A 57,671-nucleotide genomic window follows, 5' to 3' on the forward strand; every position below is an offset into this window, starting at 1 on the left:
AAGCCCGTCGGCGCCAAGTTCACGATCAACGTCAAGGACCACGACTACCAGGCGTTCAAGGCGTACGCCGACGGCAGCGCCGCGTACCCGGCGGCCGGTGGCAGCAGCACGTCCATCCGGATCGCCCGCGTGCTGCCGCTGGCCTGAGCAGGTTCAGGCGGCGGCCTTGCGCCGCCGCCTGACCGGGCGGGCGCGGGGGACCGGCACCGCCGGGGGCAGCCCCAGCGCGACGCGCTCGGCCTCGGTCAGCATCCGCTTGCCGGTGGCGGCGATCTCCACCGGCTCGGGCGGCTGCGGCGGGGCGGGCACCGCCTTCACCGGCCTGGCCGCGGCCTTCACCCGCTCGGTCTGCCCGGCGGTGCTGATCAGCTTGCGTACGCGCGGGACGGTGGCGAGGTTGGTCTTGGCGGCCACGTCGGCGACCGGCACGCCGGAGACCACCAGGTCGGCCAGGGCGCGGCCGCGCTCGCGCTGCAGCGCGGTCACGATGCCGTCGAACAGGACCTGCTGGTAGGTGAGGTCGGCGTAGCGCTGCAGCGGATCCGGCTCGCCCAACGCGTACGCGCAGAGGTTGCGCACCATCGCCTCGACCTCCTCGGTCGCGACGGTGTACCCCTCGGTCGTCGGATCGGACATCGACGCCTCCCTTCACCGCCGGCGCGGGGCCCGGCGGCGAGCGAGAACTCTAGCGGCACCCGGGGACAGCGGTCCACGATCCGAGTAACCGGTGCTGATTCGTACCGTTATATGCGGATAGCTCCGCTGATCCGCCGCCGCGGCGGTCCCGTTCCCGGAGCCGGAGAGGCTCCGACGTGAACATCTACTTCCCCCGGCCCAAGGCGCTGCTACGCGCCCTGCTGATCACGGTGCTGGTGCTGCACGTGATCAGCCTGGGCAGCCACTTCATCTACCACTACCTCGGCATCCACAACCTGGTGCCGTACTTCGGCCGCCTCACCGGCTTCGTCAACGTGGACAAGGAGGCCAACATCCCCACCTGGTTCTCCAGCATGCTGCTGGCGGGCTCGTCGTTCGTGCTCTGGGGCGTCTACCGGCACGTACGCGACACGCGCGGCCGCTACCGGTGGCACTGGGCGGTGCTGTGCGGCGTGTTCGCGGTGCTGTCGATGGACGAGCTCAGCCACATCCACGAGATGGCCGGACGCTTCGGCCTGGCCGGCTCCGGCCGCACGGCCTACCTGTCCTGGGTCGTGGCGGTGGCCCCGTTCGTGCTGCTCTTCGCCGTCACCTACCTGCGCTTCCTGCTGCACCTGCCGAAGGCGGTCCGCCGGCTGGTGGCGTGGAGCGGCGTGCTCTACGTCGGCGGCGCCGCCGGCCTGGAGGTCGCGGGCGCGCTCGGGCGCACCCTGACCGAGCACGTCGGACCCGGCCGCCCCTACTTCAACTACCTGCTGTACGCCTCGGCCGAGGAGGCGCTGGAGATGGTCGGCGCCGTCCTGTTCCTGTACGCGATGACCCTGCACCTGCGCGACCTGCGCCGCGCCGACCCCGGCCCCGCCGCGACGCCGGGCCAGGCACGCCCCGCCGAGACCCGCCGGGGCGCACCGCACCGCCTCACCGCCAACCGGCCGTCCCCCGCCGGGCGGCCCGCCCGGCGCTGAACCGCGACGGGCTCAGAACAGGGTCGGCTGCTCGGCCCGCTCGACCGGCAGCGGTTCGGGCAGCGGTGCCAGCTCCGGCACCTCGGCCCGGACCTCGTCGTGGAAGCGGCGGCACAGCCGCGGGGCGTCGGCGTTGTCGGGCGTATGGATGAACACCGTCGGCCGCCGCCCCTCCCGCAGCCACCCGGCGACCGCCTCCACCCAGAACCGCCACCCCTCGACCGTCTGCTCGGTGGAGTCCCGGCCCAGGTAGCGCACGATCGGACGGTCGGTGAGCGCCAGCGAGCGGCGCGGCATCCGCGGCTTCTTCGTCCAGGCGTCCCGCTCGGCGTCACTGGTCGGTGGAGCCTGGAAGAACATCACCGTGTCGAACGGCACCCACTCCGCGTCCGCCCCGGCCAGCACCGCCTCCAGCGCCCCGACGGCGTGCGGGTCGTCGAAGAACGCCCGGTGGCGCACCTCGACGGCGTACCGGTGCCCGGCGGGCAGGCGGCGCAGGAACCCGGCCAGCACGTCGAGGTCACCCGGGCCGAACGAGCCGGGCAGCTGCAGCCACAGCGCGTGCGCGCGCGGGCCGAGCGGCTCCACCGCGTCCAGGAACTCCCGCAGCTCCGGGCCCGCACCGCTCAACCGCTGCTCGTGCGTGACCGGCCTGGGCAGCTTCAGCACGAACCGGAAGTCCGGACCGGTCTGCTCCGCCCAGGAGGCCACCGTCTCCCGGGTCGGGGTCGCGTAGAAGGTCGTGTTGCCCTCGACCGCGTTGCACCAGCTCGCATAGGCGCGCAGCCGCTCACCGGCGGGCAGCGGATGCGCCGTGAAACGCCCCTGCCACGGCTTGAGCGACCACATCGCGCAGCCCACATGAAGACTCATCGCCCCTGACCCGGTCACCGGCCCACGGTATATCGCCGCCGAATGCCTGGCCCCGGGGCTGTCGGCGGTACCGGGATTCAGGCATGATCGCCGGGTGAGCGCTCTCCAAGCACCGATCCGCAGGTCCCTGCTCCTCCTGGCCTACTTCGCCTTCATCAGCCTCGGCCTGCCCGACGGCCTGCTGGGCGTGGCGTGGCCGTCGATGAGCGGCGACCTGCACGTCTCCCGCGAGACGATCGGCCTGCTGCTCATCCCCTCGACCTGCGGCTACCTCGTGTCCAGCATCGCGGCCGGGTTCCTGCTGGCCCGCGTCGGCGTCGGTCGGCTGCTCGCGGGCAGCACCGCCCTGGCCAGCCTGGCCCTGTTCGGCTACGGGCTGTCCCCGGCGTTCGCGGTCACCATGGCCGCCGCCCTGGCCGCCGGGTTCGCCGGCGGCGCGATCGACGCCGGGCTCAACGCCTACGCCGCGTCGGCGTTCGGCCCCCGGCACATGAACTGGCTGCACGCCTTCTTCGGCCTCGGCGTCGCCCTCGGGCCGCTGATCATGACCGCCGCCATCCAGTACGGCGACGACTGGCGCCCCGGCTACCTCGTCGTGGCCAGTGGCCAGGCCGCGCTGGCGGTCGCGTTCATGCTCACCGCCCGCCAGTGGACCCGGCACACCGCCGACGGCGAACACCCGCACGCCGTCAGGGTCCAGCCCCCGGTGCGCCAGACGCTGGCCATGCCCGCGGTCTGGTTCAGTGTGCTGACCATCGCCGTGTACGTCGCCCTCGAGGTCGGCGCCGGCCTGTTCGCATACCAGCTGCTCACCGAGGGCCGCGGCATGGGCGACGCCGCCGCGGGCGTCTGCGTGTCGCTGTACTGGGGCAGCCTGTTCGCCGGACGGGTGCTGCAGGGGTTCGCCGCGCACCGGATGGACCCGCACCGGGTCGTGACGGTGTCGATCGGCGGGATGGCGGCCGGTGCGGTGCTCGTGGCCGTTCCCGGGCCGGGCTGGCTGGCCGCGGCCGGGCTCATGGTCATCGGGTTCGCCGCCGCGGCGGTGTTCCCGATGTTCACCCTGACCACCGCCGAACGGGTCGGCCCGGCCCACGCCGACCGCACCATCGGCCTGCAGATGGCCGGGGCGGGCCTCGGCGGCTCGATCATCCCGTCGCTGATCGGGGTGCTGATGGGCGCGGCGGGCGTGGAGGCGCTGGGCCCGGCGCTGGTCGTGCTCAGCGTCGCGCTGATCCTCGTGTACCTGGCCGCGACCCGCCGCCCGACGTCGCCAGCCACGCAGGACCACCCTGCCGGAGCGCGCGGATGACCGCGCTCCCGCGGTCGGCGAAGCGTTCTCTTCCCGACAGAAGGGTTGTCCCGGGGCACGCCCCACCGCAGCCTGCATAGGCGTACGGAACCGACAACTCCGCGCGATAGGACGAGCATGGTCAGCCGACCCGGCCGCCGCATCGTGGTCGCCGCCGCCGGCTACGGCAAGACGACCGCCCTGCGCCGCTGGTACCCCACCGGCCAAGCCCGCTGGTGGCAGCACGACACCGCCCCGCACCTGTTCGTCCGCGACGCCGCCCGCTCCGGCGGCCACCTCGTCCTGGACGACCTGCCCCCGCTGCCCGACCCTGCCCTGCGGGACCTGCTGCGCGCCGTCGCCGAACTCGACGAGGGCACCGACGTCGCCCTGGCCTCCCGCCACCCGCTCCCGTGGCGCCGCCTCGGCAGCGCCGACCGCTGGACCGAGACCGACCCCGCCGACCTGGCCTGCACCGCCGACGAGATCGACGACCTGATCACCGAAGCCTGCGGCACCCCCGACCCCGAACTGGCCGCCCGCCTGCACAAAGCCACCGCGGGCTGGCCCGCCCTGGTCCACCTCGCCGTCGAGTCGGTGCACCGCCACGGCGACCCCGGCACCCCGCTGGGCGCCGACGAGCCGCTGCGCGAACACGTCCTCGACCACGTCCTGGCCGAGCTGCCGCCGACGGCGTACCGGCTGCTGGTCCAGCTCGAAGACCGCACCCCGGTCAGCACCGGCCTGGCCGCGGCGCTCGGCCACCGCGACGCCGCCGACCTGGTCGCCCACCTGCGCCGCACCGGACTGCTGGTCCGCACCCGCCGGGTCGTGCCGGGCCTGCCCGCCGCCGAGCACGTCGTCCCGGTCGTCGCCGCGGCCGTCGCCACCGACCGGCGCGGCGTCTCGGCCACCACCACCGCCCGCAAAGCCGCCACCTGGTACGACGAGCACGGCCCGCCCGCCGCGGCCGCCCGCGAGCACCTGCGCGCCGCCGACCCCGACCGCTGCGCCCGCGTCCTGGCCGACCACGGCGACCGCATCATCTCCGCCGGCCAGGCCGGTCTGACCGCCGACCTGATCAGCCGCCTGCCCGGACCCCTGCGCACGCCGCGGCTGCGGACCCTGCTCGGCGACGCCCAGCGCACCGCGGGCGACCTCGAAGCCGCCGCCCACACCTACACCGGCGTGTCCGGACCGGACGACACCTGCACCCCCGGCCTGGCCTGGCGCATCGGCCGCATCGCCTACCAGCGCGGCGACGCCCAGGGCGCACTGGCCGCCTACGCCCGCGCCACCCCCGACGCCACCGCCACCGAGGACACCGCCCTGCTGGCCGCGTGGACCGCCCACGCCCACCTGCTCGCCGGGGACGTCGACCTGGCCACCGCCACCGCCCGCCGCGCCGTCACCCAGGCCGCCGCCTGCGGCGACGGCACCGCCCTGGCCACCGCCCACCTGTCGGTCGCGCTGTGCCTGGCCGTGGCCGGCGACGCCGCCGGCAGCGAGGAGCACTTCGCCCTCGCCCTGCCCGTCGCGCAGCGCACCGGCGACGTGCTGCTGCTCACCCGGATCCACACCAACCGCACCTACCAGCGGCTCCAGGCCGCCCGCTACCCCGAGGCGCTCACCAGCGCCCAGCTGTGCGTCGCGTACGCCCAGGCCGCCGGGTCGCCGAGCCTGCACGCCATCGCCACCAGCAACGAGGCCGAAGCGCTGGCCATGCTCGGCCGGTTCCCCGAGGCGGTCCGCCGCTACCAGGCTGCCATCGCCCACTACCAGCGCCACGGCTCCCGCCGCTTCGCCGGGGCGGTGCTGGGCCTGGCCGAGCTGTACCGGCGCCGGGGCTGGCGCGAGCAGGCGCGCGCCGCGTACGAGCAGGTCGTCGCGGTCGCCACCGGCACCGGCAACGCCCACGTGCTGGTGCCCGCCCTGGCCGGGCTGGCCCTGGTGCTGCTCGCCGACGACGTCAAAGCCGCCGCGGGGCACGCCGACGCGGCCGCCGGGCACGCCGGACCCCAGGCTGCCGGACCGGCCCTGCTCGCACAGGGCTGGACGGCGCTGGCCGAGGGCACCCCCGGCCGCCCGGCCGAACTGGCCACCGAGGCGGCCCGGGTGGCGCGCACCAACACCGACCCGGCCGGGCTGGCCGACGCCCTGGAGTTGCGGGCCGCCGCCGAGACCGACCCGGCCCGCGCCCGCGCGGCGCTGCGCGAAGCCGAGGCGATCTGGCACCAGGCCGGGGCGGCCGTGGAGGCGGCCCGGATCGCCGTGCTGACCGGCGCACTGCCCGGGACCGGCACCGACGAACGCGCCGCGGCAGCCGCCGCCGCCCAGCGGCTGGCCGCCGTCGACGCCATCGCCGACCGGCTCGGCACCGGCGCCACCGCCACCCGGCCGCAGGTCGCGGTACGGGCCCTGGGCCGCTTCGAGGTCGAGGTCGCCGGGCAGGTCCCACCACCCTCGCAGTGGCAGTCCCGCAAAGCCCGCGACCTGCTGCGCATCCTCGTCGGCCGGCGCGGCCGGCCGGTGCCCCGCAGCGAACTGTGCGAACTGCTGTGGCCCGACGGCGAACCCGCCCGCACCGGGCACCGGCTGTCGGTGCTGCTCAACATCCTGCGCGGGGTGCTCGACCCGGACCGCGCCCAGCCCGCCGACCACTTCCTGCTCGCCGACACCGCCGCGATCGCGCTGAACCTGCGCGCCGCCGACGTCGACGTCGAGGACTTCCTGGACCACGTCGCGCACGCCCGCCGCCTGGTCGAACAGGAGCGGCTCGGCCAGGCACGGGAGATCCTGCTGGCCGCCGACACGCTGCACCGGGCCGAGGCGTTCGAGGACGAGCCGTACGCCGAATGGGCCGGGCCGCTGCGCGAGGAGGTCCGCGCGGCCCACCTGGCGATGCTGCGCATGCTCGCGCACACCCACCGCGCGGCCGGGCAGCCCGGCGCGGCCGTCGCGTGCCTGCTGCGCCTGCTCGAACGCGACCCCTACGACGAGCGCGCCCACCGGTCGCTGGTGCGCACCCTGGTCGCGGGCGGGCAGCACGGCGAGGCCCGGCGGGCGTTCGACCGGTACGCGGGCGCGATGCGCGAGATCGGGGTGCGGCCGCCGGACCGGGAGCTGCTGCTGCCGGTCCGGCCCACCGCGCCCGCCCGCTGAGCGGCGGTCAGTGGAAGGTGCCGATGCGGGCCGCGTACGCGGTCACCGAACCGTTGTCGGCGGCCGCGGGGGCGACCGACCGCGCGGCGCCCGGCGGCAGCGAGGCCGCCACGCTCTGCGCCCGGACCCAGCTGGTGCCGGTCGGGCGCGGCACGAACGCGTCCAGATGCGCGTCGACCCCGACGGCCAGGCCGCCGACGCCGAAGCTCCAGTCGTCACCGGTCGGCTCCACACCCGCCGACTTCGGCCACGGCGACCCGGGGGTGCTCACGCCCTGCCACCGGTACGGCCGGACCGAGGGTGACTGCGGGTCGACCCGGTAGCAGATCGCCGCGACCGCCAGCGCACCCTGCTGCCCGCCGCCCGCCGCGTGCACCTGCACGCCGGTCAGGTCCTGGTTCGGCACCAGCGCGTCGATGCGCCACTGGTCGACCGGGCGCTCCAGCCGGAACCCGAAGCCCAGCAGGTCCGTCTGCCCCGGGCACAGCAGGGCCACCGCCGACGCCTGCGTCGAGGACGCCGTCACCAGGGTCGGCGGGCGCTCCGACCGGCCGCAGACCGCCTCGGCGACGAGCGAGAAGGCGCCGGCGGCGTCGCTGCGCGGCCGGGCCGCGACCACGACCGAGCGCAGGTCGGCGGCGGGCTCCATCCGTACCAGCTGGACCCGGCCGCCGCCCCCGACCACCTGGGCCCCGACCGTGAACACCCACGACCCGGGCGGGCACTGCACCGTGACCGACTTCGCGGCGGCGTCCACCGGGCTGGTCCGCTGCGCCAGCACCACCGGCTGCTCGGCGGTCGCCGCGGCGGGCGCGGCCGGGACGACCAGAGCGCCCGCCGCGACCACGGCGGCGGCGAGAGGGCTTGCCTTCACGACTACCTCCTCATCGGCCGGTCCCTCGTGGAACGGCCGCCATCCATCGTCGGCGGGCGCGTCACGGTGGCGTCATGGTCGGCGCTGATCCGACCGTGACCGGACCCTGACAGCCGATGGCGAGCCTGGGCGGGCCGCGACAACGCGGCACCGACACCAAGGAGCAACCATGAGCAAGCGCACGGTCGCCGTACTGGCGGCCCTGACGGCGATCCTGGCCGTCGGCATCGGCGCCACCCCCGGCTCGGCGGCCCCCACCCGGCTCGCCGCCGCGGTCGAGGACCGGTCCCTCGACGCCCCGACGGTCGGCCTGACCGCCTGCAACGGCGGCGTCCAGGAGGCCAGCTACGTACGGATGCAGGACGTCCCGACCGGCCTGGCGGAGAACGGGGCGTTCCTCCCGCTGCCCGGCGCGACGGTCCCGGTCAACATCCCGGCGGGCGACTCCGACCAGCTCGTCATCATCTTCTCGGCGGAGGCCCGGCTGCAGGGCCAGGCGCTGACCTACGTGGCACCGATGGACTTCCTGCAGGTCCGGATCCTGGTCAACGGCGTAGCGATCGGCCCGAACGACCTGACGTTCACCACCGGGGCCGGCGAGTCCGACGCCACCCAGGCCTGCCGGCGGGTGACCGCCCCGGCCGCCGCCGCGATGGTCTACACCGTCACCGTCGAGTACCTGATCGTCGACCAGGGCGCGAACAACGCCCTGACCGGCGTCCTCGACGACTGGACGCTGAACGTCCAGGTCAGCAACTGACATCGCGTACCTTCGGGCGGGACCGGTCATGCCGGTCCCGCCCGTTCGCCGTGGTCAGACGTGGATCGCCCGCACCGCGCTGCGCTCCCAGCCGGTGAAGCCGGAGGTCACCGGGCCGCTGGTCACCTTGAACCGCACCTTCTGGAACATCTCCTCGTACATGTCGGTGAAGTCGTCGGTGTCGGGCAGCGTGGCGGTGACGGTCCAGGTGATGCTGTCGGCCGTCGGGAACGCCCGCACCAGGTCGCTGTCGCCGATGAGGTCGTTGGTCTGGTTCAGGTCCTCCTCCCAGCGCTGCTGCTCCACGGTGATGGTCACCCCCGCGACGCAGGTGATGTCGACCTCGTACGCGATGCGCTTGAGGCCCGCGGCGGTGAAGTCCCCGTTGTGGTACGGCGTCTTCGGGGTCACGGTGCACCCGTTGCTGAAGGTCGAGGCGTGCGCGGGGGCGGCGCCCAGCGCCAGCGGCGCGGCCAGCGCGGCCACCACAGCCAGCGCCCGGACCAGTCGGCGGGATCGGTTCATCGGACTCTCCTCGGAGGGATGTGCGGCCTTTCGCCGCGATGTCGGCGTCGCGATCGCGGCGCCGGTGACCACGTTCGGCCGCACCCCTCCGGGTGGCGTCAGCGTCCGATCACGGTGCCGTCCCCAGCTGCGGGGCGACCTGCGCCGCCACCAGCTCGACGTGGTCCAGGTCGGTCAGGTCCAGCACCTGCAGGTAGATCCGCTGCGCACCGATCTCGGCGTACCGGCCGAGCTTGTCGACGACCTCGGCGGGCGACCCGGCCAGGCCGTTGGTCCGCAGCTCGTCCTCTTCCCGCCCGATCGCCTCGGCCCGCCGCCGCACCTCCGCACCGGTACGCCCGCAGCACAGCACCAGCGCGCTGGACAGCCGCAGCGTCGCCGCGTCCCGCCCCGCCCGCGCGCACGCCTGCCGCACCCGCCCGAACTGCGCGGCCGTGTCCGCGACGCTCGCGAACGGCAGGTTGAACTCGTCGGCGAACCGGGCCGCCAGCACCGGCGTACGCCGCTTGCCACCGCCGCCGACCAGGATCGGCGGGTGCGGCCGCTGCACCGGCTTGGGCAGGGCGGGGGAGCGGACCACCGTGTAGTGGCTGCCGTGGAAGTCGAAGCTGCCGCCCACCGGCGTACCCCACAGGCCGGTGATGATCTGCAGCTGCTCGCCGAGGCGGTCGAACCGCTCACCGACCGGCGGGAACGGGATGCCGTACGCCTCATGCTCCTCGGCGTACCAGCCCGCGCCCAGCCCCAGCTCGACCCGGCCCCCGCTCATCGCGTCGACCTGCGCCACGCTGACCGCCAGCGGCCCGGGATGGCGGAACGTCGCGGCCGTCATCAGGGTGCCGAGCCGGATCCGGGACGTGTCGCGGGCCAGCCCGGCCAGGGTCGTCCACGCGTCGGTGGGTCCGGGCAGGCCGCTGACCGCACCCATCTTCAGGTAGTGGTCGGAGCGGAAGAACGCCCCGTACCCGGCGTCCTCGGCGCAGCGCGCCACCGCCAGCAGCTGGTCGTAGGACGCACCCTGCTGGGGCTCGGTGAAGATCCGCAACTCCATGCGCCGAGCCTAGAAGCCGAGGGCGTCCCGGCGGGCCGGTTTGCGCAGGTCGCTCCGGGACGCGGTGCGGTCCACCGTCGTGCCACGACGGCAAGGCGACAGCCGTCGGGACAGCGGGCCGCAGCACGACGTGAATACGCTTCCTCCACATTCCACCAACAGAATGGCGGGGGTATGAGATTCACCAGAACAGCCGCGGGCGCGGCCCTGACCGTGGCGGCGCTGTCCACGGCGCAGCTGCTCACCGCGGCACCGGCGGCGGCCGACCCGGCCTACGCCTCGGTCACCTCGCAGGGCCGCGAACTGCGGATGCTGTGCCAGGAGCGGCAGGACGCCCCGGGCACCGGCGGCACCTCCGGCACCCGGTCGGACTTCGACGGCAACGGTTTCGAGGACGTGCTCACCGGCGCGCGCGACGAGCACACCGGCGGCCGCATCGCCGTCGTGCTCCTCCAGAAGGTCACCACCATCGGCGTGGTCAGCTGCGTCTTCTACGGCACCACCCTGGCCGACTCGGTCGCCGCGTACACCTCCGGCGACCTCGACAACGACGGCTTCGACGATCTGGTCCTCGGCCAGCCGGGGCAGCACGACGCCGCCGGCGGCATCTGGGTGGTGCCCGGCGCACCGGCGGGCTTCGACCTCGCCGCCGGGGTCTACCTCGACGAGGACACCGACGCCTTCCCGGGCGTACGCAACCCCGGCGACGAGCTCGGCGCGACCCTGGCCAGCGGCGACGTCAACCATGACGGCTACGCCGACCTGGCCGTCGCCTCGCCCGGCGAGTCGTTCGGCGTCACCGACGCCGGTGCGGTCGCGGTGCTGTACGGCTCGGCGTCCGGCCTCACCACGACCGGATCCCAGCGGTTCCACACCGCGCTGGCAGGCATCCCCGGTGACCCCGTCGCGCCCGGCGAGCGGTTCGGCCGCGCGCTGGCCGTCGGCGACGTGACCGGCGACGGCTACGGCGACCTCGCGGTCGGCAGCGGCGCCGCGGGCGGCCAGATCTTCCTGCTCGACGGGTCCGCGACCGGGATCACCACCGTGGGCGCCGACCTGGTCGAGTCGTCGTTCCTGAACACCGGCACCCTCATCGTGCACGGGTTCGGCGACCGGGTCACCATCGGCGACGTGACCGGCGACAGCCGTGCCGACGTCATCGCGGGCATGCCCGATGCCGACGTCAAGGGCCTGGCCGGAGCCGGGGCTGCGATCGTCCTTCCCGGCAGGGCGAGCGGTATCGGCCTGGCCGACCGGCAGGTGCTGCGCCAGGGCGCCGCGGGCATCCCGGGCACCCCTGCCGCAGGCGACCACTTCGGTTACGCCGTGGCCACCGGCGACACCACCGGCGACGGGCACCCCGACCTGATCATCGGGGTGCCGGGCGAGGACATCGACGTACGCAGCGACGCCGGCATCGTCGACGTCCTGCCGCACAACTCGGTGCTGGGGACCGGCAGCAGCTACCTGAGCAAGTCGACGCTGGCCGTGGGCTCCATGGCCGCGGACGCGTTCGGCAGCTGGCTGACCGTCCTCGACCGGGTGAACAACGGCGGCCAGCTCGACCTGACGGTCAGCGAGCCGGGCGCGAACATCCCCTCCATCAGCCCGACCGGCGGGGTGCAGATGCTGGTCGGCGTCGTCGGTGAGCAGCGCCCCAACGTGGGCTACGGCGGCTGGCTGATCACCACGCCCGCCGAGATGCAGCTGCGCAACTTCGGCATCGCCTAGTCGCGCACCCGCGGTGGGCCGGGGCACCTGACCGGCCCACCGCGTCCTTCGACCGCCACCGCGACCGGCAAATTCGCTTTGCCGAGCTCGCGCCGCTTCCTAGGGTCTGTACATGTCCGACACCTGTCTCTGGGAGTTCCGCAACCTGGTGCTCAACCTGCGTGACGAGGCACCACCGGGATTCGGCGCGGACCACCTGCTGCCGTGGCTGAACGAGCACCCGGACGTGCTGACGGAGCTGCGGGAGATCGGTCGGCCCGAGAACCACCGGCGCCGCATCGACCGGGGCGACGACGTCCTGCAGGGCCTGTACGCGCTGTCGCGGCTCGCCGACATCCTCATCGGCCCGTACCAGCCGGGCAACGACGACCCGGAGCTGCTCGCGTGGACCACCAAGGGTCCATGGTGGAGCGGACCGCTGCCGTCACCCGACGCCTGGACCGCCTTCCGGACCGCCCTCGGGGCAGCGTCGATCACCGAGGACGACTTCCATCCCTTCTTCCACGAGATCGTCGAAGTGGTCCCGGACGAGGACCCCGACGCGCCGCCCGCACTGGTCGCCGAGGTCTGGCCGGGGGCGCTGGCCGGCGGGCTCGTGCTGGTCCGCGCCGGGGTGGTCGTCCGTGCGGGCGCCCGTCGGTTGGACCCGGCGGTCGCCGCCCGGTCCTGCCTGTACTCGGCCTGGTGGCGGCGCAACCGGGTGTGCCGGGACCTGTCGCACGGGTGGGGCGGCAACTCGCAGTGGCGCACCGACTTCCGACGCGACTACCTGGTCGGCGACGAGCTGCACTACAACGTCGACTGGGCCGGGCGGCCGGACCCGAACAACCCCGCCGACGACGATACCGACGTCACCGCCGATGAGCGGCGCGACCTGCTGCGCCACCGGCACAGCCTGCTCCGCGACCTGGGCACCGAGCGCTGGCCGTACCACGACGCGCTGGTCGAAGCCCGGACCCGGCCGGTCCTGCGGCGATGATCCGCACCCCGCGACGGCGCGCGCCCCTCAGGACGCCGACAGCAGCGCGTCGGCGACCGACGTCCGCGAGTTCAAGATCGCCCGCCCCTGTCGGTGCGTGACCACCAGCCCCGCCGCCCGCAGCACCGTCAGCTGCTGCGACACCCCGCCCGCCGTGATGCCGGTGCGGCGGGCCAGCTCCGAGGTCGACACCGGCGCGCCCATCTCGGCGAGCAGCCGGGCCCGGCTCTGCCCCAGCACCGCCCCCAGCGCGTCCGCCACCGGCGGCGCCGCCTCCCACAACGCGGCCGCGCCCCGGGCCGGGTACGCCAGCTGCGGCAGCAACCCGGTCGACACCGTCAGCACATCCGGCCAGGCGAACACCGACGGCACCAGCGTCAGCCCGCCGCCGTCGGCCAGGTTCGCGGCGGTGCAGTGCGGCTGGCGTACCGACAGCGCACCGTGCTCCCAGCGGACCTGCTCGTGCAGGCTGTTCAGCATCTCGGCCGCCCCGGCCTCGGCCACCTGCCGGGCCCGGCCCAGGATGTCGCCCTCCAGCAGCGCCCGCATGCGGGGCCAGTCCGCAGCGACCGCGATGTCCCAGTACGCCGCGATCTGCCGCGACAGCAGCCGCAGCCCCTCGACCGGATCCTCGCGCAGCGCCCGGACCGGTCCGGCCGCGATCCGCGTGTAGGAGTCGAGATCGGCCCGGACCGTCTCGGCCGGGGTCGACCGCAGCACCGCCAACTCGTCGGCCAGCTCCGGGGCCAGCCCGGCGGGCACCGGCGTCAGGAAGTCCGGCAGGTACCCGGGCGCCGCCGGGACCAGCGCCCACAGCAGGCTGCCCGGACGCTCGATCAGCCCGGCCCGGACCAGCTCCGGCCGCACCCGCCGCACCCAGGGCAGGTGCACGGCGTGGCGGCCCGGATCGCGCAGCACCCGCAGCCCGGCGACGACCTCCCACAGGCACGACACCGCGAATCGCACCCGGGCGACCGCCCCCGCCGACATGCCGATCGCGACCACCGCCGCACCTCCTCGTTTGAGCTGCAGCTAAAACAATAGGCACCCGGTATGACCAGCGGCAGACTCAAGGTCATGAACTCCGCAGCCGCCTTCCGCTCCCTGCACGTCCCCGGCACCCCGCTGGTGCTCGCCAACGCCTGGGACGCCGTCGGCGCCCGCATCGCCGCCGCCTCCGGCGCCCCCGCCGTCGCCACCACCAGCGCGGGCGTGTGCTGGGCCGTCGGCGCCCCCGACGGCGGCGTGCTGGCCCGCGACGAGGCACTGGGCCAGCTGGCGCGCATCGTGCGGGCCGTGGCCGTGCCGGTCACCGCCGACATCGAGTCCGGGTTCGGCGACACTCCCGCCGAGGTGGCCGACACCATCCGCGCGGTGCTGGCCATCGGGGCCGTCGGCGTCAACATCGAGGACCGGGTACGCGGTGGCGCCCACCCGCTGCGCGAGGTCGACGACCAGTGCGAGCGGCTCGCCGCGGCCAAGCAGGCCGGCGGCGACGGGCTGTTCGTCAACGTCCGCGTCGACACGTTCCTGGCCGGGGCCGGTGGCCTGGCCGAGACCGTCGAGCGCGCGAAGGCCTACGTCGCCGCCGGTGCCGACGGCGTCTTCGTGCCCGGCACGGCCGACCCGCACACCATCGGCGCCCTGGTCGCCGCGATCCCGGCGCCGGTGAACATCCTGGCCGGACCGGGCTCGCCGACCGTCGCGCAGCTCGCCGGACTCGGCGTGGCCCGGATCAGCCTCGGCTCCTCAGTGGCCGAAGCGGCGTACGCGGTGGTGATGCGCGCGGCCAGGGAGGCGCTGGAGACCGGCACCTACACGGCGCTCGCGGACAAGGCCGACTACGGCACGCTCAACGACCTGATGCGGTGACCACCGGACCGCAGCGCTACGCAGCACCAGCATAGGGCGGGCGCGGGCGTTCCCGTATCGGTCGATCGACCCTCGCGACCAGCGGGAACGCCCGCCTAGGCTCAGCCCCCGTGACCGACGACAGCTGGATCGCCCGCGCCCTGTCCGCCAACCCGTCCACCCCCGCCGACCTGCTGCTGACCATGGCGAACAGCCAGGACAGGTCGATCACCGTGGCGCTGTGCCACGACCGGCCCCAGGGGCTGATGCCCGCAGAGGTCGCGGCGGTGCTGGCGGGCAGCCCGCATGTCCCGGTCCGCACCGGTCTGGTGGTCCGGGGCGACACCTCACTGCAGTTGATCGCCGAACTCGCCCACGATCCAGCCGCCCGGGTTCGCTTGTTCATCGCTATGCGGCCCTACGTGGTGGAGGGGGTGGCCTTCGACCGGTATGCCATCGACGAGACATACGAGCTGCTCGCGCGCGACCCTGAGCCGAAGATCCGCTCCGAGGTGTTGATCAACCGGGACGTGCCCGGGTCGATCAAGCTCGCGAACGCCGCCGGGTCGGGGCACGAGGACTGGATCCTGCTGCGCCACGGCGACGAAGAGCAGTCCCTGGCCGCCTTCCTGCGGCTGCTGTCCGCCGCCGACCCCGCCGACCGCAAGGCGGCCGTCACCGAGGGCCGTCACCAGGTGCCCGCCGAGTTCGTCGCGGCGCTGCTGGCAGATCCGCAGACCCGGTTCGATGCCGTGAGGCACTGCCCGCTGACGCCGGAGCAGGCCGACGAGCTGGCCCGGGACGCCGATCCGACGATTCGGGCCCGGCTGGCGGGCAATCCCAGCACCTCGGACGACCTGGTGCGGGAACTGGCCCTCGACTCCGACGAGGGGGTGCGCCGCGCCGTCCTCCACCGCCCGTTCATCCCCATCGACCTGCTCGACAGCATCGCCGAGCCGGTGGCACCCGAGCAGCGCACAAACCCGGTCTACTGGATGCTGGACGGCCCGGCTGACGCCGCCACGGTCGCCGCGTACGCCCGCTCCCGCTCGGTGATCCATCGGCGGACCGCGGCCAACTACCGCGGGCTGACCGCCGAGTCGGTGGCCGAGCTGGCCGAGGACGAGGACTTCGCGGTCCGGCTGATGCTCACCGAGCGCAATCCCGGCCGCGTCCCGCTGTCGCTGCTGGCGGAGATCTTCCGCGAGTGGCGCGGGTGGACCATCCACTGGATGCTCCGCAACCCGGAGCTGCCGCTGGCCTTCCTCGACCAGCTCGTCCGGTCCGACGATCCGCAGCAGCGGTGGTACGCGGCCCAGTCCGGCCGGCTCACCGCCGAACAGCGCGCCCTGCTCGCCGAGGATCCCGATCCAGCGCTCGCCGCGTACGTGGATCCGGCCCGGCCCGCCAGAGAGCTGGAGCAGCTGCTGGCCTCCGGCGACCCGGACGATCTGAGGAAGGCGGCCCGCCACCCCGACGTGCCGGTCGAGGTCATGTGGGAGCTGTGGCACCGGATCGCGCCCGCCGCGCAGCCGGGCTGACCGGATCGGGGTCGGGTCCGTCAGGGGCACGACCCCGATCTTGTACGGTCGAAGGCATGGCCCGACGCGCATCCGAGGACGTCCTGGCGGCGGTGCACGCCTTCGTCACCCGCATCGACGCACTCGACCCGCACGCCCCGTCGTTCGGCGAGCTGACCCTGACCCTGGGCGGCGAGCAGGTCAGCCTGACGCTGCGGGCCCCGGTGGCCGAGGCTATGGTCGAGGCGCTGCGCGTCTACCACGATCCGCGTGACCGGGGCCGCTGCGACCACTGCGGCAGCGGCTGGCTCGACGACAACTTCCAGTGCCGCGACTGCGGCGCGTTCAACGGCGTGTTCGGGCAGCTGCTGGCCGAGCGGGCGGCCGGATACACCGAACCGGAGGCGGCCGCGCCGCTGCCAGGGCTGGGGCTGGCAGCGGGCCGCCACGCCCGCCGTGAGGAGCCCGGCGATCCGTCGTGACCGCCCGTGCGGGGCGCGGGCGGTCACCTGCGGGCGGTCAGCTGCCGGGCGGGCCGGCCCAGACGGTGGCGCTGAGCCCGACCGGGTCCTTGGTGTCGTTGCCGTTGGAGTTGATCCGCAGGCCGATGACCCGGTCCGGCATGATCAGGCAGAACGTGGTGCCCACGATGTTGTTCAGGCCGCCGCTGAACACGGTCCCGGTGGTGCACGCCTCGTAGCTGAGCGGCTTGGTCCTCAGGTCGACCATCTTGATGGACGGGTTGCCGGGCATGAAGTAGTTGTTCATCGCGCTGAAGCTCAGGTCTTCACCGTTGTTGCTGTTCACGTACTCCGACTGCTTCGGCGGGGCGGTGTCGTGCAGCGGCACCGCGTACCCCCGCACGATCTGGAACGTGTATGTGCCGAGCTGCGTGCCCTCGGCGACCGTCGCGGTCGACGGGGACGGGGACGGCAGCGGGTTCGGGCTGGGCTGGCTCGCCGTCGTCGCGGCGGGCGACTGCGTCACGGGCGGAGCCGGGCACTCCGGGGCGGCGGCGTTCTGACCGAAGAAGAAACCCGCCCCTGTCAATGTGGCGAGGAGGGTGGCGATCGCGATGATCCACTGCGGTCCGAGTTCCCACGGGCTCGCCTTGCGGGGCGGGTGCGCGGCAGGTGTTGTCTCGTCGATGCTCACTGCGGCTGGGCTCCTTCGATGCCTCTGCGGGTTCCGGCCGCACGGTATCGAAACATCGAACATGATCAGGACCGCTGCACGGGCGCGGCCGCGCAGCCGCGCGGACGTCTTTTGTGACTGTTCGGCGACGCAGCGCACATGTCGGGCCATCCGGGCGCGCCGTTGAGACCCCGGCGGCCCCGGCCTTGATCACAGCTTGAGCGACATCTCCAGCTCGCGGCGTACGCCGTCGGGCATCGGCTGCTCGTGGCCGGTCCCGGCGAAGCCGCAGCGCCGGTAGAGGCCGATCGCGGCGGCGTTGTCCACGACCACCATCAGCCGCAGTTCAGGCACCCCCTGGGTGCGCGACCAGGCCGCCACCGCACCGATCAGCGCGGCGGCCACGCCCCTGCCGCGTCCGGCCGGAGCCACCCACATGGAGATCAGCTCGGTGTGGCCCGGCTGCTCGCCGGGCACGCCGCTGGCCATGCCGACCGGCACGCCGTCCAGGTGCGCGATCAGGTTGTACGACGCGGCCAGCTCCAGGCGGGCCCGCCAGCGGTCCGCGCGGTCGCCCGCCCCGCTCCAGTCGGCCAGCGTGGACCCGAACACGCCCGGCGCCTCGGCCAGAGCCGCCAGGCGCAGCTCGCGCCACAGCGGCCAGTCGTCGGGGGACAGCACCTGGATCTCGATCACGCACGCATCCTGCCGTACCACCTCCATGCTCGCCAAACGCCGATAAATGCCTCGCGAGCGCGCGGGTGCCGCCGATACGGTCACGGCATGACGACTGACCAGGTTCGGGTGGTTTACACCAAGTACGACGGCAGCCTGCACTGGCACCAGACCATGACCCGCCTCGGCGAGGACGAGCACGGGGTCTGGCTCGGCGCCCGCCCGGGGCTGATCGCCCGCAAGGGCCTCGACGGGCCGGCGGTGGTGGTCAAGCAGGCGAACGTGCTGCTGATCCCGCGCGACGCCTGGTGGACGGCCGTCTTCAACGGCGAGCCGCAGCACGTCGAGATCTACTGCGACGTCACCGGCCCGATCACCTGGCCGAGCGGGTCCGAGGTGACCATGGTCGACCTGGATCTGGACGTGGCCCGGCTGCGCGCCGACGGGCGGGTCGAGCTGTGGGACGAGGACGAGTTCGCCGAGCACCAGGTGCGCTACGCCTATCCGCCGGAGGTGATCCGGCAGGCGTCGGCGGCGGCCGCGTGGCTCCACACCGCGCTGTCCGGCGGTGCCGAGCCCTTCGCCTCCGGCTACCGGTTCTGGTTGGCGCAGGTGGACGAGGCGGTCGAGGCGGCGAGCTGACCGCCTCGCTCGATACAAGAAATTTTCTGGCCGTTGGCATCTAGCGAAACTTGGCTTCAGTGGCGATAGTGGCGGGTGAATGTCCACCCCCGACCATCGCGGAGCAGCCATGAGCAGAGCACGCCTGCGCGCAGCGGCCGTCGCGGGACTCACCGCGTTCAGCCTCGCCGCCTCGCCACTGGCGGCGGCACCCGCCGCCGCCGAAGTCCCCGCCCACGACGAGCAGATCACCTTCCAGGACTGGTCCGGGCTCGCCGACTGGCGCTCCGGCACCGGCCAGGGCACCCTCGCCCTGCCGGGCGAGCACACCGGCATCACCATGCTGCTGCCGCAGGGCAGCACCGAGTTCACCGACCCGCACACCGGCACCACGAAGACCTGGGACTACTCCACCTGGACCGGGCCGGTCACCCAGATCGGCTTCGACGCCACCGAGCTGATCGCCTCCTGGAACGCGCAGACCCCGGCCGGCACCTGGATCCAGGTCGAGATGCAGGGCACCTACAACACCGGCGGCCAGACCCCGTGGTACGTCATGGGCCGCTGGGCCTCCGGTGACGCCGACATCCGCCGCAGCACCGTCGACGGCCAGGGCGACCCGTACTCCACCATCTGGACCGACACCTTCTCCATCGACGACGCCTCGCGCGGCGTGCTGCTGCACGCCTACCAGCTGCGGCTGACGCTCTACCGGGCGCCGGGGCAGTGGCAGTCGCCGCGGGTGTGGATGCTCGGCGCGATGGCCTCCAACGTGCCGGACCGCTTCACCGTCATCCCGAGCGCCGGGCACATCGCCTGGGGCCGGGAGCTGAACGTGCCGCGCTACTCCCAGAACATCCACACCGGCCAGTACCCGGAGTACGACGGCGGCGGCGAGGCGTGGTGCTCGCCGACCTCCACCGAGATGGTGGTGGAGTACTGGGGCCGCGGCCCGTCGGCCGAGGACGTCAGCTGGGTCGACCCGTCCTACGCCGACCCGAGCGTCGACCACGCCGCCCGCATGGTCTACGACTACGAGTACGAGGGCGCCGGCAACTGGCCCTTCAACACCGCCTACGCCGCGTCCTACCTCGGCCTGGACGCCCGGGTCACCCGGCTGCACTCCCTCGACGAGGCCGAGCGGTTCATCGCGGCCGGCATCCCGATCGTGACCAGCCAGTCGTTCCTCTCCTCCGAACTCGACGGGGCGAACTACGGCACCTCCGGGCACCTGTTCGTCATCGTCGGGTTCACCGCCGAGGGCGACGTGATCGTCAACGACCCCGCCTCGTCCAGCGACGACGTGGTCCGCAACGTGTACAAGCGCAGCCAGTTCGAGCAGATCTGGCTGCGGACCAAGCGCTACCGCGCCAACGGGACCGTCGCCGGGGGCACCGGCGGCATCGCGTACCTGATCAAGCCGTGGTGGAAGCCGTGGCCGCAGGCGGCCGGATCCACCAACTGGTGAATCGAAGGTCCCGGGCGGCGTCCAGGCCGCCCGGGACCATACCTCAGCAGGGGATGCGGGCCGCCGCCGGTAATGGGGTGACGAACTGTCGGGGCGGGTGGGCAGAATGACCCCGCCGCAGTTCGATCACGGGGCGGCTTCACCACCGCGACAAGCGGCGACGCGTCGCGCATCCCCTCAAGGACGACATGTTCACGACAACCAGACGCCGCGCGGGCATCCTCGCCCTCGCGGCCGCACTCGGCGCGCTCGGCCTGGCCGCGCCCGCCCAGGCCGAGGAGACCGGCACCATCACCGGCACGCTCACCGACGCGGGCCGGCCCGTCGCCGGTGCCGCCGTCAGCGCGTACGGGCCCGGCTGGGGCTCGGCCACCACGGACGCGACCGGGCACTACGAACTGTCCGGCCTGGCGGCCGGGGCCTACCGGGTCCAGTTCGACGCGCCGGGCCACCCGAGCCAGTACGCCTACCAGCAGACCGAGTGGAGCAACGCGGCCGAGGTCAGCGTGCCCGGCGGCGGCCAGGTGACCGTCGACGACCAGCTGCTGCCGACCGGCACCATCACCGGCACGTTCACCGACCAGGCGGGCGACCCCGTCGCGTCGGTGCCCGTCTACGCCGAGAGCGACCTGGGCACCGGCGCCGCCGCCACCACCGGGTCCGACGGCGCGTACACGCTGGCCGTGCTGCCCGGCAGCTACCGGATCGCGTTCGAGTCCGTGCCCGGCAACCGCCAGTACGCGGTCGGCACCGCCGACCAGGGCAGTGCGACGGTCTACCCCGTCGCGGCCGGCCAGAACGTGGTGGTCGACGACACGGCCCTGCCGACCGGCCGCGTCGCCGGGCGGTTCACCGAGCGCGACGGCACCGGCATCGCCGACGTGCAGGTGCAGGTCTACTCCAGCTTCGGGCCGAACTTCGTCACCACGACGGACCACAACGGCGAGTTCCACCTCGACCAGGTCTTCGCCGGGGTGTACCGGGTCCGGTTCGACCACTACGAGCGGAACTTCTTCCAGTTCTACCCTGGCAAGCTCGAAGACCAGTACGCCGACGCGATCACCGTGACCGCCGGGCAGACCACGACCACCGACGACACGCTGCTGCCGACCGGCTCGGTGCACTTCACGGTGACCGACGCCCTCACCGGCGCCCCGATCGCCGCCTTCGGCGCCGGGACCTGGTTCACCTCCGTGGAGGGCACCGGCGGCTCGCTCACGATCGACGGCGTGTCCGTCGGCAACCAGCGGGTCTACGCCTCCGCCGCAGGCTACCTCTCCTCCGGGGAGGTCCGGGTCACGGTCACCGAGGGTGTCGTCGCCGAGGTCGCCATCGCGCTCACCCCGACCGCGAAGATCGCCGCCACCGTCGTCGACGCCCGCACGGGCGCGCCGGTCGAGGGCTTCTGCGTGCTGGCGACCAAGCAGGACGAGACCATGTTCCTCGACCGCTGCACCCGGTCCGACAGCGACGGCCACGTGCTCGTCGACTACCTGCGCGCGGGCAGCTACCAGCTGTTCGCCTACGGCAACCTGTACGAGGAGCAGCGCTCGCCGTACGGCGCGCAGTGGGTCACCGCCGACGGCGGCACCGGCAACCAGTCGCTGGCCGCGTGGGTCACCGTGACCGCGGGCCAGACCACCACCGGCCCGGTCATCAAGCTGGACCGCCGGGGCACCATCACCGGCACGATCAAGGGCGTCGGCGGCGCGGCCGTCACGAGCTCCGCGGTGACCTTCGGCAACTTCCACTACCACAGCGGCGACGGTCCGATCACCATCGCGGCGAACGCCGACGGCGCCTACACCGTCGACTTCCTCGGGCCGTACCACTGGCCGCTGCGCTTCGTCGCGCGCGACTACCCGACGCAGTGGAGCGGCAACGCGCCGACCCGGCCGTCCGCCGCGAAGATCAAGGTGTGGGCGGACCGGTCCGTCACCTACGACATCCAGCTGGTCCAGGGCGCGACGCTGACCGTGGACGGGCCCGAGCGCGGCTGGTACGTGGCGTACAACGCCAGCAACGGCGAGACCGTGGGCGCCTGCAACACCATCACCGCGCACAGCTGCCAGATGCGGGTGCTCGGCCCGCAGAACGCGCGCTTCAAGGTCTGGGGCGACCAGGACTGGTGGTACGGCGGCACGGACATCACCGACGCCACCCCGGTGAAGATCCCGGCGACCGGCACCAAGACGGTCACCATCACGCACTGATCCGCGCCGGGGCGGGCCGCAGTGCCCGCCCCGGCACCACGGTCGTCATCGGAGCCCGCTTGTGGCAGACGACACGGGCGGTCAGTCGGCATGTGGACGTAAGGCCTTTAAGGGCTGGAGGAGAGCGCTTCCCAGCCCCTAGGTTCGCCGTCGTGTCCGCAGTCCGCATCAATGTCCTGGGCGCCATGACCGCCACCGTCGACGGCGCCGAGACCCCGCTGGGCGGCCCCCGCCAGCGGGCCGTCCTGGCCAGCCTGGTCCTGGCCCGGCCCCGGGCCGTGTCGGCCGCCCGCATCGTCGAGGACGTGTGGGACGGCGAGGCGACCCCGTCGCCGACCACCCTGCACGCGTACGTCGCGGAGCTGCGCCGTGTCCTGGAACCGGGCCGGGCCGCCCGTGCCGCCGCCCGGGTGCTGGTCACCGAGGGCACCGGCTACGCCCTGCGGCTGCCGCCCGACGCCGTCGACGCCGACCTGTTCGCCCGGCTCACCGCCGAGGGCGCCGAGCTGCTGCGCCGGGGCGACGCCGAGTCCGCCCACCGCACGCTGACCGGGGCGCTGGCCCTGTGGCGCGGCCCGGCCTTCGCCGACCTCGACGACCACGACTTCGTCGCCGCCGCCGTACGCCGGCTGGAGCGCCTGCGCGACACCGCCACCCTGGACCTGCTGGCAGCGGGCCTGGCTCTGGGCCGCCACGGCGAGCTGGTGCCGGAGCTGACCGCGCTGACCGAGCAGCAGCCGCTGGCCGAACGCGCCTGGCACCTGCTGGCCCTGGCGCTGTACCGCGGCGGCCGCCAGGCCGACGCCCTCGCGGCGATCCGGCAGGCCGCCGACCTGCTCGGGGAGCTGGGGCTGGACACCGGCGCGGCGCTGCGCGACCTGGAGGTGGCCATCCTGCGCCAGGATCCGGCGCTCGACCTGCCGACGACCGAGTCCGAAGTGCCCACGCACAACCTGCCGTGCGTGCTCACCGACCTGGTCGGCCGCCGCGACGAGCTGGGCACCCTCACCGACCAGCTGGAACGCGCCCGGCTGGTGACGGTCACCGGTACGGGCGGCATCGGCAAGACCCGCCTGGCCCTGCACGCCGCCGCGCAGCGCGCCGACGCCGACGGTCCCTGGCTGGTGGAGCTGGCCGGGCTGGCCCAGCCGGAGCTGGTCGTCGCGGAGATCGCCACCGCGCTGGGCGTGGCCGGCGCCGCCGACGCCACCCGGCTGGCGGCGGTGCTCGGCACCCGGCGCACGCTGCTGGTGCTGGACAACTGCGAGCACCTGGTCGACGCGGTACGCGACACCGTCGCGACCCTGCTGCGCCGCTGCCCGAACCTGCGCGTGCTCACCACCAGCCGCGAGTCGCTGGGCCTGACCGGCGAGGTCGTGGTCGAACTCGGGCCGATGCGCGGCGAGGCCGCCGAGCTGTTCCTCAGCCGCGCCCGGGCGCTGCTGCCCGGCTGGGCGCCGACCCCGGCCGACCTGGCCCGCATCGGTGAGATCTGCCGCGAGCTGGACGGCGTGCCGCTGGCCGTCGAGCTGGCCGCCGCCCAGTGCCGGGTGCTGTCGCTGGACCAGATCGCGGGCAGCCTGGGGGAGCGGGGCGCCGACGCCGACGGGCAGCGCCCGGCGCGCCACCGCGACCTGGCCGAGGCCATCTCCTGGAGCTTCGACCTGCTGCCGGTGCCCGAGCAGCTGCTGTTCGGGCGGCTGTCGGTGTTCGCGGGCGGGTTCGACCTCGACGCGGCGGCGGCCGTGGCCGGGCTGCGCCCCGCCGCGCTGCTGCCGGAGGTGTCGGCGCTGGTACGCAAGTCGCTGCTGGCCACCGAGCCGGGCACGGCGCCGCGCCGGTACCGGCTGCTGACCCCGGTACGCGCCTTCGCGGGTCGTACCGTGGCCGAGGCGGAGGCGCGGGCGCTGCGGCGCCGCCACCGGGGCTGGGTGCTCGACTGGGCCGAGTCGGCCGCCTCGACGCTGCGCGGGCCGCAGTCGCACCTGGTCCTGGCCCGGATCGGCACCGACCAGCCGGAGACCCGGGCGGCCCTGTCCTCGGCGCTGCTGGACGGCGACGGCGAGTACGCGCTGCGCCTGGCCGCGGCGCTGAGCTGGTTCTGGTACCGGCGCGGCCACATCGCCGAAGGGCTGGGCTGGCTGCGCTCGGCGCTGGACCTGGCCGCCACGGCACCGCCCCGGGTGCGCGGCCAGGCCTGGCTGGGCGTGGCGGGGCTGACCTACCTCACCGGCGACCCGGCCGAGGCGCTACGCGCCGCGAACGAGGCCGCCGACCTGGCCCGCGCCGGCCGCGACCGGATCGGCGAGGCGCACGCGGTGGTGTACCAGGCCCACTTCCACGCGATGCTGGGGCAGCTCGCCGAGGCGGTGCGCCTGGCCGAGCGCGGCCGCGCGCTGGCCGAACGCACCGGCCTGCCCTGGCTGCGGGCCGAGGCCATGATGATCCTCGGCATGCTGCGGCGGCTCACCGGCCCGCCGGGGCGGGCCCGCGCCGAACTCGACGCCGCCGTGCGGGCGGGCCGCTCCTGCGGCCACGTCTGGGCGGCCGGGTCGGCGGCGTGGGGCGCGATGAAGGGGGCCCTGGACGCGGGCGACCCCGACGCGGCGCTGCGGGTGGCGGCCGAGCTGCTGGGACCGCTGGACGCGGCCGCCGACGTCACGTCGTGGCTGGTGCTGGCGCACACCACGGCGGCGGCGCTGGCCCAGGCCGGGCGGGCCGAGGATGCGGCGGTGCTGCTGGGCGCGGTCGGCGCGCACGGTGCGCGTACCGGGTTCGCCCCCGCGGCGATGGACCCGATCGACGGCCCGGGCGAGGAGGCCGCGGTGCGCGCCGCGCTGCCGGCCGCGGAGCTGGACCGGTGCCTGGCCGTCGGGGCGGGCCTGAGCCGGGCCGAGGTGAGTGCGCTGATCCTGCGCGGCAGCCCGGCCGGGAACCTGGTCCTGAGCTCCTCTTGAGGCAGTCCGCGACTCCTCTCCAAGCCGGTCCCAAGTGGTGCCCGGCAGCGTATGGGTCAGGCGGCCCGCACTTCCCCGTGGCGCGGGCCGCCCCATCCCCACGAGAGAGGAACGACAGTGAAGCTCCACTGGCGCGGCCTCGGGCACACCCGCCCGAAACGGACCCGCCTGTCCCGGACCCTGGCCACCGTGACGACCGTCGCGGTTGCGGCGGTCCTCGCCCTCGGCAACGCGGCGCACGCCGGCGACCCGGTCGACGTCGACAGCCAGGAACTGCGCGACAAGCTGTTCGTCGCCTCGGTGCGCCTGCACTCGCAGGGCAACCAGGGCCTGAAGGACCTGGTGCTCAGCACCGAGATGTACGGCTACCGCCAGCTGCACCCCACGTTCACGCTGGAGCAGCTGCGCGATCACACCGCCGTGATGAGCCAGTGGTACGACGGCAAGCTGACCGGCAGCGACGCCAACCGGCAGGCCTACGAGCTGCTGCCGCACATGCTCAACATGCTGGCCCTGCACCCCGAGGCCGCGATCGCCGCTCCGATCATGAAGGAGCTGCTGGACACGGTCGTCAGCCCGGACGCCAAGGCCTACGGCGAGCGCCTGGACCAGGTCGCCACGGCCCAGTTCTCCTACGACCAGTTCCAGCGCCTCTACCCGGTGCAGGACATGATGTGGCGCCGCATCACCACCCTGGCCCAGCAGGACGCGCAGTTCTCGGCGGCCTGGGACGGCAGCTTCGGCGCCCGCCTGGGCGTGCTGTCGACCGCGTCGCTGGACCAGCTCGCCGCCGACCCGATGATCTCGGTGTACCTCAACGTCGACGCGATCCTGGCGCACCAGCAGAACACCGAGCAGTACCTGGCCGAGGCCAAGGCGCAGCTGCTCACCGCGATGCAGCGGCTGGAGCAGCAGAACACCGTCATGGTGTCGACGGTCGGCCAGCTCAACGCGGCGTACCCGGCCACCGGCATCGGGCCGCGCCCCGACACCGCGGTCTTCAACCGGGAGCGTGACGCCGCGGCCGCGCGGCAGAAGATCATCGACGGCGCGGGCAGCGCGGTCGAGGTGCTGGCGAAGCTCATCGGCTACGTGGACGCCAAGTCCGGCCGGATCGCGGCCGGGGTCGGCAAGGCGGCGGTGCAGATCGCCACGTCGATCAACAAGTACATCCCGTCGATCGCGGGGCTGAGCCTGGGCCAGGCGCTCACCTCGATGAGCACCGTGGCGCTGACCGGCAACATCATCGGCGCCATCGGCGCGCTGCTGCCGGTCTTCGCCGAGCAGACCACGCCCGAGCAGATGATCATGGATCAGATCAACCAGCTCCGGCAGGAGGTCGGCGCGCTGGCCAGCACCATGCAGAGCCGCTTCGACCGGGTCGAGCACGCGCTGACCGTCGTCTACACCGAGATGCTGGACAAGTTCGACCAGGTCATCGACCTGCAGCACGCGACCCTGGCCGAGCTCGCCGAGCTGGAGCGCGGGCTCTACCAGCTGAACACCACGGTGGACAACTGGGGCGTGCAGATCATGCAATCGCTGCAGCAGGGCCAGCTCAACGCGGTCAAGGAGCGGATCAACTGGGGTATCGGCCACAAGCAGACCTACGGTGAGCCGATCCAGAGCTACTTCGACTACCAGACGGTGGAGAACCCGCTGCACCTGATGGCGACCGACACCGCCTTCAACCCGCCCTTCGCCGGACCCGACGCCTCCACGTACGCCTCGCAGAACCCGATGACGGTGCTGCAGACGTACAAGGCCAAGGGGTCGGTGGACTACCTCGACTGGTACGCCCGGCAGAACTTCGGCTGGCAGGCGCCGCAGGTCAACCAGCCCGCCGACGTGGTCCCGTGGATCGTGGCGGCCCGCGCCTACGCCCGCCTGGTGGCCGAGAACCCGGCCTACGCCAGGCAGGTCAACCAGGCGCGCACCGGGGGCGTCCTCGGCGCCGGCCAGGGCATCATCAACTCCACCACCCAGTTCAGCAAGCCGCTGGCGACCCCGGACGCCAACGGCAGGCGCACCAACGCGCTGTTCAACGGCCTGTCGGCCGAGTACCGCGCCGCGCTGCAGAACTTCTCGGGCCAGCTCGCGGCCATCCGCGGCACCAACCCGGGCGGCAAGACGTACAGCATGTTCGGCAACGGCGACCAGTTCACCGCCGCCACCCTGCCCGACGCCGCCAAGATGAGCGACCCGGCGAAGGTGCCGCCGTGCACCGGCACCGGCCCCTCGCTGACCCGCCCCGCGACGGTCACCCTCAACGGCACCCCGGCCAGCCTGCTGTTCGCGCAGTACGCCCACCCAGACGCGCCCACGGTCAAGCTGTGCTACTCCGGCGGCCTGGCCAACGTGGAGACCTACGACGACATCAAGTGGCACCACGAGTACGCCGACCTCCAGGTCACCATCCGGGTCTGGGTCCGCTGGGCGGGCCGGGAGTACGACTACCGCAGCTGGACCATGACCTGGGGCCTCGGCGAGGTCTGCCGCCAGTACCTGTCCGGCGCCCCCGGCGGGTTCTGCCGCAACTCCAGCTACTACCTGAACCTGTGGGACGCCAACTACCTGGCCGGCTTCACCGCCGGCGCGCTGGACCAGACGGACCCGAACCTGGGCACCACGGCCCGCAACCGGATGAACGAGTACCTGTCCGGCCGGCAGAAGGCGTACTACGACCGCGTCCTGGGCGCCCTGGCCGACTCCAACAGCGAGCTGTTCAAGGCCGACGCGCGGGTGAGCAAGGCGGTGCGGCTGATCCAGGCCTACACCCAGCTCGGCTTCGCCAAGGCGCTGATCAACGACGACGTGCTGGCGGTCATCACCAGCGGCGTCGAGCGGCTGCCGAGCAACCTGGACGGCATCCAGTTCATCACCGGCTCGTTCGCCAAGGCCCAGGCCAACTACGCGGGCTGCAACCCGATCACCCCGGGTGGGGCCTGCGCGCCCGACACCGGCACGTTCAACCCGCTCGCGGGCCAGTTCTACCTCCCGACGAACTGCAATCCGGGCAACCCAGCCGGTGCGTCGGGCGATCCGATCGGCGACTGCGTGCTGGCCATCGGCAACGTGCGCGACGCCGTGTACGACCAGCAGATCGAGCAGCACTCCAAGGAGCTCGCCGCCGGGACCTACACCGAGGGCCTGCCGGACGTGCTGGCGGTGCTGGAGGAGCTGACCCTGGCCGACACGGTGGTCCGCCGCTGACGGCCGCCGCCTGACCGCCCGTGCGGCGGGACCGGTGATCCCGGCCCGCCGCACGGGCGTCTCCACCTCTGTTCAGCCGATCGAAGATGACCGAAAGTACTGTCGCCCGTGCGGAGCGCAGTTCGCATCTTTCAGAGCGCAACGCGAACGTACGACGCCCGCCGGGCGACCCGCTTTCCGACCCTCGTCTCGATGGGATCCACCATGGACAACCACGGGGATGACTATGCCGCGTTCGTCCGGTCCCGAAGTCATGCCCTGCTCCGCTCGGCCTACCTGCTCACCGGCGATCAGCACCTGGCCGAGGACCTGGTACAGGAGGCCCTCGCCCGGACCCACCGGGCCTGGTCCCGGCTCCACGAGTCCGGCAACGCCGAGGCCTACGCGCGCCGGATCATGTACCACACCCAGGTGTCGGTATGGCGGCGGCGCAGAGTCGCCGAGTACCTGCCCGGCGACCTCCCCGACCAGCCGGACCGCCGCACCGACGACGCCGAGTCGATCACCTGGCGGATGGCGCTGGCCCGAGCGCTGAGCTCGCTCAGCGCCAAGCAGCGGGCGGTCGTGGTGCTGCGCTACTTCGAGGACCACACCGAGGCCGAGGCGGCCGACCTGCTCGGGGTGTCGGTCAGCACCGTCAAGACCCAGACCGCGCGCGCTCTGGACCATTTGCGCAAACGCGTGCCTGAGCTCCGGGAGTTCCGGGCCGCAGAGGGGACCGGACGATGAACGACGACCTGCTGCGCGACGGCCTCGCGCGGATCGGCGACCAGGCGAGGCCGGTGGAGTTCCTCGACCGCGCGCTGTCGCGCTCCCAGCGCATCGGGCGCAATCAGAAGCTCGCGGCGAGCACCGGCGCGGCCGTCGCCATGGCGGTGATCGGCGGGCTCGTCTGGCAACTGGGCGGCCTGACGAACCCGGCCGAGCCCGCCACCCCCTCGGCGACCCCGTCCGCCGCCTCCGCTGCGCCTTCCACTCGGCCGTCGGCACCGCCGTCCGTGCAGGTGACGCCGGCGTTGCTGGCGCCGGGCGGGTTGCCGGGCCGGTTGTTCTACCGGGCCCCCGAGCGGGTGGTCTGGTGGTCGGCGTCGCAGCTCGGTGCCGTGCCGGGCGTGGACTCGGAGACGATGAACGTGTCGCCCGACGGCAGCAGCGTCTCGTTCGTCGACGGGAACGGGGACCTGGTGGTGGCCGACCTGCTCGGCGGGCACCGGACCACGGTGCTGCGCGGCGTGGTCGGAGTCGGGTACGAGCCGGTCTGGTCGCCGGACTCGCGGCGGCTGCTGGTGGCGACGGGCCTGCCCGGCGAGATGGTCTACGGCGTGGTGACGGTCGCCTCTGGGGTCTTCGTGCCGCTGGCGCACCAGCCGGACGGGATGCACCCGCTGTGGTCGGCCGACGGCCGGCACCTGGCCTTCAGCACCGGCGAGTGCCGGCTGGTGACGGCCGACGCCGACGGCGGCGGCGCGCGGGTGGTGCCGGTGTTCGGGGACGACGACCCCGCGGTTAACAAGCAGCGGCGGCGCAGCTGCGACCCGTTCAGCATCTCCGCCGCCGGCGGGTTCGTCGCCGTCCACCAGCGTACGGGCGACGAGCCCGACGGCGACTACGGCCGGGACTTCCTCGCCAACGCCGTGGTGGACACCCGCACCGGCGCGGAGGTGGCGCTGCCGGTCACCGGACCGATCACGGCCGTGCTGTTCCTCACCGACGGCAGGATGCTGGTCCGCACCAGGGGAGAGCTGACGCTGCTGCGCCCCGACCGCACCGTCGAGACCCGGTTCCCCGAACCGGACCAGGTGAAGAACCAGTCGCTGCTGGCCTACACCAGCTGACGACTTCCGGCTCTGCCCGCGCCGCCCGCGCGGGCAGAGCCGTCCAGCCTGGTCAGCCTGCCTGGCTCTCGTCCTCGGCCCGCTCCAGCAGGGCCTGCCGCTCCGGCTCGGTCCGCGCCGCGGCGGCCGCCCGGCGGAACAGCGCGGCGGCCCGGCCGTGGTCGCCGTCGCGGGCGGTGAGGTGCGCCTCGACCGCGATCGTGTGCGGGTAGTCGTCCAGCGCCCCGCCCGCGCGGGCCCGCGCCAGCAGGGCCAGCCCGGCCGCCGGGCCGTAGGCGTACCCGTGCGCCACCGCGCGGTTCAGCTCCACCACCGGGCTGGGCTGCTGCCGGGTCAGCGCGTCGTAGCAGTCCGCGATCCGGACCCAGTCCGTGTCGGCCGGGGTCGCCGCGGCGGCGTGGCAGGCCGCGATCCGGGCCTGCAGCGCGTACGGCCCGTCCTCGGGCACCTCCGCCAGCAGGGCCAGCCCCTCCACGATCGCGCCCCGGTCCCACCGGGACCGGTCCTGCTGGTCCAGGGTCAGCAGCCGGCCCTGCCCGTCGCGCCGGGCGGTCCGGCGCGAGTCCTGCAGCAGGCACAGCGCCAGCAGCGCCCGCACCTCCGGCTGGGCGGGCATCAGGTGCGCCAGCAGCCTGGTCAGCCGGATCGCCTCGGCGGCGAACGCGGGCTCGCCGTCCGCGTTGTAGCCGTGCGTGAACAGCAGGTACAGCACCGCGAGCACGCCCGGCAGGCGCTCGGCCAGGGCCGGACCCTGCGGCACCCGGTACGGGATGCCCGCCTGGGCGATCTTCGTCTTCGCCCGGGTCAGCCGCCGGGTCATGGTCGACTCGCCGATCAGGAACGCGCGGGCGATGTCGCCGGTCGGCACGCCGCAGATGGTGCGCAGGGTCAGCGCCACCCGGGCCTCCAGCGGCAGCGCCGGATGGCAGCAGGTGAAGATCAGCCGCAGCCGGTCGTCCACCACCTCGCCGTCGTCGGCCGCCTGGTCCGCGCCGGACTCCTCGGTACGCGCCAGCACCGCCAGGTCGTGCAGCTTGCGGCGCTCCACCGCGGCCCGGCGCAGCACGTCCAGGGCCCGGTTGCGGGCCACGGTCATCAGCCAGCCGCCCGGATTGTCGGGCACGCCGCCACCCCATCGCTGCACCGCCTGGGCCAGCGCGTCCTGGGCGCAGTCCTCGGCCAGCGTCCAGTCGCCGGTGAGCCGGATCAGTGTCGCCACGATGCGCGGGTACGACTCGACCGCCGCGGCCGCGGCGGCCGAAGCCGCCGCGGCCCCCCGGTACGCGGTGCTGCTCACTGCTCGTAGACGGCGAACGGCCGCAGCTCGATCCGGCCGCCCCGGGCCATCGGGTGCGTCCGCGCCACCTCGATCGCCTCGTCCAGGTCGGCGCACTCGAGCAGGTCGAAGCCGACGATGATCTCCTTGGTCTCGGCGAACGGGCCGTCGGAGACGAGCAGCCGGCCGTTGCGCACCCGCACGGTCGTCGCCGTCGACAGCGGCCCCAGCTCGTGCCCGTCCAGCCGGCGCCCGGCGCCGTCGTTCTCGGCCACCCACGCGTGGATGTCGGGCTCCGGCGCGGTGTCGGTGTCCGGCTCGGTGTCCGTGCAAACCAGCATCATGTACTTCATCTGCCCTGCGCTCCTTCTGTCCTGGCCTGCTTACGAGACCTTGACGAACGTCCGCCGCCGGATCGGACAACCCCGCCCGGGAATTCTGCAACTTTCTTCCCCACGCCGTGATCTTGGCCCGGGGATTGGTGCAGTTTCGGGGAAAGTGCAGGTAAGAGCCCCAAGATTCCCGCAGTTTCCCCGAACCTGCACCGCCCGCGCGTGGTGAAGGATTTTTTCGTAGCGTGAAGGTAGGGGGAAAGTATTGACCGGGCGGGGGATTGGGAGAAGGGTGGCTCGCATCGGACATCGACAAGGAGTCATGCGTGTCACCCCGATCCCCCCTGCGCCGGTTGGCGCTGCTCACGACCGCCGGGCTCGCCCTCGGCACCGCCGCGGTCCCGGCCCCGGCCGGTGCCGAACCCGCCCCGCAGCCCCGTCAGGCGGCCTACCAGGCCGCGGCCGACGAGTTCGGCGTACCCGTGGACATCCTGCTGGGCGTCTCCTATCTGGAGTCGCGCTGGGACGTGCACACCGGTGAACCCAGCACCTCCGGCGGCTTCGGCCCGATGCACCTGACCGACGCCGACTACGTGGCGGCCCTGCCCGTGCCGGAAGAGGTCGCCGTCGAGGCGCCCGAGGACGCCCGGGGCGACGACGCCCGCCCGAGGCCCGTCGGGCACCCCGCGCCGGCGCCCGCGCCCAGCGACGCCTCGCTGCGCACGCTGGCCGCCGCGGCGGAGCTGACCGGGCTGGACCCGGCGGTGCTGCGTACCGACGCGCAGGCCAACATCCGCGGCGGAGCCGCGCTGCTGTCGTCGTACCAGCGGGAACTGCAGGCGCCGGGCGGCGCCGGCAGTGACCCGGCGGCCTGGTACGGCGCGGTGGCCCGCTACTCCGGCGCCGACGACGAGGCCGCCGCGGCCGCGTTCGCCGACGAGGTCTACGCCACGCTGGCCGAGGGCGCGGCCCGCACCACCGACGACGGCAGCGCGCTCAGCCTGCCCGCCCGCGCGGTCACCGCCGACAGGGGCTGGCTGTCCCACCTGCGCCTGCGCCGCCTGGAGCGGCCCGACGGCATCGAGTGCCCGATCGACGTCTCCTGCGAGTGGCTGCCCGCGCCGTACGAGGCCTTCGGCGACGGCGACTACGGCAACCACGACCTGGGCAACCGGCCGAGCAGCCAGCGCATCGAGTACATCGTCATCCACGACACCGAGGCCAGCTGGGCCACCACCCTGCGGCTGGTCGACGATCCGACCTACCTGGCCTGGCACTACTCGCTGCGCTCGGTCGACGGCCACATCGCCCAGCACGTCAAGGCCAAGGACGTCGGCTGGCACGCGGGCAACTGGTACGTCAACGCCAAGTCGATCGGTTTGGAGCACGAGGGCTTCGCGGCCCAGGGCAGCTGGTACACCGAGGCGCTCTACCGCACGTCCGCGAAGCTGGTGCGGCACCTGGCGCTGCGGCTGGGCATCCCGCTGGACCGCCAGCACATCATCGGCCACGACAACGTCCCGGGCACGACCACCTCGACCGTGGCCGGGATGCACTGGGACCCGGGCCCGTACTGGGACTGGTCGCACTACTTCGACCTGCTCAAGGCGCCGTTCCGGGGCCTGCCGGACGTGCTGGCGCCGCACGCGGGCCTGGTCACCCTGGACCCGGACTTCGCCACCAACAAGCCCGCCTTCACCGGCTGCACCGGCGCCGCGAGCAACCCGTGCCCGCTGCGCCCCAGCTCCGCCGTGATCCTGCGGACCGCCCCGGACCTGGGCGCGCCGCTGGTGCGCGACCCGGGCCGCTGCGGCACCAAGGCCAGCACCATGGTGGTCAGCGACCACTGCGCCCGCGCCTCGGCCGGGCAGACCTTCGCGGTGGCCGAGCGCTCCGGTGACTGGACCGCGATCTGGTACCTGGGCCAGAAGGCCTGGTTCCGCAACGCCGACGCCGGCCCGCGCTGGAGCATCGGCTTCGTGGTCGAGGCCAAGCCGAGCGTGGCCGCGGTCCCGGTGTACGGCCGGGCCTACCCCGAGGCGGCCGCCTACCCGGCCGGAGTGCCGGTCCAGGCGGTGAGCCCGTTCGCGCAGTACACCTTCGCGGCCGGGCAGCGCTACGCGGCCGGTCCGGTGCTGAGCCCGGAGTACTACCGGGCCAGCACCTTCGACTGGTCCTCACCCGGTGACGGCACCGTCATCCGGGGCGAGGACAGGTACGTGCAGATCCAGTTCGGACAGCGCATCGCATATGTCCGACTCGCCGACGTGGTCCTGCGCCCCTCGGTCCTGCCCTGACGGCACGGCGGGTAGGGCGTCGCATCGACGCTCTACCCGCCCGGTGGGTCCCATTCCGTCACGTATGTCGATCACCGATCGGCCCTGACGTGCGGGAACATGATCATTACAGATACATCTTGGACAAATGGCGCGCACCTGAGATCCTTGTCACAGCGGAGATTCGCTGCTCAGTACGCGCGTCGTGCGGCCCGTCACGGGGGCTTGTCGCGGCAAGCCAGGCTGGGATCCGTCCCCCAGACCCGAGGCGGTGACCCCAATGCGTAAGCGCCCCGTAGAAGTCCTGGTCAACCTCGCCTACCTACTGATCTGCGGCCTGCTCGCCGGAGTGGTGGTGGCTGCCGCGGTGTTCCCGGCGGCCGCCCTGTCCGGCTACGCCGCCGAGATCGGCGGCCACGCCCTGGGCCGGCTGCCCGACGACCTGATCGTCAAGCGCTCGCCCCAGATCAGCTACCTCTACGCCGCCGACGGCAAGACCCTGCTGGCCAGCATGTACGACGAGAACCGGCGCGACGTTCCGCTGTCGGAGATCCCGCTCGTGGTCCGGCAGGCGATCCTGGCCGCCGAGGACCAGGCTTTCTACAAGCACGACGGCGTCGACCTCAAGGGCATCGCCCGCGCCTTCATCGCCAACAAGCAGGCCGGCGACGTCCAGCAGGGCGCCTCCACGCTGACCATGCAGTTCGTGCGCCTGTCCATCTCGTACTCGGCGGACACGCCCGAGGAGGTGGTGGCGGCCACCGAGGACACCGCCCAGCGCAAGCTGCGCGAGATGCGCTACGCCCTGGCCATCGAGCAGCGGCTCACCAAGGACGAGATCCTCGAGGGCTACCTGAACACCGCCTACTTCGGCAACCGGGCGTACGGCATCTTCGCCGCCGCCCACGTCTACTTCGGCAAGGAGCCCAGGGAGCTGGGCCTGGCCGAGGCGGCGTTCGTGGCGGCGCTGGTCAAGTTCCCCGGCGACTTCGACGCGATCACCGGCAGGGGCCAGGCGCTGGCCGTGGACCGGCGCAACTACGTGCTTGACGAGATGGCCCAGACCAAGTCGATCACCGACGCGCAGGCGATCGCGGCCAAGGCCGAGCCGCTGAAGGTGGTCGGCGAGTTCACCGCCAACGGCTGCGTGCAGGCCTCCAACATCAAGTGGGGCTTCTTCTGCGACTTCCTCGAGCGCTGGTGGAACCAGCAGGAGGTCTTCGGCGCCACGCCCTACGACCGGGAGCGGCAGCTGCGCTCGGGCGGCTACCGCATCATCACCTCGCTGGACCCGGCCACCCAGAGCGCCATGGACCGCAGCATCGACCGGGCGCTGAACAAGAACCCGGACCTGGACAAGAACCGGTGGCCGTGGAAGTCCGACGCGGTCATGCTCGCCGGCATCGAGCCGGGCACCGGCAAGGTGCGCGGTCTGGCGACCAACCGCAACTTCAAGCTCGACAGCAGGACCAAGCCGCAGAACGGCCCGGCGTCCAACCCGGCGCTGGCCCGGCGCGGCATCCGCGGCTCGTACCCGAACACCACGAACCCGCTGATCACCGGTAGCGCGGACCTCGGCGGCTACCAGGCCGGCTCGGTGATGAAGATCTTCACGCTGGTGTCGGCGCTGGAGAACGGCTTCCCGCTGTCGTACACGATCAACACGACCGCGCCGTACGTCTCCCGCACCCACATCACCGGCAGCCCGAGCTGCGGCGGGCGCTGGTGCCCGACCAACTCCGGCGGCAAGTCCTGGGGCGCGATGAACATGTGGACCGGCTTCGGCAACTCGGTCAACACGTACTTCGTGCCGCTGTTCGAGCGGGTCGGCGGTACCAAGGTCATCGACACGGCCAAGCGGATGGGCCTGACCTTCCACGACAACCCGGGCGTGGAGATCGACGACTACTACTGGTCCAACCACGCCGAGCTGTGGGGCCCGTTCACCCTGGGCGCCTCCGACCACACCCCGCTGCAGATCGCCAACGCGTTCGCGACCCTGGCCGCCGACGGCGTCTACTGCGAGCCGATCCCGGTCGAGGCCATCTACAACAGCCGGGGCGAGAAGCTGGGCGTCGGCGACCCCCGCTGCGCTCAGAACCTGAAGGTCGACGTGGCGCGGGCGGCCATCGACGCGGCCCGGTGCCCGCTGGGCGACAAGTCGCTCTACGGCCGCTGCAACGGCACCACCGCCCGCGACTCCAAGGAGATCATCGGCCACCACATCGCGGGCAAGACCGGCACCACGGACAACTCCAAGTCGGTGACGCTGACCATCACCACCAGGCAGCTGGCCATCTCGGGCTTCCACACCGACCCGGACTGGGCGCAGATCAGCACGCACAAGATGTCGCACCGGGTGGTCAACCCGGCCGTGCAGTACGCGATGAAGTGGGCCATGCAGGGCAAGCAGGACATCCAGTTCAGCCGGCCCGGCAACCAGAAGATCGTGTTCGGCAACGCGCCGCCCGCGCCCGCCACCCAGACCAAGCCCAAGCCCAGCGCCAAGCCCACCCCCAGCGCCAAGCCGAAGCCGAGCGTCCAGCCCAGCCCGGTGACCCCGCCGCCTGCCGACGGCAACCCGGCGGCGCTGCCCGACGCCCTGGCCGCGCTGCCGCGCCGACTGCTGTTCTGAGCCTGGCCGTAGCCCGGCACGAAGAAGGCCGCCCCACCTCAGCCCAGGTGGGGCGGCCTGCGGTCGCGCAGGTCAGGGCTGCGCGGCCAGGCGGAACGACTGAGCGGCGGTGCCGTTGCAGGTGTACTGCTGCAGCTGCACGCTGTCGCCGGTGGACGCGGCGGGCACGTCCAGGCACTTGCCGCTGTGCCGGGCCACGAAGTGCCAGTAGCCGCCGCCCTCGTCGACCGGCAGCCACTGCTGGTTGTTGCCGCCGACGTAGTTCCACAGGTTGATCAGAGCGCCGTCGGCGGTGGAGACGCCGGACACGTCCAGCACCTGCGCGGAGTTGTTGCGGTTGTTGATCCGCACGTACCCGTTGCTGGTCGGCTGGAACTGGTACTGCTGGGCGTAGCTGTTGTTGCAGGTGTACTGCTGGATGACGGTGCCGTTGGCGGTGCCCGACGAGCGCGCGTCGACGCACTTGCCGCTGTTCTTGTTGATGACGGTGTTCCAGGTGTTCGACGGGATGCCGCCGCCGCCACCGCCGCCGCCCGCACCGAACGGGCTCAGGATGATGCTCGCCGAGCGCGGGTCGCCGTCGTTGACCAGCGACTCGAACGCGCCCACGTCGTCGAACGCGAACGCGTACGCCTTGCCGTCCACCATGTTCGCGTGGATGATCTTCGCGTACTGGTTGGTGGGGCTGTTCTGGTAGAACTGGGCCGCGTTGGTGCTCGGCTGGGTGTCGATCGTGCCCAGCGTGCCCCGGTTCAGCGCCGCGCACAGCGTACGTGAGATCGGTCCGACGACCTGGTCGTTCGGGGCGGCCAGGTTGCCGTCGCAGCCCCACACGTTGGCGCTGCTCGGCTTGTTGAACGAGGCCACCTGCGCGCCCGAGCTGTTGGTGAAGTTCATGACGTTGCCGCTGGTGCGCCCGAAGTACTTGGTGTTGGGCTGGTCGGCGAACGGCACCACGGTCAGCGTCTTGGACGCGTACGCGTTCCACGCCGAGGTGATGTAGGAGTCCAGGTAGGTGGCGCTGAACAGCCCTGCCCCGGCGGCCTTGCCCGGCGCCAGCGCCCGCAGCACGGTGCCGTCGGACCGGGTGTAGACCGTGTTGGCCCACCCCGACTGCGCCTTGATCGAGTTGATGGTCTTGTTGCGGCCGTCGCTGACCACGTCACCGGTCCGCTTGGTGACCCCGGACGCGCCGGTCACGGTCACCGCGTGCGGGACGGCGAACATGTCCACCTGCGAGCTGTTGAGCCACAGCCCCGCGTCGTTGTAGGTGAACTCGCTCCAGTCGAACAGGATGTTGTAGTTCGGATCGCCGGAGGCCCACGGCGCGGGCTGGACCAGCCCGTCCGGGGTCAGGAAGAACTTCAGCCTCTCGCCGAAGGAGAAGTAGACCCGGCCGGAGAAGCCGCGCGGGAACCGGATGGTGGTGCTGCCGCCGTTGCCGGGCCCGGGGATGGAGACGTCCGGGGCGGGGGAGGGCGGGAGCTGGCCGCCGCTCCAGGCGGTGAAGGTGCCGGCCGAGTTCACGTAGCCGAGGCGGCCGGTGGACAGGTTGATGCCGATGACGTACAGGAAGGTGGCGTCGGTGCGGCCGGTGCTGTTGGTGACGGTGACCGGGAGCAGGGACGGCCCGATCGCCTGGGCGGGCGTCGCCGCGGCGGCGGCCGCGGGCACGGCCAGCGCCGCGGCGGCCAGCGCGCCGAGGATTCTTCGTCGGGTACGCATGTCGTTGAGCCCTCACATTCCGAGACAGGGACGGCGGTACGGGGCGGGTGCCCGAGCCGGGGCGGGACGCGGGCAGTCGGGGTGCGGGTGGGAGCCGCTCGCACGGGCCGGTGCGAGAGCGCTCTCTCACTGCGGACGCGGGGTCGCCCGCGCGCACGAGACTCTTCGGTCTGAAGCGTCCGTGCAACGTCGGCGACATCTTCCGTTCAAGAGAGCGCTCTCACGATACGCTCCGCGCAAACGCGCCGTCAATAGACACCCGGCGATGGCGTGCGCGGCGTCTCTGGGCTGCAGTTTCAGGGAAAGTGCACGAATCTCGGCCCCCATTCCTGCACTTTCCCCGAAACTGCACCGAGGTCGCGGCGGGGCGGGGGCGGGGCGGGGCGGGGTGATCACCGCTGGGCTCGCCTGCGTGTCGGCTGTCAGTCGGCAAGTGGGTGGAGGGTGGGAGGGCGCTGGGCGTCCATGATATGGGACGGCAGGATCGGGGCGGTGATGTCCCGTTGTCCCTGATCGTGGCTGAGGAGTTATCGCGGATGGTGGATTGGTGTGTCATAAGGCGGGACGATGGATCCGGGGCGGGCGGCGGGGTGTCCTAGACTGAGACTTCGAGCACGAAATCGACTTCTTCTGCGCTAGGTGGCCGGTCATGACGTTCGACTTCGCGAATCCCTACTGCCTCGTGCACAACCAGGGAACCGTGACGTACACGACCGGCTCGATCGTGCGCAGCACGCTGCTGGCCGACGTCCCGAAGTCGACCGCCCTGCCCGTGATCAGCATGGTGCCGTACACGCAGCTGCGCGAGCGCGGCTTCGTCTGCCACGACGGCGGCGAGCCGATCATCACCCTCGTCCCGGCCGAGTGCCGCGAGGTCGAGCTGGCCTCGTTCGACGTCGAGGTGCCGGTGCGCATCTCGGGCCAGCCCCGCTACTCGCCCGACGACGAGGAGTTCGAGCGGATCGTCCAGCGCGTCATCGACCAGGAGATATGCCGGGGCGAAGGCTCCAACTTCCTCATCTCCCGCCGCTGCGACCTCGACCTCGCCGACTTCGGCCCCGAGGTCGCCCACGCGGTCTTCGCCCGGCTGGCGCGCAACGAGTTCGGGGCATACCTCACCTTCTGCTTCTTCGACGGCGAGCGCTACTTCATCGGGTCCTCGCCCGAGCGGCACCTGACCTACCGTCGCGGCACCGTGACCATGAACCCGATCTCCGGGACGCTGCCCCGCTCGGCGCTGACCTCCCGCGCCGATCTGGTGCAGTTCCTCTCCGACCCCAAGGAGATCAACGAGCTGTTCCAGGTCGTCGACGAGGAACTGAAGATGATGTCGCGCATCTGCCGCGAGGGCGGCGTGGTGCACGGGCCGTACCTCAAGGAGATGAGCTCGCTCGTCCACACCGAGTACGTGCTGGAGGGCACGTCGTCGATGACCCCGATCGACGCCTTCCGCGAATCGATGTACGCCGCGACCATGATCGGCGGCCCGCTCGAGAATGCCGCCCGGGTCATCCACCGGCACGAGACCGAGTCCCGCCGCTACTACTCCTCGGCCCTGCTCATCACCGGCGTGGACGACGACGGTGCGGAGTGGCTCGACAGCGCGATCACCATCCGGACCATGGAGGTCACCCGCGACGGGCACGCCATGATCCGCTCGGGTGCCAGCATCGTGCGCGACTCGGTGCCGTGGAAGGAGGCCCGCGAGGTCCGGGCCAAGGCCGAGGGCATGATGAGGGCGATCACCAGCAACGAGTCGCCCGGCCGGTTCCTGCAGCAGTATGTCGACCCGTTCGTCACCGACCTGCTCCAGCTGCGCAACAAGTACCTGTCCCGGTTCTGGACCGACCGGCAGGCCGACGACCGCTACGCCGCACCGCGGCTCATCGGCCGTACCGTGCTGATCATCGACAACGAGGACCAGTTCACCGAGATGCTCAAGCACGCGCTGGAGCACCTGGGCATGAAGGTCACCATGTCGGGGTACCGGGACCCGGAGATCGCGCTCGACGGATACGACCTGGTCCTGGTCGGCCCCGGCCCCGGCGATCCGAACGACCTCGACATGCCGAAGATCGCCCGCCTGAACGAGCTGACCCGCGAGCTGCTGGACCGGGAGCTGCCGTTCCTGGCTGTGTGCCTGGGGCACCAGATCCTGTCGCGCAACCTGGGCATGTCGGTCGTGGTCAACGACCCGCCGATGCAGGGCGTGCAGCAGACCGTCGACCTGTTCGGCCGCAGCGAGCCGGTCGGCTTCTACAACACCTTCTTCCCCCGGGTGCCCGAGGTGGCACCCGCCGGCGTGGAGCTCGCGGCCGAGGCCGACGGGCGGGTGATCGCGCTGCGCGCGCAGAACTTCTACAGCTTCCAGTTCCACGTCGAGTCGGTCCTCACCACCAACTGCATCTCTATCCTGCGCGAAGCCCTGCTGTGGCTGGTCCGCTGAGGTGCCGACCGCGGCGAGCACTGCGGAACACCGGTCTGGGTGCCGACGGCCTGTTCGTCGGCTTCTTGATCTTGATTGCCGGCTGCTGCTCCGGATAGAGGCAGTGGTCACCGCCGGTCCGTGGCGGCCCCGGAGCGGGGACGGGCCGTCCGTACGTACCTGACCATCCGTGTGGCGGGGCGCTTCGCCCGGTCACACGCGATCGAGCGGCAGGTGCGGCTCGGGCGGCAGCTCCACGGTGATGGCGTCGCCGGGCCGCACCGGGCCGCCCGCCAGCACGATGCTCATGATCCCGGCCCGGCGGACGAGACCGCCGTCCTCGTCGCGGTAGACCACCTGCTTGAGCAGGCCGTCGTCGAAGCGGTCGATCTGCGCGCACGGGTTGCGCAGCCCCGTCACCTCGACCGCCGCCTGCTCCCCGAACCGCAGCACGGTGCCGCGCGGCAGCGACAGCAGGTCGATGCCGCGGGTGGTGATGTTCTCGCCCAACTCGCCGGGCGCCACCTCGAACCCCTGCTCGCGCACTTCGTCGTGCAGCTCGGCGTGGATCAGGTGGACCTGGCGCAGGTTGGGCTGGCTCGGATCGGCGGCGACCCGGGACAGGTGCTGCACGGTCACGCCCGCGTGGGCGTCCCCGGCCACCCCGATCCCCGCGATCAGCTGGATCTCGTCGGCGTTCGGCTTGCTGAACCGGTGCTCGCCGTCCCGGCTGACGGCGACGACCCTCGCAGAAGACATGCCCGCATCCTCCCACCGCACGGTCGACCCCGGCGAGGGCAAGCCTCAGTTCGAGCTGATCAACGACGAGACGGCGGCCGCCAGGGCGGCCAGGATCGCGGTGCCGGTGAGCACCTCGGTCCACAGCTTGCCCAGTGCGGCGGGCATCGGGCTGACCGCGCGGAAGCCGTCTAGGAACTGATTGCGCTCCTCCGCCGGGACCAGCTTGTCGAGCCAGTACTCCGACTCGGCGTGGAAGAAGCGGGTCCAGTGGCGGCACGCGGACACTCCGACCGCGGCGGCGCCGTTGACGACGGCCACCAGCAGCAGCGTCCCGAGTAGAGCCGCGCCGCTGGCCGCCAGTGCGACCCAGAGCAGCAGCGCCGAGATGCCGAGGCTGGCTCCGGTGATGACGTTGGTCGTGGTCTGGTACTGCTTCACGCGTCGGCAGGCCAGCAGCCACAACTGCTGGTACGTGTCGGGAGAGGTCACGGCAGCTTTTCTAGCACGTACGGGCGACCTGCGGCGGCCCGGCGAAACGCCCGGCCACCGCAGCGGTCCGCCTCAGCAGAGGCCGCCCCCGCACCCGCCGACCGGTGCCGGCTCGCCGGTCATCGGGTCGGGCAGGTCGGGCCGCGACTCCGGCTGCGCCCGTGCCGCGTTGGTCGGTTCGACCAGCACGAACAGGTCGTCGGCGTTCGGGTCGACGAGGATCAGCGAGCCCAGGTCGGGCAGCTCGGGCTCCTCCGAGCCGGGCCGCTGCCAGCCCTCCAGCACCGTCACCGCCGCGCCGCGCGTCCGCAGCACACCGGCGACCACTTCCTCGGTCACGACCGGCGGGCCGTAGTCGGGGTCGTACATGCCGCCCTCGGCCGTGCCGCTGCCCGTCTGGGTGCAGTTCTCGGCGTTGGCGTCGCAGCGGTAGGTGACCGTGCTGCTGGTGGTCTTGCCGTCCTTGGAACTCGTCTCGGTGTGGCTGACGGAGGTGTCCATGACCTGGCCGTTGGCGTTCAGGTTGTACCTGACCGTGTCGGTCTGGCTCTCGGTGTGCCCGTCCTTGAAGTTGAGCGTGACCGTGGTGGACTCCTTGATGATGTTGCCGTCCGCGTCCTTGGTCGTCTCGTGCTCCTCGTCGACGCGTACGTCACCCTCCCAGTGGCTGTCCAGGGTGGTCGTCACGGTCGGCCCCGCCGAGCCGCCGGAGTTGGTGTACTCGACGGTGGTCGTCCCGTCCTTGCCGCTCGTGGTGTGCGTCTCCGAGCCGTCGCCGTACGTGGTGATGTCGCCGCTGCCGAGGCCTCCCCAGTCCTTGGTGCTGTCCACCACCCCGCCGCGCTCGGCCCCGTAGGTGGCCCTGCCGTCCACGCCCAGCATCGAGGTCTGTGTGCGGCCCAGCTTGACCCCGGCCAGCTTCAGGCCGCCCCCGGTGGTGCCGCCGTTGGTGCCGGGCAGGTCGAGGCCGAGGCTGAACGGGTCCTTCGTCGGGTCGAGGCCGAACTTCTTCATCAGGTCCCCGGTCACGCCGAACTTGCCCGCGATGTCGGCACGGCCGGAGAGCGGGAACGCGCCCAGCCAGTCGTGGGCGATCTCCTGCCGCTGCCGCACCAGCTCGGCGGGCAGCAGGAAGAACGCGCCCGCGCCCGCTTCGAACGAGGGCAGCGCCCGGTCTACCGCGAGGTCGACCACCTTCTGCAGCAGCGGGCGGCTGTACTTGTCGTCCGGGTCGGTGCCGGCGGCCATCTCGTCGGCGTCGCAGTAGCCGTCGCCGTCGGAGTCGACCACGAGCCAGGCCGCGTAGCAGGCGGTCGTATCGCAGGCGAGCAGGTTGCGGATGGGGCGGCGGGGCGGGTCCTCGGCGGCGGCAGCGGGCGTCGCCACGACGGCCAGCGCCAGCACGGCGGCGGCGGCGAGTGCTCGCCGCGTGGCCGCGAACGTGCTGCCTCGGTATACGGAGGGGCTTGTCATGTGGCGAATGCTGGCACCGCCGATCGCGCCCGTACCCTCTATGCCTTTTCTGCGACACCCGGTGCCGCCTGTCCCAGTGGATTCCCTAGCTCGCCATCACGTTTTCGCGCTGTCACGCGCGCCGACCGTCCGGCTTTACCGGCCGATCGACGGGGTCGCACGAATTGATCATCTTCTTATGATCGTGTGCGATGTGGACCCGATCGGTCCCACTGACCAGTGGAGGATCTGTGCGTAAGTGGTATGCGGCGGCAATGGCGGCGCTCGGTCTGGCGGTTCTGCTCGTGGTGCCCGGCACCGCGGGTGCGAAGCCGGACGCGGCGCCCGGGTGCGAGCGGCACTTCGACGAGGCGGTGGCCGACTTCGACGCCGTCTTCCTGGCCAAGGACCTGCCCGCGGTGATGGCCTACTACCACGAGGACGCGGTGCAGATCGGCTCGACCGGCGCCTACCGTCCGACCAAGGCGGCGATCGAGGCCAACTTCACCAACCTGTTCAAGTACAACTTCACCGCGACGTTCCCTGAGGTCACGAAGAGGATCGACGGCTGCCACGGGGCGACCCTGGTGGTCGACTTCACCCTGGCCATCCCGTCGGTGAACTTCAAGCAGCACTTCTACAACGCGCTGACCTTCGTACGCGAGCGCGGCCAGTGGCAGATCATCCTGGACGTCAGCTCGCCGCTGCCGGTGGTCTGATCGTCGTGACCCGGCCCGCCGCCGGCAGTGCGCCGGTGGCGGGCCGCTTTCGACCCTAGTCGGAGGCTTTGCGGGCCAGCAGGTGGACGCTCTGGAACTGCCGCTTGTCGGTGGGCTCGGGCTCGCGGACCATCCGGGCGACCTCGGTCAGCCCGGCTTCCTGCAGGGTCGCGGCGAGATGGTCGGGCCACCACCGGTAGGCGGGCGCGACCAGGTGGTCGAAGACCTGCGTCGGGTGCGCCGGACCCTCGCTGGCCGAGAAGCCGATCAGCAGGTGGCCGCCGGGTGCCAGCACCCGGTGGAACTCCGCCAGGATGGCGGGCACCTCGGGCGGCGGAGTGTGGATCACGGACCAGCGCGACAGCACGCCGCCCAGTTCGCCGTCGGCGATGTCCAGCGCGGCCATGGTGCCGACCTCGAACCGCAGACCCGGATGGGCCTGCCGGGCCAGCTCGATCATCGCGGGGGACACGTCGACCCCGAACACGGCCAGCCCCAGCCCGGCCAGGTGACCGGTGACGTAGCCGGGTCCGCACCCCAGATCCGCCACCCGGCCGTCGCCGCTGCCGCGCGCGACCTCCGCGAACGCACCCAGGATCGCGCGGTCCAGCGGGCTGTCGCGCAGCGAGTCCCGGAACAGCTGCTCGTACTCGGCCGCCGCGCCGTCGTAGCCCGCGCGGGTGGCGGTGAGGGCATCAGATTCGATCACGCCCGCGACACTAGCGCCGACGCCGGGCGGGCCGCTGCCCCCGCGGGCCGGTCACGTCGTCGGTTCCACCCGGGTCGGGGCGGGGCGCTTGGCCGTGATGCCGTCGCCGGAGGACTGGCCGCGGGCGTGCCGGACGAGCCACGGCCACAGGTGCCCGCGCAGCCAGGCGCCCTCGGCGGCGGCCCGCTGCCGTACCGTGCGGGCGGGTTCGGCGGGCAGCGGCTGCCCCCAGGACTCGTCGAAGCCGGGCAGCCCCAGCGCCCACGCCAGCCCGCGCCCGATCCGCTCGTGCCCGGCGCTGTTGGCGTGCAGCCGGTCCAGGCTCCACAGCCGCGGATCCCCGGCGACCGGGTACGCCCCCAGGTCCAGCAGCACCGCACCCGTGCTCGCGCTCACCTCGCGCAGCGCCGCGTTGTACGCCGCGAACCGGCCGCGCAGCGGGCGCGCCAGCGGCAGCACCCGCATCGGGTCGGGCATGGTGAAGGTGAGCACGGTCGCCCCGGCGCCGATCAGGGCCGACTGCATCTGCCCGATCCGCCCGACCACGTCGTCGACGTCGAAGCGGCGCCGCAGCATGTCGTTGACCCCGGACACCACCGTGCACAGGTCGGGCCGCAGCTCCAGCGCGAGCGGCAGCTGCTCCTGCTGGATCTGGGCGGTCTCGCGGCCCCGGATGGCCAGGTTGGCGTACTCCAGCCCGGGGTGGGCCGCCGCGACGTGCTCGGCGAACCGGTCCGCCCAGCCCCGGAACCCGCCCCGGCCGTCCGGGTCGTCGAGCCCTTCGCTGGTGCTGTCACCGATCGCCACATACCGCCGCCACATGGTCGGTGAGCGTACCCGGGCCCGCGGTCACCGCTGCTGGACGAGGGCGCGGACGTGGTCCGGGACGCTCCGGTTGAAGACGGCGCGGCGGTCGGAGTAGCGGGCGTTGCCGGTCGACCAGGCCAGCTGCCCGCTGGTCCACACGCCGGGGGCGGCGGCGACGGCGCGCACCGCCGGGGCCCATACCGGGAAGGCGCGTACGGCGGCCTCGACGGCCGCGACCGCGCCGCGGTAGTCGGCCAGCCGCCGCCGGTACCGCGCGACCAGCAGTCCGGTGGCCGCGCCGAGCGAGCACGACTCCTGCGCGGCCAGGATCGCGACCAGGTTCAGGGTGCTGCCCTGGGCCAGCTCCACCTCGGCCGACAGCAGGTCGTTGGAGATGGCGATCAGCTCGATGCCGGCGTCCAGGGCGCTGCGCAGCAGGGGGTCGTCGACGACCGCTTCGGGCAGTTCGATGTCGAGCGCGGCCTCGGTGAGCACGATCGCGATGTGCGCGCCGAGGTAGCGCGGCCGCTGGTCGAGGTACTCGGCGACGGTCGGGGTGCGCCCGGCGCCGGTCTGGACGGCCTCCCAGCGGCAGCCCTCGACGTACTCGTGCCAGGCCTGGCGGAAGCGGGCCTGCCACTGCGCGGAGGTGCGCGCCGCCAGCGCCTGCCACGCGTGCGCGACGGCGGTGCCGAGCACGCTGTCCTCGGCCGGGCCGGGGGCGGCGAGCAGGCCGGTCAGCCTGGTGCAGAGGGCGTCCAGCTCCGCGGGCGGCAGCTGCGGCGCGAGGGCTTCGAGCTGGTCGTCGGCGACCGACCACAGCGCCATCCACTGGGCCAGCAGCGGCAGCATCTCCGGCCGGGCGTCGGGGTACATGCAGCCGACCATGGCGCCGAAGTCGGTCTCGGCGAGGTAGTCGTCGCCGAGTTCGGGGTCGACGACGCCGTGGCGGTAGAGGAAGTCACGCGCGGCCTGGTCGGCCTGGTCTGCGGCGGGGTGCAGCCGCAGTGGCACCGGTGGTTCCAGGTCGGCGGCACGCAGCGAGAACGAGGTCACGTGTCCAGGATGGACGGTCCGGGCCATTGCCGCCAGGCCGTTCGGCCAACGTGGCACGCTGAGCGCTCAGTCTGTCACCCGCAGTAGTGCCGACCTGTTGGGGACGCCGTAGCGCCGGTACAGCCGGGTCAGGTTCGCCTCGACGGCCTTGACCGAAAGGTGCATCGCCCCGGCGATGGCCCGGTTGGTGGCGCCCGAGCGCAGCAGGTCCAGCAGGCGCCGGTCGGCGTCGCTCAGATCGGTCTCGCCCGCGTCCAGCCGCGCCAGCTCCTGCCGCGCGAACAGCGCGTACGGGGCGCAGCCCGCCTGCTCGTACCCCTCCAGCGCCTCGGCCAGCGCCGCCCGCGCGGCACCGCGCCGCCGGGCCCGCCGCTCCAGCCCGGCCAGGGTCAGCACGCACCGCAGCCGCTCCAGCGGGTACGGGTGCGGCGCCGCCATCAGCGCCCGCAGCCGGTCGGCGGCCTGCCGCGCATCCCCGGCCGCCCCGTCCAGCAGCGCCGCGACCCGGTCCAGCCCGAGCAGGACCACGGTGCGGTTCTGCCGCAGCGCGGCCGCCCGCGCCTGGGCCAGCACCTCCCGGGCCCGCACCGGTTCGCCCGCGAGCGCCAGCGCCTCGGCCAGGTCCGCGTCGACCAGGATCATCGTCGGGTCGTGGTAGCCCAGCTCGGCCAGCAGCTGGCGGCCCCGGTCGAGGTTGCGCGCGGCCGCCGCCGCGTCGCGCCGCAGCAGGTCGCAGCGGCCCACGAAGATCAGCGCGTACGCCTCCCACTCGCGGTCGGCCAGGGTGCCGCCGAGCACCACCGCCTCGGCCAGGTGCGCCGCCGCCCGCTCCACGGTGCCGCTGTTCAGCTCGGCCGCACCGGCCATGACCAGCGCGCCGGTCGGGGGCAGGTCGACCTCGCGCCACAGCAGCGCGCACAGCCGCCCCGCCTCGCCCGCGTCGGCGCACAGCCCGGCCCGGTTGTACACCGACGACGCCGTGTACAGGGTGCGAGCCAGGTCGCGGGTGCGCCCCGCCCGCTCGGCGTCGACGACCGAGCGGCGGGCCGCGTCGACGGCCGCACCCATCTCGCCCCGGCGCATCTGCACGATCGCGTACCCCATCCGCACCCACACCGACGCCTTGTGCAGCGGCAGCGCCTGCGCCAGCGTCAGCGCCTCGGCCAGCGCGGGCAGCTCGCCGCCGCGGTCGGCCTGCATCTCGGTCTGCAGGCGGTGCGCCATCACCTCCAGCAGCAGGTCCGGGTCGCCGGAGACGCGGGCCAGCCGCTCGGCCTCGTCGACCTCCGACACCGCCACGGCGACCCCCAGGTCGCGGGCGAGCACGTCGGCGCGCATCGCGTGCAGCAGGCCGAGCAGCCGGGCGTCGCCCTCGGCGTCGGGCCGGGCCGCGTCGAGCACCACCCGGATCGCCTCCGGGGTGTCGGTGAGCAGCTCGGCCAGCAGCAGCCGGGCGCCGACCCGGGCGGTGCGGTCCGGGCGGCGCAGCACCGCCGCGCAGGTGGCGCGGGCCTGCTCGGTCAGCCCGGCCGCGGCCGCGTGCTCGGCGCAGGCGAGCAGCCGCCGCGCCGACCGGCCCGGGTCGGGGCTGCGCGCGGCGGCCAGCCGGCACAGGGCGGCGGCGGTCGCGGGCGCACCGCGGTCGCGGGCGATCCGGGCGGCGGCCACGAGCTGCTCGGCCAGCTCCTCATCGGGGCGGGCGGCGGCCAGCGCCCGGTGCCGGGCCGACTCGACCGGGTCGTCGACCAGCGCGGCGAGCCGGGCGTGGGCGGTGCGGCGGGCGCGCGGGGTGGCGTCGCCGTACACGAGCTCGGCCAGCAGCGGGTGGCTGAACCGCAGCACCCCGTCCCGCTCGACCAGCAGAATGCCCGCGGCCAGCGCGGCGGCCAGGCCCGGATCGTTGTCGGGCAGCATCTCCCGGCCCGGTTTGGCACCGGTGGCCACCAGCAGCAGCGCGGGCGCGGCGGCGGCGGGCAGCGCGGCCAGCCGGTCGGCGAGCAGGTCGCGCAGCCGCTGCGGCACCGGCAGCGGGTCGTCGGGGCTGTCCCCGGCGCGGGCGTGCAGCGCTGCCCGGGCCAGCTCCAAAGCGAACAGCGGGTTGCCGCCGCTGGCCGCGCAGACCCGGTCGGCGGCCACCGCGGGCAGCGCCTGCGCCAGCCGGTCGGCCAGCAGGCGGCGCAGCGCGGCGGCGGGCAGCGTACTGACCTCCAGCTCCAGCAGCGGTGCCGGGCACAGGCGCCCGGCGGTGGCGGCGGCGCCCTCGTCGACCAGCTCGGCGGCCAGCACCCGGACCGGGGTGCCCGCCAGCCGCCGGGCGGCGAAGGCCAGCACCTCGGCGCTGGCCTCGTCGAGGAACTGGGCGTCGTCCAGTACCAGCAGCACCGGCACCTCGGCCGCGACCAGCCGCAGCCCCTCGACCACCGCGACCCGGATGGCGAGCTGGTCGGTGGCGCGGCCGGTCGGCGGCGCGGCCCGCAGCAGCGCGCTGTCCAGCGCCTCGCGCAGGTGCTGCGGCAGGCCGGACAGCCGCCCCAGCACCGGCCCGAACAGGTCGATCAGCGCCAGGTACGGCAGCTCGCGCTCGGCCGCCGTCGGGCAGGCGCGCAGCACCAGCTCACCGGCGTGCCCGGCCTGTGCCGCCAGCGCCGCCAGCAGCGTCGACTTACCGATCCCCCCGGGTCCGCGCAGCAGGACGCTCCCGCCGGTGCGCAGCTGCGCCCAGCACTGCTCCTGCTCCTCGGTGCGGCCCAGCATCGCGCCCGCGTCCATCACCGCACAGTGTTGCGCGCGCGACCGATTCGCGCGAGGCCCCCGCACACGGCAGAGCCCCCCGCACCGAGCCGGGTGCGGGGGGCGGTCCTGTCCGGAAGGTGCTCCGGCTCAGCTCAGCGACACGTCGTCGAGGTTGAAGGCGGTGGCCAGGTTCGAGTCCTCGGTGCCGTAGAAGCGCAGCGTGACGGTCTGCCCCCGGTAGGCGGACAGGTCCAGGGTGCGCAGCTGGTAGCCGCCACCGGCGTTGAGGTTCGAGTAGGTCAGCTTCGTCGTGCCGTTGATCTGCACCCGCATGTAGTCGTAGGCCAGGGCCTCCCACTCCTGCGTGGTGATGTTCAGGTAGAACGACAGCGTCGCGGTGCCGGTCGTCGGGACGGTCACGTTCTGGGAGATGTACTCGGTGGCGGTGAAGCCGTTGCCGAGGATCCAGGCGTACCGGGACCCGCCGTGGGCGTTGGCGGCGTTGGTGACGATGATCTGCGAGCCGGTCCAGCCGGTCATGCCCGCCTCGAAGTCACCGTTGACGATCACGTTGGTGCCCGGGTTGCCGGTCGGCGACGGGCTCGGCGAGGTCGGCGGGGTGCTCGGCGAGGCCGACGGGGACGGCGACGACGGAGCCGACGGGGAGGCGGTCGGGCTGGTGGTGGGCGAGGGCAGGGCGGTGCCGACGCTGCACGCCGCCCACGCGACCGAGACCTGCCAGTACTCGACGCTGGTGGCGCCGTACAGGTCCTTGGCGGCGTTGAGCGAGGCGGTGCGGGCCGCGGCGTAGTTGGTGTTGGACGTCATGTACGTGGTCAGCGCCCGGTACCAGATCCGCGCCGCCTTGTCCCGGCCGATGCCCGCCACGGTGGAGCTGTTGCAGGTGACGCCGTTGTGCGCGCGGCCGCCGATGGTCTTGCTGCCGCTGCCCTCCGACAACAGGTAGAAGAAGTGGTTGCCGATGCCGGAGGAGTAGTGCACGTCGAGGTTGCCGACGCCGGAGTACCAGCAGCCCTTGCTGTTGCCGTCCAGGGTCGGGTCGTCCATGCGGCGCAGCGCCCCGGCGTTGCCGGAGTTCCAGTTGATCTTCTCGCCGATGTAGTAGTCGCCCGGGTCGCTGCTGTTGGCGGTGTAGAACTCCACCACCGTGCCGAAGATGTCCGAGGTGGACTCGTTCAGGCCGCCGGACTCGCCGCTGTACACCAGCCCGGCGGTGTTGGAGGTGACGCCGTGGGTCAGCTCGTGGCCGGCCACGTCCAGCGACGCCAGCGGCGTCGTCTGGTTGCTGGAGTTGCCGTCGCCGAACACCATGCAGAAGCAGCTGTCCTGCCAGTACGCGTTGAGCAGGTTGCTGCCCACGTGCGCGTACGCCCGCGCGCCGACGCCGTCGCCCCGGATGCCGGAGCGGCCGAACGTCTCCTTGTAGTAGTCCCAGGTCTTGGCCAGGCCGTAGTTGACGTCCACGCCGACCGTGGCGCGGTCGGTCTTGGCCCCGTTGCCCCACACGTTGTCGCTGTCGGTGTAGAGCGTCGCGCCCGAGGACGGGTTGTTCTCCGAAGCCCCGTGCGAGTCGTAGATCTTCGTGTTGCCGCGCACCGGGTCGGTCATCGTGTACGAGCCGCCCGACAGCGTGGTGTCGATGCTGACCTGCCCGACGAGCAGGCTGTTGCCGGTGCCCTGCACCTCGTGCAGCAGCTCGTACCCGCCGAGCACCGCGCCGGACGCGGCGTCGGTGATGACCGCCTCGCGGGCCAGGTTGCCCGCGGCGTCGGTGCCGTCGACCGTGGTGCGGTAGGCCAGCACCGGCGCGCCCATACTGGCGAACACGACCAGGTCCGGGGTCGCCGCGCGCGGCTTGCGGGCGTGCCGGGCGTGGCCCGGGGCGGCCGCCGCCGCCTGCTGGCGGGTCAGCTTCGGGGTGGTCGTGGGCAGCGAGATCGCGCCGCGCACCGCCGCCGCCCAGTCCGAGGCGGTCAGGCCGCCGCCGGGGGCCAGGTGCACCACCAGGTCGCCGCCGACCACCGGCAGTCCGGCGTACGTGCGGTCGAAGCGCAGGTGGCGGCTGCCGTCGGAGTCGACGACCACGTCCTTGGCCACCAGCCGCTCGGCCGGGCCCAGGCCCAGCTGCTTGGCGACCGAGGTCGCCTCGGCGCCCGCCTGGCGCAGCTGCCGCTCCCGCGCGGCCGGGTCCAGCCGGACCTGGCTGATCCCCGCCGACACGCTCGTGGCGGTGTCGGCGTGGGCCTGCGCCAGCCCGATGCCGGCGGCGCCCAGCGCCGTCGCCACCGTCGCGGCCGCGGCCACGATTGCTCTGCGTGACATCGTGTGTCCTCTCAGGGCCCGTGGGTCGGGGTTGGGGTGACCGGGCGGTGAACGTCCGGCGACGGGCCCGAAGCGAAAGCTAGAGCCGGTCGCACCGGCTCCAGAAGGTCCGCAAGGGACGGGCAAGGGTCGGGCGAGGGGCACCCGAGGGAACCGGCGGGGGCACGGCCGGGTCGGGCAGGGGCCATCGACGGATGTCGTACGGGTGCGCGATGCTGGCGGGCATGTTCGACTCCCGCTGGGGCGCGGCCGCGCGCCTGGACGACGAGCGGCTGGCCGCCGAGGCGGCGCTGGTCGCGGCCGGTGACGCCGGGGCGGCGTACCGGATCGGGTGCCACCACGCGAACCAGGAGGACTGGGAGCTGCGCCCGCAGGCCGAGGCCTGGTTCGTGCGCGCCGCCCAGCTCGGCGGTCCTGACGCGGCCTGGTGGATCGCCCACGCGTACGCGTACGCGTTCGACGGCAGGTCCCGGCAGTGGCTGCGCCGGGCCGTCGGCACCGAGAGCGATCCCGACGGCATCGCCGTCGACCACGGCACCCTGGCGATCGTCCTCGACCACGGCTACCCGACGCACCAGCGCTGGCGCGTCCGGGTCCGCTCCGACGACCGGGCCCGGGCGGTCGCGGCGCTGACGGCGGCGTGCGCCCGGGTGATGTGCGTGGCCGAGGACGGGCGCGAGTTCGGGCCGGACGAGGACCTCCCGGTGCTCGACGGCGACGGCCATGAGCTGTACACGCCCAACCACGCCGCCGTCGACGACACCGGCGCGGTGCCCGAACTGCACCTGGACTGCAAGGACGGCGTCATGCCGCTGCTGGCGCGGACCGTCATCCGGATCGTGGCGCAGGAACTGCGCGCCGCGGGGCTGCCCTGGGCGCTGCTGTTCACCGAGGAGATACCGTCACCTGCGAACTGAGGGCCACGCCGGAGGGAGACAGGCATGCTGCAGCGCTACGACCAGCGCAACGCCGAGGTGAAGTACTGGGTCAACGGGGTGCTGCGCCACCGCGACGAACCCGGGATCTCCCCGTTCGACTCGGTGGTGCAGGGCGGCGACGCGGTGTGGGAGGGGCTGCGGCTGTACCAGGGGAGGATCTTCGCCCTGGACGCCCACCTGGCCCGGCTGCGGCGCTCGGCGGCCGCGCTCGGCTTCGCCGCCGTGCCGTCGGACAAGGAGATCACCGACGCGCTGACCGAGACGCTGCGCGCCAACGGCATGACCGACGGCGTGCACATCCGGCTCACCCTCACCCGCGGCGTCAAGGTCACCAGCGGCATGGACCCGCGCCTGAACCAGTCCGGCTGCACCCTGATCGTGCTGGCGGAGCACAAGCCGCCCGTGTACGACACCGGCGGCCTCGCCCTGGCCACGTCCAGCGTCCGCCGCCCCGGCCCCGACGTGCTCGACCCGAAGATCCACCACAACAACCTGATCAACTCGATCCTGGCCAAGATGGAGGCGACCGTCGCCGGCGCCGACGACGCGCTCATGCTCGACGGGCGCGGCTTCGTCGCCGAGACCAACGCCACCCACCTGTTCGCCGTCATCGGCGGGGCGCTGGCCACCCCGCGCACCGTCGCCTGCCCGGAGGGCGTCACCCGGCTGACCGTGCTGGCCCTGGCCGCGCAGGCGGGCATCGAGGCGGTCGAGCGCGACATCTCGCTGGCCGAGATGTACTCCGCCGACGAGGTCTTCTGCACCGGCACCATGGGCGAGATCGCCGGAGTGACCGTGATCGACGGCCGCACCATCGGCGAGGGCGGCATCGGCCCGGTCACCCGGCGCGTCGCCGAGATCTACCTGGCCCACGCCCGCAGCGCGGGCACGCCGCTGCTCTGAGCCCGCTCAGCCCGCCGTGACGCGGTGGGCGCGCAGCTCGTCGTAGTACGGCTGCGCCGCCTCGACCAGGTGGCGCAGCCGGTCCGGCACCCGCGCGGGGGAGGGGTCGTAGGGGGCGAAGCCGGTCGAGGCCTCCACCGAGGCGTACCAGTGCGGCGCCCACACCCCGTCGGTGCCGCGCGGCCCCTTCGCCCAGGTCAGCATCGCCGGGGTGTAGCCGATGCCCAGCGCCGCGCACAGCGCCGACAGCACCCCGGCCGGGTCGCGCAGCAGGTCGGCCGAGTCCACCACCGGGCCGCCGTACGCGCGGAAGATCTCGGCCTGCTGCGTGAAGCCCAGATCGGCCAGGGTCGGCTCGCCGCGCACCTTCGCGTACGACGCCACCACGTGTGCCGGGTCGCGGATCAGGTACGCGTTGGCCAGCGCGCCCAGCCAGTCCCGCCCGACCTCCGGCAGCAGGTGGTGGGTCATGTGCTTCTGGTAGTGGACCGCGACCCCGTCGGGCAGCGGGCCCGTCAACTCGGCCGCCACGTCCTGCCAGCGCGCGGGCTGCGAGGCGATCACCTCGTCGCGGCCCGGGTGGTCCAGGCCGGTCGCGAGCAGGTAGTGCGCGTACAGCGGCTCGTCGACCACCAGCGTGTCCGGGCGGGCGCCGAAGCTGCGCATCAGCGCCGTCGACACGTTGCGGGGCCCCGACCACATCGCCACCCGAACCACCATCAGCGCACCCTCCTCCGGTCCGCAGCGTACCCCCGAGATCCCTGGTCAGGTACCGGCATCGCCCCGGTGATCATCATCGTTGGACGGAGCCCTAGAGTTCGGTCACGGTGCCGTCCTCTTCGGAGGGCGGCGCTCGCGCTTGAACCACCCCACGGGACGGAGAACACCCATGCGCTACCCCCTCGCCCTCGCCCTCGCGGCCGGGCTGCTCGCCCTGGCCGCCTGCGACTCCGGCGGCGCCTCGACCGCGGCACCGTCGGCGGCGGCGTCACCTTCGGCAGCCGCCCCGGCCATGACGACCGAGACCGCGTGCGAGGTGGTCGACGCGGCATACCACGAGCTGGGGCCCGGAGCGCGGGCGCAGATCGTCAAGGGCGTCACCGCCGAGCGCAACGGCGACACCGCCACCGCGACCAAGGCGCTGGAGGCGCTGCGCCCGCTGTTCTCCGCCAACGCGCAGGCACTGCACGGCGCGTCCACGAAGGTCGCCGACCCCGAGCTGGCGGACGCGCTGGACGCCCTGGGCACCGTGGCGGCCCGCGAGACGCTGTTCGTGACGTTCATGGAGTTCGAGTCGGTGGCGGTGGAGGCCGCACCCGCCGAATCCGTCCTCAAGCGCAAGTGCGCCGAGGCGGGTCGGCCGCTGAAAAACCTTGAGTAGCAACGGCTGACCCGACCGAGCCGCCGATCGGAGCGTGGCTAGAGTGACCCCTCTGCACAGACCGCAGCGCCTCCCCCTCCCTGCGTTCGAAGGACACTCCCGCCATGTCCCGGAAGGTCAGCACCCGCGCCAAGCTGCGGTACTGGTTCGACAACACGATGTCGCGCGGCACCACCGGCCTCATCGGCTGGCTCGCCGTCGCGTCGGCGGGACTCATCGTCGTGCTCACCACGGCGATCGAGCTGGTCCAGCCCACCGAGGAGCGCGAGAACCCGCTGCGGCTGCTGTGGCAGACCTTCATCACCACGTTCAGCCTCGCCGCCCCGACCAAGGGCCGGTGGCAGGAGCTGGCGCTGTGGTTCGTGCTGGCACTGGGCGGCATCTTCATCGTCAGCGCCCTGGTCGGTCTGCTCACCAGCGGCGTCAACCGGCGCCTGGAGCAGCTGCGCAAGGGCCGCTCGCAGGTGGTCGAGCGCGACCACACGGTGGTGCTGGGCTGGTCGGACCAGATCTACACGGTCATCGGCGAGCTGGTCGAGGCCAACGCCAGCCGCCGCCGCGCCTCCGTGGTGATCCTGGCCGACCAGGACAAGGTCACCATGGAGGACCGGGTCTGGCACCGCCTCGGGGGCACCGGGCGGACCCGGCTGGTGTTCCGCACCGGCAGCCCGCTGGACCTGAAGGACCTGGAGATGGTCAACCTCAACGAGGCCCGCTCCATCATCGTGCTCGCCCCCGACGGCGGCACCGCCGAGGACGCCGACGCGTACGTGCTCAAGACCCTGCTCGCCATCAACAAGGGCCCGGCCTTCCGCGGCCGCCCGCACCACGTGATCGCGGCGGTACGCGACAGCCGCAACCGGGCCGTGGCCAAACTGGCCGGCGGCGACGCGATCGTGCTCGACGGCGACGACATCGGCGCCCGGCTCATCGTGCAGACGGCCCGGCAGTCCAAACTGTCGGTGGTCTACCACGACCTGTTCGACTTCGGCGGCGACGAGATCTACATGACCGTCGAGCCGACGCTGGTCGGCAAGCAGTTCGGCCAGGCGCTGCTGGCGTACCGGGAGTGCTGCCCGCTGGGGCTGCGGCTGGCTGACGGCAAGACCGTGCTCAACCCGCCGCCCGGCACCGTGATCAGCCCCGGCGACCAGCTCGTGCTGCTGGCCCGCGACGACTCGATGATCAAACTGGCGCCCCGGCCGCTGACCGTCGACCCGTCGGCCATCCTGCACGCCGTACGCGGCCCGGCCGCCCCGGAGAGCACCCTGATCCTGGGCTGGAACCGGCGCGCCGGCCGGATCATCGAGCAGCTCGACATCTACGTCGCCGCCGGCTCGACCGTCGACGTCGTCACCGACCGCCCCGACGCCGCGGCCGCCGTGGTCCGGCTCGCCCCTAAGCTGCGGCGGCTGCTGATCCGGTCCAAGAGCGGCGACACCCGCGACCGGGGCGTGCTGGAGACGCTCGACGTCATGGCGTACCACAACGTGATCGTGCTGGCCGACGACGACCTCGACGCGCTCACCGCCGACTCGCGGGTCCTGGTCACCCTGCTGCACCTGCGCGACCTGCTCGCCGGGCGCGGCCCCGGCATCGTCAGCGAGATGCGCGACGACCGCGACCGGGCGCTGGCCCAGCTCACCAAGGCCGACGACTTCGTGGTCAGCGAGCAGCTGGTCAGCCTGCTGATGACGCAGATCTCGGAGAACCGCGACCTGGAGTCGGTGTTCGAGGACCTGTTCGACGCCGACGGCGCCGAGATCTACATCCGGCCCGCCAGCTACTACCTGCGCCCCGGTGCCTCGGTGACCTTCTCGACCGTGGTCGAGGCGGCGTACCGGCGCGGCGAGGTCGCCATCGGCTACCGGGTCACCGAGCCCGGCGACAGCCACGGCGTGGTCCTCAACCCGGACAAGGAGCAGATCATGCCCCCCATCGACCGGGTGATCGTCCTGTCCAGCAGCTGAGCCCCGCGCCGCCCGCCGCCCGCCTCGCGCGGGGTTCGTGCAGTTTCGGGGAAAGTGCTGGAATCCTGACCATGATTCGTGCAGTTTCCCCGGAACTGCACGACCCGCCGCGGACGGTGCGGCGCGCCGGGGCCCGGGTACGGTGGGCGGCGGGGGTGGCCGTTCGTCTACTTAGGACTACACCCGTGAGGGTGAACGAGTGGACGAAGGAGCATTCTGCCTGCTCGGATACCACCATAGGCTGGCTCGGTCCGTTCGAGCGCCGTGGAGGTCCGTGAGTGAGACTGCCTGGTCGTTTCGCGCTGACCGTCAGCGTCACCGCGTTGCTCAGCGTCACCGGGGGCCTGGCCACCAACATGGTCAGCGAACTGCTGCCCGAGCAGCGCCACCCCTGGGACTTCCTCAC

At 73.0% G+C, this 57,671-nt stretch carries 46 protein-coding genes (2 of these 46 cut by a window edge); 26 read left to right on the forward strand and 20 right to left on the reverse strand.

Annotated elements, in window-relative coordinates:
- A protein-coding gene (locus tag QEZ54_RS18180) for a hypothetical protein (RefSeq protein WP_281305826.1) crosses the window boundary here: on the forward strand, positions 1-147 show its end. Its footprint begins 1,254 nt before the window's first position; only the last 147 of its 1,401 coding nucleotides appear in the window; its start codon lies beyond the left edge, outside the window; it ends in the stop codon at positions 145-147.
- Positions 148-153: 6 nt separating this feature from the next.
- On the opposite strand, the gene QEZ54_RS18185 is transcribed toward QEZ54_RS18180, so the two are convergent.
- On the reverse strand, positions 154-636 hold the full coding sequence (locus QEZ54_RS18185; protein ID WP_281305827.1) for a hypothetical protein: 483 nt from the start codon (positions 634-636) through the stop codon (positions 154-156).
- 176 nt (positions 637-812) lie between these two features.
- Between QEZ54_RS18185 and QEZ54_RS18190 the strand changes: the two genes are divergently transcribed.
- A complete protein-coding gene (locus QEZ54_RS18190; RefSeq protein WP_281305828.1) occupies positions 813-1,622 on the forward strand; it encodes a hypothetical protein in 810 nt (269 codons plus the stop codon).
- 12 nt (positions 1,623-1,634) lie between these two features.
- On the opposite strand, the gene QEZ54_RS18195 is transcribed toward QEZ54_RS18190, so the two are convergent.
- Positions 1,635-2,495 carry a DUF72 domain-containing protein gene (locus tag QEZ54_RS18195; RefSeq protein ID WP_281305924.1) on the reverse strand — a complete coding sequence of 287 codons (861 nt, stop codon included), beginning with the start codon at positions 2,493-2,495 and terminating at the stop codon, positions 1,635-1,637.
- Between the two features lie 94 nt (positions 2,496-2,589).
- Here QEZ54_RS18195 and QEZ54_RS18200 point away from each other — a divergent pair, with 94 nt between their 5' ends.
- Both QEZ54_RS18200 and QEZ54_RS18205 read left to right on the forward strand, forming a co-directional pair.
- Positions 2,590-3,807, forward strand: a complete 1,218-nt coding sequence (locus tag QEZ54_RS18200) for an MFS transporter (RefSeq protein WP_281305829.1) — start codon at positions 2,590-2,592, stop codon at positions 3,805-3,807.
- A 117-nt stretch (positions 3,808-3,924) separates the two neighbouring features.
- Positions 3,925-6,948, forward strand: a complete 3,024-nt coding sequence (locus QEZ54_RS18205) for a BTAD domain-containing putative transcriptional regulator (protein WP_281305830.1) — start codon at positions 3,925-3,927, stop codon at positions 6,946-6,948.
- 7 nt (positions 6,949-6,955) lie between these two features.
- Here QEZ54_RS18205 and QEZ54_RS18210 read toward each other — a convergent pair whose 3' ends face one another.
- Entirely contained in the window at positions 6,956-7,822 is an 867-nt protein-coding gene (locus QEZ54_RS18210; RefSeq protein ID WP_281305831.1) for a hypothetical protein, read from the reverse strand.
- A gap of 169 nt (positions 7,823-7,991) precedes the next feature.
- Between QEZ54_RS18210 and QEZ54_RS18215 the strand changes: the two genes are divergently transcribed.
- Positions 7,992-8,582: a hypothetical protein gene (locus QEZ54_RS18215; RefSeq protein WP_281305832.1), complete on the forward strand. Its 591-nt coding sequence runs from the start codon at positions 7,992-7,994 to the stop codon at positions 8,580-8,582.
- Positions 8,583-8,636: 54 nt separating this feature from the next.
- Here QEZ54_RS18215 and QEZ54_RS18220 read toward each other — a convergent pair whose 3' ends face one another.
- Both QEZ54_RS18220 and QEZ54_RS18225 read right to left on the reverse strand, forming a co-directional pair.
- Positions 8,637-9,107, reverse strand: a complete 471-nt coding sequence (locus QEZ54_RS18220; protein WP_281305833.1) for a hypothetical protein — start codon at positions 9,105-9,107, stop codon at positions 8,637-8,639.
- Positions 9,108-9,216: 109 nt separating this feature from the next.
- The gene (locus QEZ54_RS18225; protein ID WP_281305834.1) at positions 9,217-10,158 is read right to left on the reverse strand and encodes an LLM class F420-dependent oxidoreductase; all 942 of its coding nucleotides are present in this window, start codon (positions 10,156-10,158) and stop codon (positions 9,217-9,219) included.
- A 174-nt stretch (positions 10,159-10,332) separates the two neighbouring features.
- Between QEZ54_RS18225 and QEZ54_RS18230 the strand changes: the two genes are divergently transcribed.
- Both QEZ54_RS18230 and QEZ54_RS18235 read left to right on the forward strand, forming a co-directional pair.
- The gene (locus QEZ54_RS18230; protein WP_281305835.1) at positions 10,333-11,889 is read left to right on the forward strand and encodes an FG-GAP repeat protein; all 1,557 of its coding nucleotides are present in this window, start codon (positions 10,333-10,335) and stop codon (positions 11,887-11,889) included.
- A gap of 112 nt (positions 11,890-12,001) precedes the next feature.
- Positions 12,002-12,868, forward strand: a complete 867-nt coding sequence (locus tag QEZ54_RS18235) for a hypothetical protein (protein ID WP_281305836.1) — start codon at positions 12,002-12,004, stop codon at positions 12,866-12,868.
- A 27-nt stretch (positions 12,869-12,895) separates the two neighbouring features.
- Here QEZ54_RS18235 and QEZ54_RS18240 read toward each other — a convergent pair whose 3' ends face one another.
- Positions 12,896-13,873: a DUF5937 family protein gene (locus QEZ54_RS18240; RefSeq protein WP_281305837.1), complete on the reverse strand. Its 978-nt coding sequence runs from the start codon at positions 13,871-13,873 to the stop codon at positions 12,896-12,898.
- A 48-nt stretch (positions 13,874-13,921) separates the two neighbouring features.
- Here QEZ54_RS18240 and QEZ54_RS18245 point away from each other — a divergent pair, with 48 nt between their 5' ends.
- The 3 genes from QEZ54_RS18245 to QEZ54_RS18255 all read left to right on the forward strand — a co-directional run bounded on the left by QEZ54_RS18245 (position 13,922) and on the right by QEZ54_RS18255 (position 16,721).
- On the forward strand, positions 13,922-14,740 hold the full coding sequence (locus tag QEZ54_RS18245) for an isocitrate lyase/phosphoenolpyruvate mutase family protein (RefSeq protein ID WP_281305838.1): 819 nt from the start codon (positions 13,922-13,924) through the stop codon (positions 14,738-14,740).
- A gap of 110 nt (positions 14,741-14,850) precedes the next feature.
- On the forward strand, positions 14,851-16,260 hold the full coding sequence (locus tag QEZ54_RS18250) for a hypothetical protein (protein WP_281305839.1): 1,410 nt from the start codon (positions 14,851-14,853) through the stop codon (positions 16,258-16,260).
- 56 nt (positions 16,261-16,316) lie between these two features.
- Complete coding sequence (locus QEZ54_RS18255; RefSeq protein ID WP_281305840.1) at positions 16,317-16,721, forward strand: hypothetical protein; 405 nt, start codon at positions 16,317-16,319, stop codon at positions 16,719-16,721.
- Positions 16,722-16,758: 37 nt separating this feature from the next.
- Here the strand turns inward: QEZ54_RS18255 and QEZ54_RS18260 are convergent, their stop codons facing one another.
- On the reverse strand, positions 16,759-17,394 hold the full coding sequence (locus QEZ54_RS18260; protein WP_281305841.1) for a hypothetical protein: 636 nt from the start codon (positions 17,392-17,394) through the stop codon (positions 16,759-16,761).
- Positions 17,395-17,583: 189 nt separating this feature from the next.
- Positions 17,584-18,069: a GNAT family N-acetyltransferase gene (locus QEZ54_RS18265; protein WP_281305842.1), complete on the reverse strand. Its 486-nt coding sequence runs from the start codon at positions 18,067-18,069 to the stop codon at positions 17,584-17,586.
- Positions 18,070-18,156: 87 nt separating this feature from the next.
- Here QEZ54_RS18265 and QEZ54_RS18270 point away from each other — a divergent pair, with 87 nt between their 5' ends.
- The 7 genes from QEZ54_RS18270 to QEZ54_RS18300 all read left to right on the forward strand — a co-directional run bounded on the left by QEZ54_RS18270 (position 18,157) and on the right by QEZ54_RS18300 (position 30,355).
- Positions 18,157-18,690, forward strand: coding sequence for a DUF402 domain-containing protein (locus tag QEZ54_RS18270; protein WP_281305843.1), 534 nt, complete (start codon positions 18,157-18,159; stop codon positions 18,688-18,690).
- A 109-nt stretch (positions 18,691-18,799) separates the two neighbouring features.
- The gene (locus QEZ54_RS18275) at positions 18,800-20,137 is read left to right on the forward strand and encodes a C39 family peptidase (protein WP_281305844.1); all 1,338 of its coding nucleotides are present in this window, start codon (positions 18,800-18,802) and stop codon (positions 20,135-20,137) included.
- Positions 20,138-20,325: 188 nt separating this feature from the next.
- Positions 20,326-22,350: a carboxypeptidase-like regulatory domain-containing protein gene (locus tag QEZ54_RS18280; protein WP_281305845.1), complete on the forward strand. Its 2,025-nt coding sequence runs from the start codon at positions 20,326-20,328 to the stop codon at positions 22,348-22,350.
- Between the two features lie 152 nt (positions 22,351-22,502).
- Positions 22,503-25,307 carry a BTAD domain-containing putative transcriptional regulator gene (locus QEZ54_RS18285; protein ID WP_281305846.1) on the forward strand — a complete coding sequence of 935 codons (2,805 nt, stop codon included), beginning with the start codon at positions 22,503-22,505 and terminating at the stop codon, positions 25,305-25,307.
- A gap of 117 nt (positions 25,308-25,424) precedes the next feature.
- Positions 25,425-28,520, forward strand: coding sequence for a hypothetical protein (locus QEZ54_RS18290; RefSeq protein WP_281305847.1), 3,096 nt, complete (start codon positions 25,425-25,427; stop codon positions 28,518-28,520).
- A 192-nt stretch (positions 28,521-28,712) separates the two neighbouring features.
- Positions 28,713-29,249, forward strand: coding sequence for a SigE family RNA polymerase sigma factor (locus tag QEZ54_RS18295; RefSeq protein ID WP_281305848.1), 537 nt, complete (start codon positions 28,713-28,715; stop codon positions 29,247-29,249).
- Positions 29,246-30,355 (forward strand): hypothetical protein, encoded by a 1,110-nt coding sequence (locus QEZ54_RS18300; protein ID WP_281305849.1) that lies wholly within the window; start codon positions 29,246-29,248, stop codon positions 30,353-30,355. The genes QEZ54_RS18295 and QEZ54_RS18300 overlap by 4 nt, the downstream gene beginning before the upstream one ends.
- A gap of 52 nt (positions 30,356-30,407) precedes the next feature.
- Here the strand turns inward: QEZ54_RS18300 and QEZ54_RS18305 are convergent, their stop codons facing one another.
- Together QEZ54_RS18305 and QEZ54_RS18310 are read right to left on the reverse strand one after the other, a co-directional pair.
- Complete coding sequence (locus QEZ54_RS18305) at positions 30,408-31,652, reverse strand: sigma-70 family RNA polymerase sigma factor (RefSeq protein WP_281305850.1); 1,245 nt, start codon at positions 31,650-31,652, stop codon at positions 30,408-30,410.
- Entirely contained in the window at positions 31,649-31,984 is a 336-nt protein-coding gene (locus QEZ54_RS18310; protein WP_281305851.1) for a YciI family protein, read from the reverse strand. The genes QEZ54_RS18305 and QEZ54_RS18310 overlap by 4 nt, the downstream gene beginning before the upstream one ends.
- A 305-nt stretch (positions 31,985-32,289) precedes the next feature.
- On the opposite strand from QEZ54_RS18310, the gene QEZ54_RS18315 reads away from it, so the two are divergent.
- Both QEZ54_RS18315 and QEZ54_RS18320 read left to right on the forward strand, forming a co-directional pair.
- Positions 32,290-34,260 carry an N-acetylmuramoyl-L-alanine amidase gene (locus QEZ54_RS18315; protein ID WP_281305852.1) on the forward strand — a complete coding sequence of 657 codons (1,971 nt, stop codon included), beginning with the start codon at positions 32,290-32,292 and terminating at the stop codon, positions 34,258-34,260.
- A 259-nt stretch (positions 34,261-34,519) separates the two neighbouring features.
- Positions 34,520-36,874, forward strand: coding sequence for a transglycosylase domain-containing protein (locus QEZ54_RS18320; RefSeq protein ID WP_281305853.1), 2,355 nt, complete (start codon positions 34,520-34,522; stop codon positions 36,872-36,874).
- Positions 36,875-36,946: 72 nt separating this feature from the next.
- On the opposite strand, the gene QEZ54_RS18325 is transcribed toward QEZ54_RS18320, so the two are convergent.
- Complete coding sequence (locus tag QEZ54_RS18325) at positions 36,947-38,599, reverse strand: beta-1,3-glucanase family protein (RefSeq protein ID WP_281305854.1); 1,653 nt, start codon at positions 38,597-38,599, stop codon at positions 36,947-36,949.
- Between the two features lie 649 nt (positions 38,600-39,248).
- On the opposite strand from QEZ54_RS18325, the gene QEZ54_RS18330 reads away from it, so the two are divergent.
- Complete coding sequence (locus QEZ54_RS18330) at positions 39,249-41,045, forward strand: chorismate-binding protein (protein ID WP_281305855.1); 1,797 nt, start codon at positions 39,249-39,251, stop codon at positions 41,043-41,045.
- 192 nt (positions 41,046-41,237) lie between these two features.
- Here the strand turns inward: QEZ54_RS18330 and QEZ54_RS18335 are convergent, their stop codons facing one another.
- From QEZ54_RS18335 to QEZ54_RS18345, 3 genes are all read right to left on the reverse strand, one after another.
- A complete protein-coding gene (locus QEZ54_RS18335; RefSeq protein WP_281305856.1) occupies positions 41,238-41,783 on the reverse strand; it encodes an MOSC domain-containing protein in 546 nt (181 codons plus the stop codon).
- A gap of 45 nt (positions 41,784-41,828) precedes the next feature.
- On the reverse strand, positions 41,829-42,254 hold the full coding sequence (locus QEZ54_RS18340; protein WP_281305857.1) for a hypothetical protein: 426 nt from the start codon (positions 42,252-42,254) through the stop codon (positions 41,829-41,831).
- 72 nt (positions 42,255-42,326) lie between these two features.
- Positions 42,327-43,727, reverse strand: a complete 1,401-nt coding sequence (locus QEZ54_RS18345) for a thrombospondin type 3 repeat-containing protein (protein ID WP_281305858.1) — start codon at positions 43,725-43,727, stop codon at positions 42,327-42,329.
- Between the two features lie 230 nt (positions 43,728-43,957).
- Between QEZ54_RS18345 and QEZ54_RS18350 the strand changes: the two genes are divergently transcribed.
- Positions 43,958-44,425, forward strand: coding sequence for a nuclear transport factor 2 family protein (locus QEZ54_RS18350; protein WP_281305859.1), 468 nt, complete (start codon positions 43,958-43,960; stop codon positions 44,423-44,425).
- 55 nt (positions 44,426-44,480) lie between these two features.
- Here QEZ54_RS18350 and QEZ54_RS18355 read toward each other — a convergent pair whose 3' ends face one another.
- The 5 genes from QEZ54_RS18355 to QEZ54_RS18375 all read right to left on the reverse strand — a co-directional run bounded on the left by QEZ54_RS18355 (position 44,481) and on the right by QEZ54_RS18375 (position 52,073).
- Complete coding sequence (locus tag QEZ54_RS18355; RefSeq protein ID WP_281305860.1) at positions 44,481-45,134, reverse strand: class I SAM-dependent methyltransferase; 654 nt, start codon at positions 45,132-45,134, stop codon at positions 44,481-44,483.
- 51 nt (positions 45,135-45,185) lie between these two features.
- Positions 45,186-45,956, reverse strand: coding sequence for an SGNH/GDSL hydrolase family protein (locus tag QEZ54_RS18360; RefSeq protein ID WP_281305861.1), 771 nt, complete (start codon positions 45,954-45,956; stop codon positions 45,186-45,188).
- 27 nt (positions 45,957-45,983) lie between these two features.
- A complete protein-coding gene (locus QEZ54_RS18365; protein ID WP_281305862.1) occupies positions 45,984-46,997 on the reverse strand; it encodes a terpene synthase family protein in 1,014 nt (337 codons plus the stop codon).
- A 66-nt stretch (positions 46,998-47,063) separates the two neighbouring features.
- Entirely contained in the window at positions 47,064-49,766 is a 2,703-nt protein-coding gene (locus QEZ54_RS18370; protein ID WP_281305863.1) for a LuxR family transcriptional regulator, read from the reverse strand.
- A gap of 111 nt (positions 49,767-49,877) precedes the next feature.
- A complete protein-coding gene (locus QEZ54_RS18375; protein ID WP_281305864.1) occupies positions 49,878-52,073 on the reverse strand; it encodes a M4 family metallopeptidase in 2,196 nt (731 codons plus the stop codon).
- A gap of 194 nt (positions 52,074-52,267) precedes the next feature.
- On the opposite strand from QEZ54_RS18375, the gene QEZ54_RS18380 reads away from it, so the two are divergent.
- Positions 52,268-52,990, forward strand: a complete 723-nt coding sequence (locus QEZ54_RS18380; protein ID WP_281305865.1) for a hypothetical protein — start codon at positions 52,268-52,270, stop codon at positions 52,988-52,990.
- A 24-nt stretch (positions 52,991-53,014) separates the two neighbouring features.
- Complete coding sequence (locus tag QEZ54_RS18385; protein ID WP_281305866.1) at positions 53,015-53,914, forward strand: aminotransferase class IV; 900 nt, start codon at positions 53,015-53,017, stop codon at positions 53,912-53,914.
- A gap of 6 nt (positions 53,915-53,920) precedes the next feature.
- On the opposite strand, the gene QEZ54_RS18390 is transcribed toward QEZ54_RS18385, so the two are convergent.
- The gene (locus tag QEZ54_RS18390; RefSeq protein ID WP_281305867.1) at positions 53,921-54,634 is read right to left on the reverse strand and encodes an HAD family hydrolase; all 714 of its coding nucleotides are present in this window, start codon (positions 54,632-54,634) and stop codon (positions 53,921-53,923) included.
- Positions 54,635-54,803: 169 nt separating this feature from the next.
- Between QEZ54_RS18390 and QEZ54_RS18395 the strand changes: the two genes are divergently transcribed.
- From QEZ54_RS18395 to QEZ54_RS18405, 3 genes are all read left to right on the forward strand, one after another.
- Positions 54,804-55,295 (forward strand): hypothetical protein, encoded by a 492-nt coding sequence (locus tag QEZ54_RS18395; RefSeq protein ID WP_281305868.1) that lies wholly within the window; start codon positions 54,804-54,806, stop codon positions 55,293-55,295.
- Between the two features lie 104 nt (positions 55,296-55,399).
- Positions 55,400-57,265, forward strand: a complete 1,866-nt coding sequence (locus tag QEZ54_RS18400; protein WP_281305869.1) for a hypothetical protein — start codon at positions 55,400-55,402, stop codon at positions 57,263-57,265.
- A 278-nt stretch (positions 57,266-57,543) separates the two neighbouring features.
- On the forward strand, positions 57,544-57,671 hold the beginning of the coding sequence (locus QEZ54_RS18405; protein ID WP_281305870.1) for a hypothetical protein. Its footprint extends 922 nt past the window's final position; 128 of the gene's 1,050 nt are visible here — the first part of the coding sequence; the start codon lies at positions 57,544-57,546; its stop codon lies beyond the right edge, outside the window.

Source organism: Catellatospora sp. KI3 (assembly GCF_029948125.1).
Classification (GTDB): domain Bacteria; phylum Actinomycetota; class Actinomycetes; order Mycobacteriales; family Micromonosporaceae; genus Catellatospora.

What these genes read in the sequence shown, in the direction of transcription:
- QEZ54_RS18195 (WP_281305924.1), bottom strand. Translation starts at nt 2,495, where the DNA reads ATGAGTCTTCATGTGGGCTGCGCGATGTGGTCGCTCAAGCCGTGGCAG.
- QEZ54_RS18345 (WP_281305858.1), bottom strand. Translation starts at nt 43,727, where the DNA reads ATGACAAGCCCCTCCGTATACCGAGGCAGCACGTTCGCGGCCACGCGG.
- QEZ54_RS18370 (WP_281305863.1), bottom strand. Translation starts at nt 49,766, where the DNA reads ATGGACGCGGGCGCGATGCTGGGCCGCACCGAGGAGCAGGAGCAGTGC.
- QEZ54_RS18270 (WP_281305843.1), top strand. Translation starts at nt 18,157, where the DNA reads ATGACGACTGACCAGGTTCGGGTGGTTTACACCAAGTACGACGGCAGC.
- QEZ54_RS18325 (WP_281305854.1), bottom strand. Translation starts at nt 38,599, where the DNA reads ATGCGTACCCGACGAAGAATCCTCGGCGCGCTGGCCGCCGCGGCGCTG.
- QEZ54_RS18385 (WP_281305866.1), top strand. Translation starts at nt 53,015, where the DNA reads ATGCTGCAGCGCTACGACCAGCGCAACGCCGAGGTGAAGTACTGGGTC.
- QEZ54_RS18245 (WP_281305838.1), top strand. Translation starts at nt 13,922, where the DNA reads ATGACCAGCGGCAGACTCAAGGTCATGAACTCCGCAGCCGCCTTCCGC.
- QEZ54_RS18300 (WP_281305849.1), top strand. Translation starts at nt 29,246, where the DNA reads ATGAACGACGACCTGCTGCGCGACGGCCTCGCGCGGATCGGCGACCAG.
- QEZ54_RS18395 (WP_281305868.1), top strand. Translation starts at nt 54,804, where the DNA reads ATGCGCTACCCCCTCGCCCTCGCCCTCGCGGCCGGGCTGCTCGCCCTG.
- QEZ54_RS18255 (WP_281305840.1), top strand. Translation starts at nt 16,317, where the DNA reads ATGGCCCGACGCGCATCCGAGGACGTCCTGGCGGCGGTGCACGCCTTC.
- QEZ54_RS18375 (WP_281305864.1), bottom strand. Translation starts at nt 52,073, where the DNA reads ATGTCACGCAGAGCAATCGTGGCCGCGGCCGCGACGGTGGCGACGGCG.
- QEZ54_RS18185 (WP_281305827.1), bottom strand. Translation starts at nt 636, where the DNA reads ATGTCCGATCCGACGACCGAGGGGTACACCGTCGCGACCGAGGAGGTC.
- QEZ54_RS18230 (WP_281305835.1), top strand. Translation starts at nt 10,333, where the DNA reads ATGAGATTCACCAGAACAGCCGCGGGCGCGGCCCTGACCGTGGCGGCG.
- QEZ54_RS18390 (WP_281305867.1), bottom strand. Translation starts at nt 54,634, where the DNA reads ATGGTGGTTCGGGTGGCGATGTGGTCGGGGCCCCGCAACGTGTCGACG.
- QEZ54_RS18295 (WP_281305848.1), top strand. Translation starts at nt 28,713, where the DNA reads ATGGGATCCACCATGGACAACCACGGGGATGACTATGCCGCGTTCGTC.
- QEZ54_RS18205 (WP_281305830.1), top strand. Translation starts at nt 3,925, where the DNA reads ATGGTCAGCCGACCCGGCCGCCGCATCGTGGTCGCCGCCGCCGGCTAC.
- QEZ54_RS18310 (WP_281305851.1), bottom strand. Translation starts at nt 31,984, where the DNA reads ATGAAGTACATGATGCTGGTTTGCACGGACACCGAGCCGGACACCGAC.
- QEZ54_RS18225 (WP_281305834.1), bottom strand. Translation starts at nt 10,158, where the DNA reads ATGGAGTTGCGGATCTTCACCGAGCCCCAGCAGGGTGCGTCCTACGAC.
- QEZ54_RS18280 (WP_281305845.1), top strand. Translation starts at nt 20,326, where the DNA reads ATGTTCACGACAACCAGACGCCGCGCGGGCATCCTCGCCCTCGCGGCC.
- QEZ54_RS18400 (WP_281305869.1), top strand. Translation starts at nt 55,400, where the DNA reads ATGTCCCGGAAGGTCAGCACCCGCGCCAAGCTGCGGTACTGGTTCGAC.
- QEZ54_RS18380 (WP_281305865.1), top strand. Translation starts at nt 52,268, where the DNA reads ATGTCGTACGGGTGCGCGATGCTGGCGGGCATGTTCGACTCCCGCTGG.
- QEZ54_RS18320 (WP_281305853.1), top strand. Translation starts at nt 34,520, where the DNA reads ATGCGTAAGCGCCCCGTAGAAGTCCTGGTCAACCTCGCCTACCTACTG.
- QEZ54_RS18330 (WP_281305855.1), top strand. Translation starts at nt 39,249, where the DNA reads ATGACGTTCGACTTCGCGAATCCCTACTGCCTCGTGCACAACCAGGGA.
- QEZ54_RS18275 (WP_281305844.1), top strand. Translation starts at nt 18,800, where the DNA reads ATGAGCAGAGCACGCCTGCGCGCAGCGGCCGTCGCGGGACTCACCGCG.
- QEZ54_RS18335 (WP_281305856.1), bottom strand. Translation starts at nt 41,783, where the DNA reads ATGTCTTCTGCGAGGGTCGTCGCCGTCAGCCGGGACGGCGAGCACCGG.
- QEZ54_RS18360 (WP_281305861.1), bottom strand. Translation starts at nt 45,956, where the DNA reads ATGTGGCGGCGGTATGTGGCGATCGGTGACAGCACCAGCGAAGGGCTC.
- QEZ54_RS18235 (WP_281305836.1), top strand. Translation starts at nt 12,002, where the DNA reads ATGTCCGACACCTGTCTCTGGGAGTTCCGCAACCTGGTGCTCAACCTG.
- QEZ54_RS18220 (WP_281305833.1), bottom strand. Translation starts at nt 9,107, where the DNA reads ATGAACCGATCCCGCCGACTGGTCCGGGCGCTGGCTGTGGTGGCCGCG.
- QEZ54_RS18215 (WP_281305832.1), top strand. Translation starts at nt 7,992, where the DNA reads ATGAGCAAGCGCACGGTCGCCGTACTGGCGGCCCTGACGGCGATCCTG.